Raw genomic sequence first — 56881 nt, 5'->3', positions numbered from 1 at the left:
AGGCGCTCAACGTCACCTGACCATGCTCCGCTTCGATCAAGACACCCTGCAACACCGGCGCGGGTGCACGCGTTTGTGCAATGCGCGCCAGTGCAGTCAGCGCGGGCTCCAAGACTTGCTGTTCAATCAGACAGCGCATGGCGTCTCATCCCCCTCGGATCCTCCCATCAACACCTCACGCAGCTTTCTGCGATCCCACGGCGCAATCGCTTCGGGAAGGACGAGATACACCGTGTTGACAATCGTCACCTTGCAGTGCTTCGGGACTGCCATGACCAACCGCATCTCGTCGCAGGGTTGATTGGGATCGTAGGTCATATGCGCCACTCGCTTCTCGTAAACCGGCGGATACTCGCCTTCCTCGACGATCCCCAGACACAAGCCACGCTTGATCCGAACCCTGCCGTTTTCCCAAACCGCGAACTCGATCATCCGCTGAATTCCCCCTCACCTATGTGCGGTTTGTACGACAAGCGGCGCGATCTCGCCGTTGCGATACTCGAACATCGGCATCCCCAAGGCCTCCGCGATCGTCCGTTCCAGCCGTGCGCCTCGCGAGGACTCCCAACCCGGCAGGAACACCACCGCGTGACATCCAAGAAGACAGTGCAGCGCCGCCCGCATCCAATCGTCCCAAGCCCAGTCCTCGTCGCCGCGGATCTCCGCCGGGTTGACCACAATGAGGCCCTGCGCTCGCAACCTTGCCGCCGCCTTGTGAAACGCCGGGCGGTTGAAGTCCGGGTAGCCGGACATGGGCCCGGCTAAGTACCAGCGACCATCCCGCTTCATCGTCTCCAGGTCTTTCAGTGCCACGCGCATCGCCATCCCTCTTGCTCCTCTGCGTATCGATCAATGACCTCAAACCACCGCGCGAACCGCGCCCGCAGCGCCTGACCCGCCCGCGGATTGTAGTCCTCCAGTTCGACGATCAGTTCGTCCGTTTCGCAGGCGAGGTTGATGAGGGCGTCCAGGTAGTCCTTCGAAACGACAGTCTCCATCGCATTCTCCTTTCAAAATGGAAACTCTTAAGTTGGTTTCGAACTGAAAAACGATCAGGTTGGAATGAGAGGGGAAAGTGACTTTTTAAGAACACACGGCTTCCTCACACAATTCCCACCGCCTCTGCGGCCACCTTCGCCTCTTCGTGCCTCTGCACCACGTCTCGGAAGATCTCCCACCTGTGCGGCAGCACCATTGAGTACCGCACCAGGAGCTCCTGTCGCTCCAGCCGTTGTCCAAGCACCGCATTGAGCAGCGCGTTCGCCTCGTCCATCGTCTCGGGCAACAGCGCGTACGGGATGTTGTGCGCCTTGAAGATCCGCTTAAGCAACTCTTCTTGCCTCGGCGTCGGCTTCGTCAGGAGCTCCGCCGCCTCCCACCGCGTCTGCGGCGCCTGCAGACCTCGACGCTCCAGCGCCGCCACCTGCTTCTCCGTCGGCGGCAGGTCCATCCACTCTTCCTCGGCACCCACAGCGCTCCTCGACAGCCCAATCTGCGCGTAGGTCGCCGCCGTGCCCCAGGCCATTTCCGCGTCCGGCCCGAAGTACACCCGGTGCATCTCGGGTTTCTTCTCGGGGGCGTCCGAATCGAACACGCCGTAAGCGACGTACCACCCCGCCTGGGTCTGCTCGACACGGACGTAATTGCCCTTGAAGTCTCGCGCGAGCCACACACGCTCGCGCACCCGCATCCACCGGAACGCGCTCGCCGTAAGCCGCTTGGCGACCCTCGGCCCTCGCTCGCCGCCGGCCCGCTCGCGCTTCTCGCCGTTCTCCTCCTTGTCCTCGCCCGCGAGCAGTCGATCCACCGTCATCAGCCGATGCACGTCCGTGACCCCAACCACGTCGAGCACAAGACAATCCTGCTTGAAGATGTGCGGCGCAATCCGTAACCCGCGCCCAACACACTGTACATAGAGACTGTGACTCAAGGTAGGTCGCGCCATGATGATGCACGAGACTTCAGGACGATCGAATCCTTCTGTAAGCACTCCATAGTTGCATAGGACTCGAATATTTCCATCTGAGAACGCGTCAAGGGTCTGTCGGCGCTCTTCCTTGGGCAGGGCGCCGTGCACCACCGCGACGGGGACTCCCGCCTTCTCAAACTCCTCCGCCAGATGATAGGCATGCTCGACGCTCGCACAAAACGCGATCGTCAACCTATCGGAGGCCTGCGCCTGCCACGCCGCGACAATCTGCTTGTTGACGCTCGGCGTGTCCACCGCGCCCTCGACCTCGGCATCGGACCAGTCGGCGCCATCGTCCTTGCCCTCAAGACCCTCAACGATTTCGAGCTTCACGGACTTTGGCGGCACCAGCCAGCCCATGTCGATCAGATCGTGAATCCCGATCGCGTAAGCCACACCATCGTACACCTTACGGAGATCCGCCTTGTCGGTGCGGTACGGCGTCGCCGTGAGCCCCAGATGCACGTGACCTTCCGGCACCGAGCCGAGGAACCCGAGCGCGTGGTAGATTCGCATGTACGTCCTCGCCGTTGCATGGTGGCACTCATCCGTGATCACCGTCGGCGTCGTCTCATGCGCCGCCATCCAGCGCTCCAAGCGCTCCGGCTGCGAGATCGTCTGTACGCTTGCCACGGCGAAGTCCGCCTCGACGTCGTCGTCCGGCCCCTGGATCCGCCCGATCTTGACCTCGCGGCCCTTCTCCGCGAGCGCGTCGAACACCACCGAGAACTTGTCGAGTGTTTGGTCGAGCAATTCGTCTCTATGCGCCAAAAACAACACCGGCCCGCGCTCCAGCCGCTCCACCGCAAACTGTGACGATATCACCGTCTTTCCGGCCCCTGTCGCCGCCACGAGGACGGGACGGGGCTTGGGATACCGTCGAATCGCGTCGACGGCTTCGACCTGATAGTCGCGGAGCTTCAGTTCGTTCTGATGCTTGGCCGTGATGACTCTCAAAGGGCCTCACTCCTCAATAGATAATGAACAAGCTCCACATCGACTTCATCTTCTGCTGAGTTCCATTGCCTTAACGTCTCGATATGCTTGCAGTGCAAGGCGGGCAATCAGCGATAATGCCTCTGATGAAAGTTCGAGACGTTTTTCGGATTCCAGATCCTCTACACGAACGAAGGTGACATACCTTGAACATTCTTCGTTCGGCGTGATTGACTCGGCCGCAAACCACACCCTTGACCGAAGCCAGAGATACGTATACAGGTGATCTGTAGGGTGGGTTGCACAAAATCTTCTTAATAGACTGTCTGTGACACCGGAAACCCAATAGATTGCGTAGCGCGGATGAAGTTGTCCTTTCTTCGGTTTTGAGAACTCTTGGAATGTAAACTCCTGCATATGCTGGCCGAACAGGCTTTTAAGCAACTTTCGCCATCTATGAACTCCGGGGCCATAGAGCAAAACAGGCGAACGCCAACTGGTGTCGGAACGCACCATGGAAAAACCAAGATATGTGAGCAACTGAACACCGCTCGAATTCATGACACGAGGACTCAATATCTCGTGTTCACCGTTCATTGCGTATCACTTCCCATTTCAAAGGCTTCGGCTCATTTTCGACTGACTCGCACTTTCCAAATCACAGATCCTTTTCTTGCAGATTTCGCTTCATATTCCAAGCCTCGCGTTGCATTTGCTTGATCTTCTGGTACTCGTCAATCACGGGGATGTACACAATCTTCCATTCACCATCAGGCATGATTCGACGCTCAATCGTCGCCAATGTCTTGGCCTCTGGCCCCAACTTCACACCGCGCCAGTACATTTCCCGATATCCATCTTCAAACTTCTTGTGCACTTCTCTGATCTCGAAATCGCGGCAATTGTTTCTTAGCCGTTCGAAGATCTTGTTACCGCTAAGTTTTGATCTGCCTTTCGATTCCGCAAAGGCGTTGATCAGCATTCGTCCCAGCATTGCAGGTATTTCTGCACCAGGGTCAAATTGGAGAACCTCGGATAGCACAGCGTCTTTCACAACGTCTTGCGATGCCCAATACTTGTCCTTCGCCGCCGTTGTCGCAGGTGTGTCATCGATGCGAATTCCTTGGTTGCGAAAGTACAGATAGTACTTGACACCCAGATAGGCCCAATACGATAACGCCTCCTCACAATACAGGTCCTCTTCCTTGTATTTGGTCTGTTCAAACCACTTGGCCATTTTGGATTCAAACGGGATGATCAGAAAGCGTCTGAAGTAGCCATAGGACGTGTCGTTGGTAGGTGGCAATTCGTTCGCCGCAAACCATACTTTCACCTTGGGTTGCGCTGGCGTGCTGTCACGGAACTTGCGTTCAACGCGAATCGTGTCGTGTGACACCACCTGTTTCAAACCCTGTGTCTTTTGCTGCTCGTTGTTGGGAATATCAGCGTCGATATTGATGGTGGAACGAACAAGTTCCGCCGTCGCAAAGCGCTCTGAGAATGCTTGAGGGCTCAAGTTTGAAATGAACCCCGCAAATAGTCTCGTTAGCACTTTGAAAAACGTCGATTTCCCGTTCCCGCCCGGGCCCTTTAGGACCACAAACACGTCTTCTACCAAGTCGAATTTCGCCAAACTATAGCCCAGATAGGCCAGAAACAAATCCCTTGTCCACGGCCCGCGATACGACGGGTCGTACTTCCAATCCAAGTCCCACGGCAGAACCCATTCGAGAAACGAATTCACTGCATCCATGCAGTGCTGTTCACGCAACGTCAGCTTGGACTTCGATTCCGCCCATGCGTAATTCCAATAGGTTCGGGCCACCCACGTGCACCGGAAACTCGGATTGTGCGGAAGCAGATCGCCAAGACGATATCCGCTGATATCCAGCATGCCATTTTTGAACGGGATCGCTTTGTAAGAATCCCATTTGTCGTAGATGTCTGCTGGCGATGGACTTTCTTCGAAATTCCGCGCCCCCAGCGACCACAGAATCTCCTTTCGAAGATTCTCCACCCGCCGCGTATCATGCCAACCAATGGCGGACAAGGCGGCGCTTAAAGCGCTGGACAAGAACTCGATGTCGTGCGCGCCTGTGCGATAACGAATCCCGTCGTAGTAGAAGATCTCGTTATAGAGCTCCGTGAAATAAAAGTCCTCGCATAGCCGATCGGCAAACTTCTTTAAGTTCAGAACCTCTTTCACTTCACCCTTCGCATTGATCACCTCATCGATAAATGCCTTTCTCTTCTGCCGCGCCCACTGCACGATCGAGCGTTCGTTCAACGCCGTGTATCGGTCTTCAGCTTCCGCCTCTGTCTTCGAGGCCTCGATCAGATAGTTGATTTCGTATACCGGATCTCCTTCCGCGCCCGCTGCCATCGGCGCGGCGCGCTCCACACCAGGATTGGGATCTTCCGGATACCACTTCTCATCCTGATCTCGAAATTGTTCTTGAAGCTTGCGCACTTCTTCACTTGTACACACTAATTGATTCGTATCGGATTGTTCCTGATTTCCTTGTCCTGGCATGCCATAGATCCCTGGCAAACCAAGTTTGGTCGCGTAGGCTTTGCGGACGAACGTCGCTGGACTTGAATGATGCTTGAAATGTGGGCACTGCCTGCATTGTTCCATCGGATCCAAGCTTTCGAACGTCGCGCACCGAACCGCCAGAGGCCGACTCGCTCGAAATTTGCGCTCAGCTTCAGCCCAGTTGTATCGTTTTCCTGGCCCCGCATCGTAAGCTTGGGACCACTCGTGAAACAGCGAGGAGTCTGGATTGAGCGCCCGCAATGTGCAGCTCATCTTGTGCCAGATCGGTTCGGACACGATGTTTGGATCTTGAACATAGGCTTCAAAACGTGCACAGATCATCGGTAAACGTTCTTTCACAAAATCCAGCGGCACGGGCGCCCAGTCGCCCATCAACTCCTCGTACTCCCCGCCCAAGGAAGGTGCTGGAGGACTAAGATCCACACCCATCGCCTTTGCGACGTCTTCCAACGCCGCTTCAAAACGCTCGTGTTCGTACCGAACGTCATCGCGCTGGTCTATCACTTTAACGACCGTAATCTGACCAGACTTGGTGTGCAAAGACCCAGGGAGACGCATGACCCGCGCTGGTTCCGCAACCGACGGATCGCTCCCGAGCAACATGGCGAGCTTCCATGTAATTCGACGCCCCGTCTGTGCATCCACCGGTTGCGTGAACTTGAAGTACACATGCTGTCCTCGCCCGCCACCCGACTTGACGACCGCGCTCGGCACGACGCCACGGTCAGCCAAGGCTGTCAACGCCTGTTCCGCTTGGGCAATTCGCTCGTCATCCCCTTCGTGTCCGTGATCATCGACATCCACCCAAGCACCGGGACACACTTCCACATCATCAGCACTCCCACCGACCCAGCGACCGTCCTCCGCGCGCTTCACAGCCTTGTTCCGCGGACACACCCCGAAATACCAACCACAACGCGCCATCACCGGATGGCGATACCCCTTTGAAAGGAACAGGTGCATGGGATCTAAGTCCGACACCGGAAACGACCGACGCCACCGTGCAGCCTCTACTGCCGCTTCTCGATCGTCTCGTTGGTTGGGTATGGGGCGAATTTCCACATACCCATGTACGCCCTCAAACCACCACTTCACGAACGCCCAAGATGCTCTTGCATCGCCGCCCAGCGCGTGTTCGACGATGTGGCGCCGAACGGTCTCGTGGGAGACCTCCACACCCCGTTCTCTGCACATCTGTTCCAACTCGCGATAACTCGCGCCCGCCAGCCATCGGCTTTCAATCTCCTGACGAATGGAAGCATTGCACAGCTTGCAGTCCGCCATGCGAGCACCCCCGATTCCACGTTCTAGGATTCACATCCATGCCACGTACTGGAAGGAGTAAGTCATCCAGTATTCACCACATTCACCCCCACCATCATCTTCCATTTGACACTCACCATCCCACTTACCATATACTTACACTTGACACTTACTCCAGTTTCCAGACGAGGGAATTAGACACCACTGTCATTTCCAATTTGACAGCGAGGAAAATTACCAATTGGTGCCACTGTCAACCAGAATCTATTCCATATATGGAATCTATCTACTTAGACACTTCCAATATCTCCAAAAAGGTAGCCAAGGTATTCATTTTTCATGGGTGTAAATTCTATAGAAGAAAGGATGTCAAATTGGTAATTTGACATTTGACATGACACTATGCATATATAAGGTTTAGAGCCCTATATACCCTGACTACCCAATGTCACAAACCGCGCCACGACAAGGTTTTTGGGGTTTGAACATGACTACCCTAGCGACTACCCACTGACTACCCTGACTACCTTTTGGTTGATTTTGGTGAATTTCGTTGGTTGATTTTTCAATTCGGGAAGTTTCCGTTTGGTGGTAAATCTGATTAAACCATGTCGGCTAAGCAATATCCTCAAAAAGGTAGTCGTAGACATGACTACCCAATGAGTACCCTGACTACCTTTTTCCTTTTTCTGTGGTATGGTGTCAAGCTTCGCGTTTGAGCGCCAGTTGGGTAAGTTGGCGCAACGCGTTCGTGATCGCCTGACTGTTGGGCACCAACCACTTGCTGCGAAAGTCATGCCAATCCTCCTCGCTGTCGAAACCGAGGGTGGGATCGATGAGCGGCACGAGTTTGAGCATGGTGCCGTTCCATTCGAGCGTACATCCAGAACATCGACAGGCGTTCAGAAGCCAACCCGTTTCCTCGTCCCTGACCACCTGCGTCAGCAGCAACTCCCATAATTCATGGTCGCTGACGAGATCCGGACGCGGATCCCAATTCCAGTTATGTCCGACTCCCATATCACCTCATCCTAATTAGTATATTCGTCGAAAGGCTGCGTGATTCCTCACGCCGCAGAAATTCCGCTGTCCATCGGGACGGGCTCATCGCCCCAAGGGAACATGCGCAACGGACCAAACCCATCTTCGTCGAGGAGGCTGAGGCGTGAACCCCGTCCCAGTGGACAGCGGATCCCACTCCATGGCGTCCTGACAGGCACGAACGCGTCTGAAGCGCGGAAGACTCGCTTTTTGCCGTCGTTCCGCGATTTCCGCCTGCCAAGCGCCACAGGCGAGCGGTGCCTCCGCCGCCCGGCGCGGCGCGCGAACTGCGTGGACAACAGTGCGCATATTCGGCGCGTAATGATGCAGCTCGCGCACCGGGCACGGCGGCGGAGAGAAAGGGTCGAAACTATTCAGTTGCCAAGGTCCGCTCTGACACGCCACATCGCCTCATGAGTGTGCATGTCGTGCTGTTGTGTCGGCGATACGCTCGTGCCGGGAACGCGCACTCGGCGCCCCTGCTGTCATCCATTACGGGTGTCGGACGACACCCGGGAGGTTTCGCCCCTCCACTCCGCATCGGATGGTTCCGGTGCGGGGCGCAAGGGCGAAACAGCCTTGCGTTATCAGTTTGGAATTTGCAATCCCCTGCACCCAATGACCGTGCCGTTCCCATCCCGCACGAGTTCCGCTGGACTGTACACGTCCGTTCGCCCGCCACTCGCCGCGGCCTGGGCGACCAACGTCGACGCGACGTACACCGTGCCCTCCATCGGGTCGGGAAGCCTAGTCAGACCTTCGAACAGGCACGCTATTTCATCTCCTCCACGCTCTCAAACTCCCAATCAACTTCCCAAACGTCGTGTGGATCGACTTCGCCGCTATCGACGAGCGCGACAGCCTCGTCCTCGTTGGCCGCCTCGACCTCGTACTCTTCATAGCGCTTGGACACGAATGTGACCTTGTACTTGGGCATTCCCATCACCTCTCGTACTCTCTACTTGAGCTCTTCAACCTCGGTAATCCCATCCGCGATCTCCACCACCTCCACCGGCTCAACTTCACCCGCGTACACCTTGTCTCGTGCTTCGCTCTCGGTAGCGGCCTCCACTTCGAACTCTTCAATGTGACGCGAAACAAACGTGACTTTGTACTTCGGCACCCATCACTCACCTCCTGAACTCTGTAAGGGAGCCATCGCTGCGTTGCGCCCCTCCGCTCGGCGATGGAGGATGGACTCGAACCATCGGCGTCCACAGGGTGATCAAGCCTGTCTTCACCGTGCCACCCGCACCTTCCATCGCCAGGCGCAGGGGCGCGCCCTGCGCGCTCTCTAGGCGTTGACAAAGGGAGGTTTACCCACTGTGACAGTGGGCTATGGTGCCGGCTGTTTTCGCTCGCTACTACGGCGAGCGGCGCACAACCGGCGAAGCGACCATGCCATGCTCTGCCACGCCGAACCATGCCACACCATGCCCCGCCTCGCCCGGCCAGGCCACGGCAAGCCATACTTCTGGAGCGACCTTCGCCGCCCCGACGTGCCTCCGAGTTCTTTCGGAAGTACGTCGCGGAAGCGAAGCCTCCGCATCAGGCAATCACTCCGAATCATCTTCCAGCACCTTGTACTCAACCACTTGAAATCTTCCAAACATTGGTCTATAATCTCCAATCCCAACCAATCTTCCGGCTTGCGTAAGGAGGTCGTATAGCAACTCCGGACTTATATATTCTGGAAGAAGACATTCGATTTGGAATTCCACTTCCCAACCAGGAAGCAACGCAGGGCGAACTCGCGTTACGCCGTTCCGCTGAATTAAGACCCTTCTCCGGTCTAAGTAGTCTGGCTCCTTCTTTGAAGTCGACGCCAGCCACGGCGTCACAACGAATGCTGCCCGTGCTAAATCAAACAACGATTTTCTTGGAGATCTCGGATCTTGCTTGAACCTCGCAGCGTTTGCTAGCGCTTGATGGACATAAACACCTGGGATGCAAATTTCCCCATTTTCGTTTCGATAGAGATAGGCTTCCCAGTTGTCTGACTTCTTTGCGGCACTGCCCTTGGCGGCCTGCGCCTTGGCTTCGACATCTTCACAATCCCAACGATGAAACAAGATCGGGACACTTCCACGCAACCGAACCGCCACCCGATACGGCAGTGCAAATTGAACGTTGTTCCCATCGACCGTGAGACCTATAATGGAGTTAGCAACCGACATTCGTCTTTCACCCTTTCGTTTAGGATGGAGCGGCGCGAACGCCGCTCTTTTGTTGTTCCCGGCTGTTTTCGCGCACTACCACGGCGCGCAGCGCACAACCGGGGAAGCGGCCATGCCAGACCTTGGCTTGCCAGACCATGCCGGACCACACCGAGCCAAACCTCGCCTGACCTCGCCATGCCACGCCACGCAAAGCAAGATGAGAGATTGACCACTCACTTTGGATGAGTGGTGTGGTCCCGAACTGTTTTGGACTACTACCAGGGCAATCCGCGCACAGCTCGGGGAAGCGCCCACACCTTGCCTTGCCAAGCCTAACCCGGCCCCGCCATGCCTTACCCCGCCTTACCTGACCCTGCCCTTAAATTAGGGCGACTCGTTCGCCGCCCCACGCCACCCCCGAAGGATTCGGAAGTGGTGTGCGGAGGCGAACCCTCCGCCATCACGCCTGCGCCGCCTGAGCGGTTTCCTCCGTCGCACTCGGTTGCGCGTCGGAAACGCCGTCCACCGCCAAGTAATCGGAGATTTCAACCGAGATTGACCGGTGCTTCGCCTCAAGCTCCTTTCCAATTTTCAACACTCGCGCCTTCTCCAACGGCGTTAGCTCTCTAACAATCTTTGGTGCAGTGAGTTGACTCCAAGTCATCGCGCCGTTTCTACGAACTTCCAACGATAGTTCAATCAAATAACTCGATACCAATTGACCTCTGAATTTGATTGCACTTACAAATTTATCCCAAGCCTTATGCGACGACGGCGGCAAGTTTACAATCGCCGGAATCGCGCTGTCGCCTTCCAAAACATAGAGCCTGCGAATCGTCTTACACGCTTTTCCTCTTCCTCCGTTTGGATCCGTCCCAAAAACGTTATATGGACAGGATTCGCACTTTCGGAAGCAAGTGATTCCGTTCTCATCTAGATACTTTCCGACTCGCCCATCATGAGAACTGCAAAGCGGCAGCGAACTTTCTCCTTCGGACTGTGGCGTGAACAAAACCCGAGCGGTGTGAAAATATGGTATTTTCACTTGCAGCTTTTGTACAATTTCTCCAGTTGCCTCATTCTGGAAAGCGCCAGCCGCCCCTACAATCCTGTATCGAATTGGAACAACCTCGGCTTCCGCTTCAAGCTGTGCAGCTTCCTCTTGAAGCTGCGCGTATTCTTCCAATGTGATTCCATTTTCTGCTAACTCTTGCGCCTGTTCCGCCGTCAGTCCAAGCTTTTCAAGCAGATTCGGATCGTACTGTGCCAGTGTGGTCATTGTTCATCAGTCCTCCTTTGAATTCGTTGGTTTGTTGTTACGCTGTTTCGTTGAGTTCGTCGTGCGTTGTCGAGCTTACGTAGAACATCGACTCTCGTGCATCTGCCACTCCTAGGCACAAAGGCTTGAAAGGGCATCCTCCATAAAGATTGCAACTCGCAAGGTTGTGACGGATAAAACCGGACTTTGCTTGCCACAGACGCTCTTGCGTCTCAAACCACAGTTCTTCCTGAAACTGTTTGATTTGCTCTGGTGTACGGATTACGATGTCTTCCGCTAGGTACTTGTCGGGTTCGGCCTCATACATCTCCCACAGGCGCTGTTTGTACGCGTTCCACGACTCGACGATCTCACCGCCTTTTCGTTTCGGCTCTGTCCTCGTTTTCGCGATAGAACGAACGATCACGCCGCCGATGGGCTTGTCATACAACTGCGAAACAGCGTGGTAGTAAAGGGTGTACTGATTGTTCAAACCGAACGTTTCGCGGAACGCTTCGAGCCCAATCCCAACTGTTTTGTTTTCAAGGATCCAAAGAACTCCATTTTCATCCTCTGCGATGGCGTCAATCTTGCCGCCAAGCTTGAACTTCCGTGATTTGTGCCCAGTCTTCGGATTGACGATCGGAAGCTCGAACTGCTGTTCAACCGCGATGAGATTCCTGGGTTGGAAGTGTCGAACCGCAAACCGAATCATGCACTCGACGCGGATGCGCTCAAGCTGGAGTTTGTACTGTTCTTCTTCACTCTCTGGCCGGATCCAATCCAGCGTCGCTAGTCCTGCCGCAACTGCTTCGTCCTCGCTTGCACCTCGTTGCCACTCCTCAAGCCCTCGATGCCATGCTGTTCCGATGGACAGCGACCAAGCAACCTCGCGCGGACGAAGACGTTCCACATAATGGAAGTGTTCTTTTTGTGGGCAAACCTGCCGCATGGCGATGCGCGAATGAGTAAGGATCTCCACACTTTTCGCTCCCTTCCCCTTGTCAGCCAGTAAACTCCGTGCTATCATCTGTGGTGGCGTTTGACTTACTGCCTGCTCCCGTCAGGCGGTCTCTTTTTGCACCTCGATTTCGTCTTCCCCAATGATCTCCATCGACTCCCAGCATCCCGGACAGAACCAAGAACCCTCGTCCAGAATCGCCGTCTCCTCGTCGATCACGTCTCCGCAGCACTCGCACTTCAGCAACTCGTCTTCGTCGAACCATTCGTTTTCGTCTTCGCCGAGTCCCCAAAGCGCCGCGTCTTCTTCGGGAGTCATCAGCTTCCACGTGTCATAGCCAAGCCCTGCAAGTTCGCTCATGCCACCTCAACCTCCTCGCACAACGCTTCGAGATCCGCCACCGTGTATCGCGCGCGGTCAGGGTCGTTCCGGTCGGCGTCGCACAACTTGGAGATGATGTCCTCATACTGCATGCCACTCAACCTCCTTCAACTGCTTCACGTTCCATCCAAGCGTCCGAATCGCCTGATCAACTGCTGGATCGTTGTACTTCGCGTTGTATTGTTCCATAGCGTTTATCACGGTCGTCAGGTCGGCAATCATCGCTGCTGTCCATTCAGGCCGTGTGCTCATGTTCCACCGTTCCTTTCATGGACTTCATGGACTCCTGGATTTCCGGAACTCTCGACAGAACCATTGCAATGTACGCATTCTTCGTAACCCCGAGCTTTTTCGCTTGCATCGCTAACGCTTCATCGAGATTCTTGCTAATGCGTACCGTTACTTGTACCCGCTCGGGTGAATTCACTTTGATTTCACCTCCGACAGCTTCAGTATATGGTGAATTCACCTTGATGTCAATATGACTCATTCAATTTGTGCCTCGTTTTGTGTAACATCAAAATGACTTCATTGTGATGTCGAGGGATCCTCATGGCCACGGATAAACGTCAGTTCACCTTGCGGTTGAACGAAGATAACTTTGAGAAGATCCGCGTGATAGCGGAACGCTCCAAGCGTTCAATCGCAATGCAAATCGAATACGTCATTGAAGAGTTCATCCGCCGATACGAAGAAGAACACGGCGAGATTCAACTTCAGTCGGAGGAGTGATCCCCTTGCCCGAAACCAGCGACCAACCTGAAAACGAGATATTTTCTCGTTTCGTTGGACAACCGGTTCGCATTTCAGTTGGACAAGGGCGTTTTGTTCATACCAAAGTCTCAGCTCGTCTCGTCGTCTCCGGTTCACTTCATAATTCGCGGTGAACACTGGAATTTGTTCGTCACTCGCTGGAAAGGTTCTGAACCCTATCCGGATGCCTCATGCAAAGCACCGCAAACCTGATCGTGCGGATCATTTCCCGAACCAAAGGGAATTCCGCATATTTGCTCAGGGTTTGGATGGCGTCTTCGTAGACCATGATTAAATCTTCAACTCCGGAATCTTGTGTAAGCATGAGTATCATCCTTTTGTAAGGAGTGATCCCCTTGCCCGAAACCCGCGACCGCGCCGACGAGATCATCGAACGCTTTGTCGGGGTGCCCGTCCGCATGACCGTCATGCTTCCGGGTCGGTCGTCTTTAATCATCGACACCGTGCTCCACCGTGTCAGTCGCCGCGACGAAGGCGGCCTCATCGCGCTGGACGGCGGCGCGTTCTTCGTCGAGTCCGCCATGCTCGTCGAGGTCTCACCCACGATGCTGGTTCTCCGAGACACCGAGCGTCGTTGGTCACTTTCGGTGCTGCGTTGGAGCGACCTGCCCGAGGAGTTTCGACCGTATCCTCGTGGTCAGTGGGTGGACCCGCGGCCGGAGGATGACGATCCGTTTGCGGATTGAGTTGTCAAGGTGCGCAGCGCGTATTGTCACCAAACACTCCCTCGACAAGCTGTTCATAGGGAATCCCAAACACCCTGTGAATGCTTCGAAGGTTGTCGAGACTCGGCTTCCGAGTGCCAAGTTCCAGATGCCGATATTCTCGTTCACTCATGTTCAGCCTGCGCGCCGCTTCGGCTTGGGTCCATCCTCGTTCCAATCGAGCTTGCCGAAGCAGGTGCCGCATCGATCACCACCTCGCATATTCGGCACGTTTGTGCCTTTCGACTTTCATTATATTCGGCACGAATGTGCCGATCAAGATGTTCGGTGATTCTATGACGATATTTTCTGAGCGCCTGCGCATGCTCCGAAGACAAAACGGATTAACCCAACTTGAGTTGGCCACAGCAGTTCAGTTGTCTGAGCGAGTTATCCGTTATTACGAGAGCGGCGAACGAGAACCCGTCGTTTCTCAGTTGATAGCTCTCGCCGACTTCTTCAACGTCAGCCTGGACTACCTCGTCGGCCGCACCGACGACCCGACGCCGCCGAAGCGCAGCTCGTCGTCGCATGCGCCGGGTTCGTAGTCCGTTCAAGCGCTTCTCGACTGGCGTTGCGCCAGGTCGCGAACGTCGACGCCGAGGATTTCGGACAGCCGAGCTGCAACATCCAACGTCGGACAGCGCTTGTTGCTCTCATAGTTCTGGTAGGTCCGAACGTGAATTCCAGCACTGTCCGCAACCTCTTGTTGCGTCATTCCTTTTGCTTTGCGCGCTGTCTTCAAAATGCTGCCAAGCACTATTCACCACCTTCTTTGTGTCGAACACGCACAATCGTGTGTGTTCTTGCTCTTAATCATACACGCACAATCGTGTGTGTCAAGGGTTCGTGATCATGATGCCGACGTTTTCAGAACGACTCGTCGCGTTACGAAAGCAATTCGGACTTACACAAAAACAACTTGCTGGCGAGCTTGGACTTCATGTGCGTGCGGTTCAAAACTACGAAGCTGGTCGCCTTCCCGACGCTGAAGTTCTCATCAAATTGGCGAAGTACTTCCAGGTTTCGATTGATTATCTCGTCGGCCTCACCGACGACCCCACGCCGCCGCGTCGCAACTCCTCATCCGAGTGGGATCCGTAGGACTACGCGCTCTCCGACTGCGGTGACCGATTGCCCGATGGTGTTTCACCCCCAACTTCGGATTTCCTCGATTCGAATTGGCGACGAAATTCGTCGGCAATTCCTTGCGAGGAGTCCCCACTGACATCACGCACTCTTGAGATCTTCTTTCGTCCCAAAGATCGCCGCCTCGCAAATCCTCATCACAGCCTCGGGATCCCCCGTTGCCCGCGCGTAGCCTCTCAGCACACACAGCGTCGGCTGCCGTGTACCGAGCTCCACCCTTGCGATCTGCGCCTGGGTCGTCCTTGCGCAGTACGCGACGTAGTCCTGTGTGACGCCCATGTGGAGTCGAAGCATCCGCAGGGCTTGTCCAACCCACATCGTCTCCGTCTCAAATCACCTCCTTTAGGAATATTCCTAGATATTGTAGATTCGACTTTTCGCTTGTATTCTGTGAACCGTGAGCTCCCCTTCCCCACCTCCGCGCCTCGCCCCGCCATTCCCAAGGCGGGCGGGTGGGATCACTGCACAGCTTCTTCCGAGTTGTATGCGCGTGCCCCATCGAATTCTTCAGAAGAAGTTACCCCTGCCTCAGTGGGCGTCCGCTTTGACAGCTGTCGCGTCATCATGTCGTAAACCTGAAACAGGAACTCTTTATCCGGTTCGCCGACTACTGTGACGTGAACAACCTCTTCTCGACGTCGTCTTGGCAATCGGCTGTCCTCCCTTCGTGTCTTCAGATTCGCTGTTCTCGAACAGTTCGAGCGTTGGCTCAGTTTCGAGTGCAATCGCAATGGCTTTCATTTGCGACAAATTTGGCTCATGTCTGCCTCGTTCGATATGAGCCCAGTTTTGACGCTTCATTCCGGCCCTCGCTGCCGCTTCGGCTTGGGTCAAGCCGAGTTCTTCTCGGCGGCGCCGCATCGCGGTTCTCATGCAACACCACCTTCCTACATCATTTTCCACGAATAATATCCTCATACTTACAGATACATTCCGTATCGAACTTGTCTTCATTGTAGATACGAAATGTATCGTTGTCAATAGCGCAGATACGAAAAGTATCAATGTGACGATGATACATTTTGTATACTTCGCTTCAGGAGGTGCCAATCGGACGTGTTGGGAGAACGGCTGGAACGGCTGCGCGTTGAGCATGGTCTAAGTCAAGATCAGCTTGCAGAAGCTGTTGGTTTGACCCGAGCTGCTGTCTCACATTACGAAAAGGGCAGGCGGCGCCCGGATTTCGATACAGTGCGAAAGCTCGCGGATTTCTTCCGCGTGAGCACGGACTATCTTCTTGGTTTGACCGATCAGCCGTCCCCGCAAGAAGGTTCTAAAATTGAGGTGTTCGCCAGACGTTTGAAGGAATCACGTATCAAGAAAGGCTTGGAGATCAGAGAACTTGCCGAAAGACTCAAGCTTTCCGAGGCGTATTTAAGCGGCCTCGAAGAAAATCCACTTCGTTATCCTGGAGTCGCTACATTGAATCGACTGGCGGAATTATTAGATGTGACCTCCGCCTATCTCGTGGGTGATACAAACGACCCTCACGACCCTGGGCCATATAATGCTTGGTATCAGCCCAAAGATCTGATACGCTTTCTGGATGAATCTGATGTAATGTTTGAGGGTCAACCACTGGATGACGATGACAAAGAACGAATCAAAGAAATTTTGGCTGCAGTATTTCGTGATGCCAAGAGGAGAAATCGTCGAAAGAAAGAATAGCAAGCAGTGGGTTGCGGGGTGGTAACCATGGACTCCAATGCAATTCACGACGTGGTAAGTCGACTGATTCGGCGGCATCGTACCCGCGACCCTTTCGTTTTGTGCGAACGACTCAACATCACTGTTTGGAAGAAGCCTATGTCGGAACATGTAAGAGGGATTTTTACAAAAGCATCAAGAAGCCGCTACATAATCATCAACTCCGAAATATCAGCATTCTGGCAACGCTTCATTTGTGCGCATGAGCTTGGTCACGATCGGCTAAAGCACTCGATAAACGGATTTCACGTGGATCGTTCTGATGTCATTCGCAACGATAAATTTGAACGCGAGGCAAATTTGTTTGCGTCACTTCTGCTATGCGGAGACCGCGGGCCTCATATCATGAATGTTTCGTGGTTTCGGGACCTCCTTCACGAAGCAACGAAGTATAAGGACAGCCAACGTCTTGCTCAGATCATTTGCGAAATCACGGAAGAATACATTTGACCCCCGTGCTATGTCAGGTTTCGCGACGGGGGTCTTTAGTTAACTCCTATACCGACGATGCCAATCGTTGGTCCTATTACTGATGGGATCCGAATGCCCGCCTCACGGATTAACTCGATGGCGAATTCCATTAGCAGCACCTCGACCACGACTGGAAACGGCACTTGCTCGCGACTTCCGGCGATGGCCAGCATGAGGTCGGTCGGCAACATCTCCGAGTGGTAGTTCGTCACCGCGATGTACAGACCCGGCAACAACAGAGCGGTGAGGAGCGCCACCCAGCGAATGGTTCGGATGAAAGTGCCCGGAATGATGCGCAGATTGGTGTCTTCCGACGTGTGCATGAGGGACCACAACACCACCGGCACGATGATGGCCACGGGACTGTGCCCCACAAAGATGGCGACGTAGCCCTCCGCCAGCATCGCGGCCACGCGATCCGGGCGTTCCGTCACGAGCACTTGCGGAATCATCATGCTGGGCCGGTCTTCGATGAACTGCTCCAACATCCCGGCGTCAAGCACGTAATCGACGTCGATGGCCGCAATTCGCCGGCGCACTTCCTTGACAAGCTTCGGATTGGTGACGCCGTGCATGTACATGATGGCGACGTCCGTCTTCGCCAGGTTTCCGACCGCGTGGATCTCGGTGACCAGGTGCTCCGAACGCAGGCGCATGCGCACAAGGCCTGTGTTGGTGCGAAAGTTTTCGGTGAAGGCATCCTGCGATCCGCGGACCACGTTTTCCATCTTCGGCGTGGCCACGCTGCGGTGCTCCCAGCCTTTCGACTCGATCACGAGCGCAGCATCGCACCGGTCCAGGAACACCACGGTCGATCCGGCGAGAACGTTGAACACCACCTCGGACCACTTTTCGATGAGCTGGGTCTGATGGCCAGGGACGAGGTGTTCGACGACATAGGTCAGGGTTCGCTTCGGATCGTCCGCCAGATGCGACCAGACCATCAGAGGCTCGAGAATGGCCCAGTTGATGACGTTCTTGTCCACCAGTCCGTCCACGTACACGACCATGCCTCGCCAGGGCGCGCGGCCTTCGACGCCCACGGAGAAGTCGCGGACCACGATGTCCTTGTTCTGTGGCAAATGAAAGAAGCGGGAAAGGCGGCGCTTCATGTCGTCGAGATCGAGCTCGATCCTGTCCTGCTGACCGGCGTGGGCCTTCTGGACGGCTTCCTCGTACTCGCGCCCCGCGCGGCGCAGGAATGAGCGCATGGAGACGGGCTTTTTGGCCGTGTCCATCTTATTTTCCGCTGTCGTAAAGTTGATTTCTTCGGCCTCTGGCTCGTCGCCGTACGTGTCTGCGCCGGGATCCTCGTCGTCGCTGGACAACGAGAAGTCGTCGTTCAAAACCGTGTCGTCGACGGTCAACAATCGTTTCAGCGCGCCTCCAACTCCCACGTCCACTGGAGCAACCTCCCATGCGAACTGGTTCCTCGCGCATTTAGCTTGCTCCAGGCGGCGGAAGTTATCCGGCGCAGCGCATGATTAAGGGACCTGATGAGCGAGCGCCTGAGGGGAGATGGCGAGATGAAGGGAGAGTTTCTTGTCCGAAGGTGAGTATTGCACCACGCGGATGGCAAAGGGCTGAGCCGGCCGCTCGGTGAAGTTCAGCGCGATGTTCTGCGCCTCGCTGTCGATCTGGATCCAATTCGGCAGCGGGGCCCGCTCAAGCACGGAAAAAACCATGGATCGCGGCAGGGGGATGAAGGACAGTTGGGCGCTGTCCACGTGAAGGATGAGGTTGCCGTTCCGAACGATGGGGGTCACGACAAACTGCATGGGCAGGGCGTGATCGAGCACCTTGACCGCAAAGTCGCACACCCACGTGTCGCCGAACTGAACGCTGCCGGACTCAAGTACTCGGCCCACTTCCGGATCGTGCGCAATGGCATACGCAAGATACGCATTGATGGCGTCGGCACCGATGTCCACCTGCACGGTGGGGGCGTTCGCGGGGATGGAAGAGGTGGACGAAGGCTGGCCGCTGCCGGACTTGGGAAGGCCGTTCCACACGATGAGTCCGGCGATCACGGCGAGCAGATCGAGTGCCGCCAGCACGATGAAGAGCCGCTTCCACATCCGCATCGCCTCCCTCCGTCACGCATGCTCGGCCTTTTGCTTGAAACGCTCCTGCGCGTACTGGCATACATCGGCCACCGGGCAAATGTCGCATTTGGGTTTGCGGGCCGTGCAGACCCGTCTTCCGTGCAGAATGAGCGCGTGGTGCGCTTGGGTCCACATCTCGGGCGGCAGCTTTGCGCAGACTTGCTGTTCGGTCTTGAGCGGATCGGCGGAATGGGCCAGGCCGATGCGGTTCGTCACGCGCTGTACGTGCGTGTCCACGGCAAACGCGGGCACGCCGTAGGCGTTCGACACCACGACATTCGCGGTCTTCCGCCCCACGCCGGGAAGCTGCATCAGGCGATCGCGATCCTTTGGAACTTCGCCCCCGTACTCGTCGACAAGGATGCGCGCCGTCTCCACGATATGCTTGGACTTGGACCGAAATAACCCCACTTCGCGGATATCCTCCGCCACTTCCTCGGGACTTGCCGCTGCAAACGCCTCGGGCCCGCGATACTTGGCAAAGAGCCTTGGGGTGACCATGTTGACCCGTTCGTCCGTGCACTGGGCCGACAGGATGGTCGCCACGAGCAACTCGAACGGTGTCGTGAAGTGCAGTTGACAACGCGCATCCGGATACGCCTCGAGAAGCCGCTCTACGACGCGCACCGAAGTTTTGCGATCCAGTTCAGCCATGCGCCCTACGCCCTCCCCTCCACCGGCTCCACCACTTCGTAACGCGGGAGCTTGGCGCGCTCCACGCGGCCGGGATCGCCCAGATGTTCGATGAGAAGCTCCCGCACCAGCGGCCGCTCGTAGGTCACGTCCCGCGCGCGGCGGAACGGCGGAAACACGGGGGACAGCCACAGGTACTCGCAGGTGATGACGCGATAATCCCGATCCGGCTCCAGGACACGATGGCCGACGAGCACGCGGCGAACGCGCCGTCCGTCCGGCCGAAGCTCGATTTCGGCGATCGCGCCCGAAATGGCGAGCACGCCGATCTTGCCGCCGCGAAAGCCAAACCCGATGCCTTGACGATTGTGGACCTCGGGCTGAAGCGCAAGGTCGATGGCTTCGATGATGTCGGCCCCGCGCATGGTGACGACGATGGGCCGCGTGGGGGTCGGACACGCGCCGAGCACGTGCTCGAGCGCGACCGTGCCAGGCAGCAAGCTCGCGTTCAGCGCGCCCGCCATCATGAGGGCGAGATCGCCGTCAAACGCGTCGTACAGGATGTCCGTGAGCAAATTGGCGAAGGCGCACTCGCTGTCATATCCGAGCCGCAGGCGTTCGGAGAGCGCGGCCACGGGCCGGCGCAATTGCTGTTCGACGAGCGCCTGTTCCCTGGCGTACACCTGCAGCATGCGCGCGTCCAAGGGCTCCCAGGGCTCCACGGGGATGCGTTCGGAACGCGCGGCGACCCGGTCTCCGGAGACCTCGAGCACCGTGTGCCCGAACGAAAATCCGTGCTTCCCCGGCTGAAACACGGCCGTGTGCCCCACGTACTCCGCCTCGTGCATCGTCTCGTGCGTATGCCCGCCGAGGACGCATGTGATTTGCGGGAGCGCCCGCGCCAACTCGCGATCAAACCGGAGCCCCATGTGCGACAGGCAGACGATGGCGTCCACCCGCTGGGCCAGAAGCCGGTCCACGGCCCCGCGCGCGGCTTCGAGCGGATCCAGCGCGCGCACGCCGAGCATGCGGTACGGCAAATCGTAGTTCGGAGTCAGGCCGAACGCCCCAATCCGCATCTGCCCGACCTCGTACACGTGCGTGTCGCAGAAGAACGGAAACGGGCGGCCGTCCGAGCGCCGCAGATTCGTGCCAAACGCGACGGCCCCGGAACGCCTCACCAAGTCCTCCCACCTGTCCACGGGAATGGTCAGACCCTCGTTGTTGCCGAAGATCCAGCCGTCCACGCCGAGCACGCGCATCAAATCCGCATTCAGCCGCCCGAGCGTCCCCTCCGTCTCTGGCCGCACGCGATCCAGCACGTCGCCGAGATCGAACGTGAGCGTGGCCTCGCCCCGTCGCTCGAACTCCGTTCGCAGCGCGCGGATTTTCGCGCCAATCCGCATGTGATTCTCGAGGCGGCTGTGGAGATCGTTCATGTGAAGCAGGTGAATGCGCACGTCGACACCCCGCTAGTTCTGGGCCATGGGCCGGGCGATCTCGTACAGCGGCCGCGCGGAAGCGAACGCCTCCTCCACCAGCCGCACGAACGTTGGACCCATCATGTTGGCGGCCTCATCCCGAGCGACAATGCGGCCGACGAGCATCTCCGCCTTTTTCACGGCGGCCAAGCGCTCCGCGACGCGCTTCAACCCGTCTGGGCCGAGATCGCGCACAAGCTTCCATTCGGGCGACGTGTGGTCTTCGATCACGGCGAAATCGCCGGGCAACATGGCGAAGATGTCGTCGCTCCGCGCGGCAACCCGCGAACCGAAGGCGGCCTTGTCGACGCCCTCGTCGATGTAGCCAAACAGGGCAAACACGTGCGTGGAAAACAGGCCAATTTGGAAATGAGGATGCTTCTTGTAGCCGCGGTTGTCCGCGCTGAACGCGACCCATGTGCTCTCTGGAGGATGCACCGTGCGGCGGGCATGCTTCGCCACGTGCGTGTGCATCGGCACTCCAAGTTCGCGGGTCAGCCAGGGTTCGAAGTGTTCAGCCAACTGGATGAACTTCGGCTGAATCTCCGCTCGAATCCGTTCCATGCGCGGAGCGAGACCCGGCACCGTCATCGCGTCAAAGTCATCAGCGGTCCACCCTGAAAACACCGCCCGCACCTTCCTCACAAGTTTGCTCCCTCTACAGTAGACGACGCGGGTCCCCCTCGCAAGCCGCTTCCCGCTCGAGCTTGCGCCGGATGCGTTCCACCCGCCGTGCCATCTCGCCATATTCCCGCGATCCCTCGCCGGTGCGCGCCTGCGCCGCCTCTGCGGCCCAGAGGGCCCGGGCGAGATCGCGCCTGCGATGCTCGAAGTACTTCGCCGCTTCCACGTACGGCTCCGGCCTGTCCGGGTAGGCGTCCGCCAACTCGAGCCAGAGATCGAGGGCCTCCTCCCATCGGCCGCGGCGCTTCAAGAAGAGGCTGAACAGCCAGCGGGCGCGCCAATCCGCGTCCTCTTGCGCGACGGCCTTGCGAAACTGAGCATCGGCGGACTCCCACTCGCGCCACGCGTCGAACCAGGTGGCAAGCCCGACGTGGGGCGAGGCGTGCGGCCACGAGGTCCTTTCTGCGAGCGCATCCGCAAGCTCGAGCGCAAGGCGGGCCAAAGTGCAGACATCGCGAAGATTGTGGGCGAACACGTCTTCCATCGAGGCGAGCGGCGCCCCGTCCACGTAGGCGAAGTAGCGAAGCGGCGCCTCGCTGCCGGGCAGATCCCCATCGCGCCTCACGCCCAAGGCCGCTTCGACGTCCGCGAGTTTCATCCGCCGGACGACCCCCTTCCAGAGCCGCCGCGCGGGATGCAGCAGGTCCAAATGCGCCGGCTCGGGAGGCTGTAACCCATACAGGACGCATCGGTTCACAAACAGCGGCCAGTCGTACGATTTTCCATTGTAGGATACGAGAACGGCATCCCGCCGGCCGAACCACGCCTCCGCGAGCAGCCGCACCACCGCGCCCTCGTCCGCGTAATCCGGCACGAAGTACTGCGCGACGCGGAACTCGTCGTCCGCGAAAGAACCGACGGCGTGCAGAAACGGCATCGTTCCCCCGCCGTGTCCAAGCCCGGTCGCCTCCACGTCGTAAAACATCATCCGCTCGGGCGCGATCTCGGCCTTCGCCAGCCGGCCGAGACGTTCAAAATCGCAGGACAGAAAATCGGCGAACGGGCGGCCGCCGTACTGGGTGCAGAGATCGAACGCCGTCTCGCGAACCCACACCGCCCCGTGAGGCGTTTCCATTCTTTGGAATCCCGCCTCAACGAGCTCTGCCGCTCGCGGGTCGATCGCCTGATCGGCCTCGACAGCAGACGGCTCGTCCCCGCGAGCCTGCGCCGTCTCATCGGCGTCCGGCCTGCGCACGCCTGCGGTTCGCTCGAGATCCTTCAACTTGTCCAGGAGGCTGCGCCCCATGTTCAAGCCCCCCGCGCGGCCGCTGCGATGATGGACGACAGGAGCGTTTCCACCCATGGTTTGAGAGGTTCGCCGCTTGCCGGCGGCCCGACACAGCTCGGACATCCGGCTTCGCAAGGACAGCTCTGCATCATGTCGAACGCCGTCGCGAAGATCTGATCTCGGTCCCGGTACACGCGCTCCGCGATGCCGACGCCTCCCGGGTACGCGTCGTACACGTACACGGCAGGCTTTGCGTATTGCGGATCGCGCACTTCGACAGCCACGTGCACGTCGGACGCGGCGCACATCGCGTGCAACGCCACGGCGTGCTTCAACACGTGCCCCAGTCCCTTGAGCGCGCCCTCCCACTCGTCATCCGACGCGAACCCGACGGAACGCTCGAACGTCACCCAGTATCCCGACGTGTGCAACTCCGCCTCAGGCAGATAAATCTTGCCCCAACCGACGTTTTCGTGGGTCTCCAGTTTGATCTTCTTGAACAAGGTCGGCGTGGCGTGCACGGCGAGATCGCCCGTGTAATGCCGCAGCGGGCCTTCTTGCGCGCAGTCGTTTTCCTCGAGGACCTGCAGATGCACGGCGAGTTCCGCGTCTGTGTAATAGTCGCAGTCGACCGGGCGCACGAACGCCTTCCCGTTGTCGAGGTCCAACTTCTCCACCTGATACATCTGCGATTGATGGAGGTAGATGGCCTCCTCGTGCAGCATGGTCAGTGCGCTGAACCGATCCATCTCCCCGATGACCGCAGGGGGATGCGCGGACTGATCGACGATCACGACGTTCTCCTGCGCGGCGCTGCGCAACGACACCGCGTGCGCCGGCATGTCGTCGGCCATATAGAAGAAGCGGCCGTCTTTGGCGCGGTGCAACACGCGCGTGTCGACCAAGTAGCCGAGAAGCTCGTCCGTCGTCTCGACGCCGAATCTCTCGTCTGCCGAAAACGGCAACTCGTAGGCGGCGCACTTGAGGTGATCCATGAGGATGAGGAGATTCTCCGGGTAAATGCGCGCCGCCTCGGGAGAAGACTCCAGCAGGGCCTCGGGATGGCGCACCATCCACTGATCGAGCGCGGAACTTGTGGCCACGTAGATGGCAGCCGAGACCCCTTTCCGGCGCCCAGCGCGCCCCATCTGTTGCCGGGTCGAGGCGACACTCCCGGGATACCCAACGGTGATGGCCGCCTGAAGCGAACCGATGTCCACGCCGAGCTCGAGCGCGTTCGTGCTGACCACGCCGAGGATCCGCCCTTCCCGCAGGCCCCTTTCGATGGCGCGCCGTTCGTTCGGCAGGTACCCGCCGCGATAGCTGACGATGCGATCCCGGACGCTGGGGCGCGCATCCCTGCGCAGATAGGACGCCAGGAGCTCGACCTGATTGCGCGTGCGGGCAAACGCGATGGTCGGAATTTCATGCTGAAGCAACCGGGCACCCATGCGCCTCGCCGCCCGCAGCGCGGATTGGCGCAAACCGAGTGCCGGATCGATGATGGGCGGATTGTACAAAATCACATGCTTTTCGCCTTCTGGTGCGCCCGAATCGGCGAGCACCACCGTCTCGCGGCCGCAAAGCCGCGCGGTGAGTTCGCCGGGATTCGCAATGGTGGCGGAGCAGAAAATGAACTGCGGGCGAGCCCCGTAAAATGCCGCGATGCGCGACAGCCTGCGGAGGACATTCGCGACGTGACTGCCAAACACGCCGCGATAGATATGCGCCTCGTCGATCACGATGTAGCGCAGGTTTTTGAACAGCCTCAACCACTTGGTGTGGTGCGGCAGGATGGCCGCGTGGAGCATGTCGGGATTCGTGACCACGATGTGGCCCGCCTCGCGAATCTTCTGGCGCGCATGCACGGGCGTATCGCCGTCGTACGTGAACGTGTGGACGGATGTGTTGAGATGGCGGACGAGATCGTGCAGTTCCGCCACCTGATCCTGGGCGAGCGCCTTGGTGGGAAAGATGTACAACGCCCGCGCACTCTGATCGCGCAGGATGGCCTGGAGCACGGGCAGGTTGTAGCACAGGGTCTTGCCGCTCGCGGTCGGGGTCGCGATCACGACGTCGCGGCCGGACTGAATGGCCTCCCACGCCTCGCGCTGGTGGGCATAGAGGCGCTCGATCCCGCGCGCAACGAGGGATGCGCGCAACTCGGGGTGGATTTCCGCCGGAAAATCGGCGTATCGCCCGATGCGGGCCGGGGTCACGCGCCAGGCCGACACCTGCGCTTGAAACTGCGGATCGCGCCGCCATTCGTCCAACAACTGCTCCAAGTTCATCTTCATCATCCGCTTCTACGAGAGAGACTCAAGAGGGCGATGACGTTGCGAGTCTTGTCTCTTCAGTCACGAAATCAGAAATCAATCATACCATGTAACAAAGCGACAGGTAGGATGCGTATGAAACTTCTACGCCATGGCCATAAGTATAGTACTGAGACAAGGGAGGAATCACCTTGGCATCCGTCGAAAAAAGCCCAGTGCGTTCGGATGCATGGACGCCCGAGGACGACGAGCGCCTCGCCCAACTGGTGCTTCGCCACATCCGCACGGGCAGCACACAACTGAAGGCGTTCGAAGAGGCGGCCGCGCAACTCGGCAGAACCGCCGCCGCATGCGGATACCGCTGGAACGGGGTCATTCGCAAGCGATATCAGGACGAGATCGAGGCGGCGAAAGCCGAGCGAAAAGCGCTGCAGGTGAAAACGCAGCCGCAGAAGGGGTCCTCCGCTCCGACGGCGTCCATGCAGGAGGTCATTCGATTTTTGCAGACCTATGATGAACAGTATCAGAGGCTGCGCGAGTACGTCTCGGCCATCGAGCGAGAGAAGTCGGAATTGGAAACGCGCGTGCGCGCGCTGGAGTCCCAGCTGCGCGAAGGCGGACCCGAATTGGCGCTGTCGCCGGAACAGCTCGAGGAAGATTCGCGCACGCTGTTTGCCATCATGGAGCGAGCGCGAAAGCTTCTAGCTGAGAACCGCTCCGCCGGGACGTGATCGCATCGCCCACTCGGCGCGCAACGCTTGGGCAAAGGACGGCCGAAACGGGTGCGCGCCGAGCTGGACCGCCTTCTGCACGTCCTCGGCGGCCTGTTGCGCGGCGGCGCGCCACGCGGGCGGGTACATGCGGCTTCTGTGCACAAACTCGTCCTCGTCGGCCAGCCAGGCGCGCCCCGCTTCCACGCGCACATCGAGGTCGAGATCGATCCACACGATATCCGCGCCGAGACAAGGCGGAGTACAGATGTTCACGTAGTAATCCGTCCTGTCGAGCTTGAGCAGGAGGAATACCTGAAACCAGGCGCGCGGCCAGACCAAGGCCGCCACAGGATACGGCGAACTCCACGCGCCTCCCGCGTCCTCGACCGGCGTCCCCGGAGGGATCCACCATCCTCCGAACCGACCCGGTTCCGCAGCCCGCCACACACGATGAAGGCTGCCGTCTGGCTTCAGGCTAATGAGCCTCACCCCTCATCCCCTCCAGGCCCCGGCGCAGTTCCAGCCTCCGCCTCGGCGGGAAGAAAGTCGCTGAACAGGCGCGTCCGAAGCAGCCCCTTCACCCCAATGAGCAGAATCGGGCCGAGAAACAGCCCAATGAACCCCATGACTTTGAGCCCCACGTACAAGCCGAACAAGGTCGCCAGCGTGTCCAGACCCACGCTGTCCGCCAGAATCTTCGGCTCGACCGCGTGGCGAATGATGGAGATGACGACCTGCAGGGCCAACACCTTAATCGCCACCGCCGGATGTCCCGTGGCCAACGCCACGACCGCCCACGGCACCGTGAGAATAGCTGAACCGACAATGGGTACAAGCCCCGCCAGGCCAAAGAGAATGCCGAGCAAGATGGCGTACGGAAATCCGAGGACAAACATCCCGATCATGCCGAGAAACATGGACAGGCACATCAGGATAAACTGCACGCGGATGGTGCCTAGAAACGCGCGCTCCATGTCTTCGAACACCGCATTGAGTTTCGGAGCCCAGCCCGGGGGCATCATGCGATAGAACCGCGCCACCATTCGCTCGCGCCGCTGCAGGATGAAAAACGCCGTAATGACGGAGATGACGGCGATGAACACGGTGTCGGGAAGATGCGTGACGATACCGATAAGCCCCGTGATGATCTTGTGAACGCTCCCCTCGAGGCCATGCGCGAACTGCGTCAGAGTGGATTGCACCGCATCGGACACCTGAGGGGGAAGTTGTCCATAGAACGATTCGCTGCTTTCGATCTCGCCCTCGATCTGCGCAAGCTGCGTTCGAAAGAAGACCTGGCTGTGAGAGACGAAGGACGTGGCCTCGCGCAGCGCTCCGATGATGATCCCGGCTGAAACGGCCACAATGCACAGCACGCTCACGCCGAGCACCAAGAGGACGGCCGGCAGGCGAGCCATGCCCCGGCGTTCCAACCATCGAACCACTGGGATCAGGAGGATGGCAAAGACCCAGCCGATGACGAACGGAAGAATATACCGCATGAGACAGGCGAGCGCCAGAATGAAGATGGCGATGAACGCCAAAAGGATGACAATTTCAAGCACTCGCCAAAGATAGCGGCGCATTTGGGCATCTCGTGCCATACGTCGCAACGGCAGCTCTCCTTCAATGTTGGCTTTCCGCGGCCATCGGTTTCACGAATCGGCGGCGGAGCACAAATCCCAGCCCGGCGAGCAACAGAGCGACGACGTAACAGAGCGCGGACAGCCAGCCGTGGCCTCCCTGCGCCATGAGCACCGCCCCAGCGGCCAACCCGCCCATGGTGAACAGCGCAATGAGGAAGAACATGATCCGGATCTGAACGGACATGGGATATCCGATGCCTCCCATCTCGCGAGAAAAGAGGGTTCCCTACATTGCTCTCATCATACCACACTCCATCCTCGCACTCGACAGGATGGACGGGACAAGACACCTCCAAAGGCGCAAAAATTCGCCGCGCACATCGGCACGGCGAATGGAGTCGTCCTCTTTTGTCCGCTTGCTGTCCGCTCAAGAAGCCGGTTCTTGAACGCTCATGCCGTTCACAAACGCGGCCCAAAGGTGATCTCTATCGTCTGCGCACAGCACGTCGTGCGCACCGGATCTCAGGTAGAGCGGTGCCCGCGCGGATTGGCGGGAAATCACCATCACCCGGGGGACACTCGCGTCGCGCAGCGCCTGCACCACGAGCGCGGTCCGAATCGGATCGCCCAGCTCGCAGACCAGCGCGGCGTCGAATGCTTCCGCGCGCACAGCCTCGGTCACGCTCGCCTTATGCGCGGACACGACGAGCACCCGATCGGGATACCAAGCCCGCAACTTGTGCTGGACATCCTCGAAACAGACGAGCAGACGAACGTCCAACCCCGCTGCCAACGCGCGATCCACAAACCATCGATCCGCTTCGGTGCAGGCGACCATCAACAACTTGTGCCCCACGTGAATCAACCTTTCATTCGTCCGCTGAATCTCCCTGCTTCTGCGCTTCATGCCCATCACCACACCTCGTTCAGCAGACCAAACCCGTCTATCTCATCCTGAGATCTCCACAATCCCGTTCTGATAGCGCTTACATTCACAGTATATCACACATAGCTCGGCAAAGGAACCTTACATCGTGGCGGTTCGGCCTTTGCCCTTCTTCTCTTCGACGGCCTTCAGAATCGCCTCGCCGTAGGCGTACACGGCGTCGCGGGCGTCCATCGGTCTGCCCGTCTGCACCGCATTGTAAATCGATCGGCAGGCCCGCACGCCGAGATCGAGCTTCGGATTCAGCACACGCAGGCTCGATCGCAGCGCTTCCTGCAACACCCGCAGCGCATTCTCGAGCAGCCGATTGCCGGCCAGTTCAGCGAGCACGCTGAAAAATTTCAATTCGCTGGCGATGCGATGTTCGCCTCGGCGAGGGGAGGCCTCGAGCTCAAAGAGCGCGTGCGACAGCGCAGAATAATCGGACTCCATGCGATGGGCGGCAGCCCGGTATGCGATCTGCGCTAGCACGGCCGTCTGCAGTTCGACGAGATCGCGCACGTTGTCGTAACTCAGGAGAATGGCGGCGTCGAGCGGCTGCATCCACATCTCCACGGACGCGGTCCGCACGTAGGTTCCCATGCCGTGGCGAAACTCGACGAGCCCCTGCCCGCGCAGGGCGCTCAGGGCCTCGCGGACCGTCGCACGGCTTACGCCGAACCGATCCGCGAGCTCCTGCAGCGTCGGCAGGCGATCGCCGGGGCGAAACACGCCCTCCTCGATCTGCCTGCGAATCTCCTCCGCGATCTCCATATACAGTTTGCGCGAAGCGTCGCGCATGACGCGCCTCCCCCTTCGGGCCGGGCGAGCGCGCTCGCGTTCGCCCGACGCCGCCGTCACTTCACCACCAGGTTGACGATCCGCCCGGGGACGAACACTTCTTTGACGACCTGTTTGCCCTCGATCCATTCGGCGATTTCGGGCAAACCCTTCGCGCGAGCGATGGCGTCTTCGGCCGCGATGTCGGCCGGAACGGTGAGGCGGCCGCGCACGCGCCCGTTCACCTGCACGGCGATCTCGACCTCATCGTCCCGCAACCACGCCTCATCGTACGTTGGCCAGGATTGCTCGAACACCGACTCCTTGTGGCCGAGCATTTCCCACAACTCCTCGCCCAAATGGGGCGTGAACGGCGAGATGGCGATGGCGAGCGTCTCCAGCGTGGCGCGATCGAGCCCGTCCTTCGCCTCCTGCTGGAGCTGGTTCACGTACTCCATGAACGCGCTGACGGCCGTGTTGAGCCGGAAGCTCTCCATGCGTTCGGTGAGCGTCGCGACAAACCGATGCCGGAGCCTGGTCAAAGACGGCCGCTCAGGCACGAGCTTATCGACGTGCTGAGCGTACAACCGGTACACGCGCCCCAGGAAGCGCGCGACGCCCTCGAGCCCGTTGGTGCTCCACTCCGCCTCTTCCTCCGGCGGGCCGACGAACATCTCATACATGCGGAGCGCGTCCACGCCGTGCCGCGCGATGATGTCGTCTGGGTTGACGACGTTGCCCTTCGACTTCGACATCTTCGCTCCGTTCAGCGTGATCATGCCCTGCGTGAACAGGCGCTTGAACGGCTCGTCGAAGTCGATCAGGCCGAGATCGTAGATGAACTTCACGTAAAAGCGGGAGTACAGCAGGTGAAGCACCGCGTGCTCCACGCCGCCGATGTACATGTCGACGGGCAGCCAGTAATTGACGGCCTCGCGCGAGAACGGCTCCTTGTCGTTGTGCGGATCCGCATAGCGCAGGAAGTACCAGCACGATCCGGCCCACTGCGGCATCGTGTCGGTCTCTCGCTTGGCGGGGCCGCCACACTTTGGACAGGTGGTGTTGACGAACGACTCGATGGCGGCAAGCGGCGACTCACCGGTGCCCGTGGGCTCGTAGCGCTCCACGTCGGGCAGAAGCACCGGCAGCTGGTCTTCCGGCACCGGCACCGTTCCGCACTGGGCGCAATAGACAATCGGAATCGGTTCGCCCCAATAGCGCTGGCGCGCAAACACCCAATCGCGCAGGCGATACGACACCGCCGGTTCGGCCTGTCCCTTCTCCGCCATCAGTTCGATGGCGCGCTTCTTCGCCTCTTCGACCGACAAACCGTCGAGCGGCCCGGAATGGACCAGCACGCCGTCGCCGGTGAACGGGAGTTCCGCCGCGCCCTCTCGAGGCCGCACCACTTCGACAATCTCGAGGCCGAACTGCTTCGCGAACTCATAGTCGCGATCGTCGTGAGCCGGCACGGCCATGATGGCGCCTGTGCCATAGTCCATGAGGACGTAGTCGGCGATCCACACCGGAAGCCGCTTGTCCATCAGCGGATGCTGAACGTAGGCTCCGGTGAACACCCCGGTCTTCGTCTTGTCCACGACCTGGCGCTCAATGTTCGACTTGCGGAGCGCCTGTTCAACGTACGCCTCGACCTCCGCCTTGCGCTCCGGCGCGGTGATCTCGGCCACGAGCGGGTGCTCCGGCGCGAGCACCATGTAGGTGGCGCCGAAAATGGTGTCCGGCCGCGTGGAGAACACCTCGATCTCGGCGTCGTGATCGACCAAGCGGAAGCGGATGCGAGCGCCCTCGCTGCGGCCGATCCACGCGCGCTGCATGCGCTTCACGTGCTCCGGCCAATCGAGCTTGTCCAGATCGTTCAACAGCCGATCCGCGTACTCGGTGATCCTGAGCATCCACTGCTCCATCTCGCGGCGAGTGACGGGCGCCCCGCACCGCTCGCAGCAGCCGTCGACCACCTCTTCGTTGGCCAGGCCGGTCTTGCAGCTGGGGCACCAGTTGATGGGCATCTTCTTCCGATAGGCGAGACCCCGCTCAAACATTTTGACAAAGAAGTACTGGGTCCACTTGTAGAACGACGGGTCGGTGGTGTTCACCTCGCGATCCCAGTCGTACATCGCACCGATCTCTTCCAACTGACGTTTGAAGTTCGCGATGTTTTGCTCGGTGGCGATCCGAGGATGGATCCCGTTTTGAATGGCGTAGTTCTCGGCCGGCAGGCCGAACGCGTCCCAGCCCATGGGGTGGAGAATTTCATAGCCGTGCAGCTTTTTGTACCGGCTCCACACGTCGGAGATGGTGTAACCGCGCCAATGCCCGACGTGCAGACCGCTCCCGGACGGGTACGGGAACATGTCCAGGCAATAATACTTCGGCTTCCCGCTCTTCCCGTCGGCCTTATGGGCGTTCTGTTCCCGCCACCTGGCTTTCCATTTCTGTTCGATTTGCTGTGGATGATATTCCATCAGTTGTCCTCCTGTGCCGTCGGTTGCGGCCGTGCCGCCGTCCGCTCATACAGACTCTCGTCCCGTATTATAGGACGCCCAGGGCGCGGAATGCCACTTCCGCCTTTTCGCCCCATCCCTTTCGCACCAAAAAGAAGGGGCGCTTACGCGCCCCGTTGCCTCATCCGGCCGATCATCGGCGATCATTTCCGCCGCTCATGATGCCCATGAGCCGCAGGATGAACAGGAACAGGTTGATGAAGTCGAGGTACAGCGAGAGGACCATCCACGGCACGTGCTGCTCCGCGACGCCGTACTGCGCCAGGCGGTTGACGTCAAACAGCACGTACCCAATGAAGATGGCGACGCCGAGGTACGCGTAGATCAGGCTCGCCGCCGACGAGAAGCCCGTGAACATCGCCACCAGGCCCATCAACAGCAGCGCCAGCGTGCCGATCATCAGGAACCCGCCGAGGAACGAGAAGTCCATCGACGTGCGCGACGCGACGAACGAAGCGACGAGGAACGCGCCCGCCGTCACGGCCAACGCCTTGAGGACGAGCCCCATGCCGAAGGCCGACGCATACGCCATCAGCGCGTACGAAAGCGTCATACCCGAGATGAACGTGAAGGTGAACACAAACGGATAGCCAATGGCGCGCGTGTACTGCCGGAACATGGCGTAGACGATCATCCCGAGCTCGACGAGCCACAGGATGGGCGTCAGTCCGTAGGGCAGCCGCGTGCCGACCACCACGCCGATCCCGGCCGTGACCAAGGAGACGCACAGGCCCAGAAAGACGCGCGACAGGATTTTGTTTTGCGTAATCGTGTAGGTTTGTTGCATCCATCATCACCTCCAGCGAGATGCACCGTTCAAGGGAAACAGCGACAACTGCTTGTCATTTCCGGCAATCAATTGGCGTAAAACCTCCTGATATACTTTAGGCCACACGAAGTTCGAAATCTCCTCGAAATCCACCCACGCTCCTTCATGGATCGGATGAATCTCGACAGGTGGGCCTCCAACATGATCATATCCGACCGGCGCAAACACGACAACCGTCCAGTCCAGGTGCGTGAACGCGTGCGAAGCCTCGCAGACGCGCTCGAAAGCCACCGGTTCCGGCTCCCGCACCTCGTCTCCCTGTATGGCATGCCCATATCGAAGCTCCGCCAAACGTGCGAGCGCGTACTCCTCTAAGGGAGCGGACGGATCGTCCAGCTCCACGGCCGGCAACTGCCACATCCCGCCGAGAAGCCCGCCTTCAGGGCGGCGTTCGGCCCAAAACTTCCCTTCGCGCGTGATCCACAAGGCCACGACGGTCTGGCGTCGCCGCGAACGCTTGGGCAGACGCTTGGGCAGCACGGCCGTCAAACCGCGGGCGCGCGCCGCGCAGGTCGAAGACACGGGGCACTCGAGGCATCGCGGGTTTTTAGGCACGCAGACGAGGGCGCCGAGTTCCATCAGCGCCTGCGTGAGGAGGCGCGGCGTGCCATGCTTCAATGTCTCCGCGACATCGGCCTCAATCCTCCGCTTCACTTGCGGCAGATCGATGGCCTCCTCCACCGCGCGGTACCTCGACATGACGCGAAGCACGTTGCCGTCCACGGCCGGATAGGGCCGATTGAACGCGATGCTCAGCACCGCTCCGAGCGTGTAAGGTCCAATCCCCGGAAGCGCCCTCAGCGCTTCGGGATGATCCGGAATCCGGCCCCCATGTCGATCACGCACCACCTCCATGGCCGCCTTGAGGTTGCGCGCACGGCGATAGTATCCGAGGCCCTCCCACATCTTGAGCACATCGTCCATCGCGGCGTCGGCCAGGTGCAGAGGCGTCGGAAAGCGCTCCATGAACCGGTGGTAATACGGGATGACGGTCTCCACGCGGGTCTGCTGGAGCATCGTCTCACTGACCAGGATGGCGTAGGGATCGGTCGTGCGGCGCCAGGGGAGATCGCGACTTGCCTGGTTGTACCACGCTTCTAGTGTATGTGCGAAAGCTGCCAAGCTTTCTTCCACTTGTTTGGACGACGCTCCTTCCCAATCGCGCCTGCGCTGGAACGCGTTCACCTCATACCGGCCGCCTCAGCAGAGAACAATACGCATGGGGAGGTGGCTGGCCATGTGGAACATGATGAACGCGATGAACGGGATGGCGCGAAGCAGAATGAACTGGCGGCGGCGAAATGGCGGGATGGGCACCATGACCGCACTGCTCATCGGCGCGAGCGTGGGGATTGCGGCCTGGGAGGCTATGCGTCAAATGCAACACAAAAACCAGATGCCGAACGGCGCACAGGAACTCGCGGAGCAGATGATGGACGAGATCCGCCAATGAACCTGTCGGGCCCGGCCCTTCGGGGCCGCGGGCCTCTTTGAGACGGCACCGCGAAGAGCTCACGGATAGCGGCGATGAACGCCGTATTTGTGTTTCCAGACCTGGTAGGAAAGACGGCTGCGCTTGAAACTGTCCACAAACCGCTGCGTGTTGTCGAGCACGCGCCTCGCCTCAGCCAGGCTCATCTGCCTCGAGAAAATGGCTTGGCCGAACTCCTCGAGGTCGATGATATGGTAGTACGACCGCTCGTACAGAAGCACGTCGACGTACATGTCTTCCACATAGATATATTCCTGGTCTTCCCACACCTTGACGAGATCGACATAATGGTCAAACCGCAAGCGCGGGTGCTTGACCGGGACACCCTTGTCCATGCACGTGCTGACCGCGATCCCCCACTGCGGATAGATCTCGCGCAGGTGATTGGTGTATCCCTGTTCGAATGCGGGGCGCTGCACGACCACCAAACCAGGTCTGCGAACGAGCTTTTCGATCACGAAAGGCTCATTCGAGCGGTCGATTCCGCGTTCTTCGCGCTTGTGAATTTGTTGAACGCGGCCCTCTCGTAGCGCCACAAACGCCCCTCCTGCCTGTTCGTAAGATCCGCTTTCCATATAGACTACCATGAGTTGCGTAAATCACAAAGCCAGAGGAAGGGCGTCACGACGGGCGAGAGCCGCGCCGAGCCTTGAAACGCCGTTTCGGGCCGCCGGCCTTCAGCGGTGCGCGCGGATCCCGGCGGCGGGACGACCATGTGCGCATCCGCCGTCCGCGTCGAGCCCGAATCCGCCTGTACGCCCACCAGCCCGAGCCCCCAAACGCCGCCAACAACAGGAGATAGACATACCAAGGAGCGGCCTCCAACGGCTCCGCGTAGGTCAGGGACGCGGCATCGGCGTGCTCGATCACGACCCACTTTCCATCGGCGCCAAACAGCCTGCTCTGGGGCGGAAGCATGGCGCGATCGCCGTTCGCCGGATTGTAAAAGAGGAGGTAGCCCTCCTCGTTTTCGCCTTCGTACTGCCAGTTGTCGATCACAGGCTGTCCGAAGTTGACCTCGTGATACAGGGGATCTCGCGCAACGAAGGGCATCAGCACGCGGTAACCTTCGTAGACCGTGAGGAAAATTGCCACTGCGGCGGCAATCACCAGCCAGACAGGCGCCCGGCGCCTGTTGCCGAGACGCATCCTCCGCGCCATCTGCCACACCTCCGGTTCTCCACGGTGGATCGTATGAACCGGAGCATGAAGGGAGAACAAGCGCGGATATCGCCACGTTACACGAACAGTTCCTCGGACTCGATGAGCTTCGTCAACTGCTGCACCGCAGCCTGCTCATCCGTGCCGCTCGCCCGAATGATGACGCGCTGCCCCGAAGGAATGGCCAGGCTCATCACGCCCATGATGCTCTTGGCATTGACGGTCTTGCCGTCCCTCTCCACAAACACTTCCGACTTGAAGCGCGTCGCCTCTTGCACGAACTTGGCGGCCGCACGCGCAAACAAACCGCCGCGCAGGCGGACAATCGTCTCTTTTTCAAACATTTTCATCACCAAGTCCCCAGGATTAATCATCAGTATACCACTCGGTCCGCCGCGGAAGATAGCGGTTTCACGGCTCTTTATGGGTCATTTCTGACGATTTCTCGACAGCGTCGTGACCGTTTTTTGAACGATCTCGCAACCGATCCGCGATTTCCTCCAGTTTGCGGAACCGGTGATTCAAGCCCGATTTGGATACCCGCCCTCCGATGGCCGCACTCAATTCCTGCAAATTGGACTCGGGGTATCGAAGGCGGAGCATCGCGGCCTCGCGCAGGTGCTCGGGCAGGCTCTCCAGCCCTATGGTACGCTCGATCCGGCGGATATGTTCCAACTGGCGGATCGCCGCAGAAATGGTCTTGTTCATGTTCGCCGTTTCACAGTTGACCAGGCGATTCACCTGGTTTCGCATGCCTTTGACGATCCGCCGGTCCTCAAACTGAAGCAGAGCGCGCACCGCGCCGATCACGCTCAAAAACTCCACGATCTTCTCGACCTCTTTGATATAGACGATGTAACCCTTTTTCCGAGCCGTCACCCGAGCATGAAGCCCGTACTGGTTCATCAACCGCATGAGCCACTCCGCGAGATCGCGCGAATGTGCGTAAATTTCCAGGTGATACGACGAGCTCCCCGGCGCGTTCACCGAGCCTCCGGCCAGAAACGCGCCGCGGAGAAACGCCCTGCGAGCCTCGTCCTTTCGCGGCAGGGTCCACGCCGCAGCCAGCGGCCCCTCCGCAATTTCGCCGCCATACCCCAATTCGGCGAGCGCTTGCTCCGCCTGCAACCGGCTCAGCCGCAGGGTGTACACGTGGTTCTTTTTCAGCCGCATCTTGCGCCGCACCACGACTTCCGGGCGAATCCCCAGCAACTGCTTGATGGACGTATAGACGCGCCTGGCCGTGGCCACGTTCTCGGTCTCGATGACGAGCGCGCCCGCCCCCTCCTTCAGGCGAAACGACGCGCTCAGGGCGAACACCGCCATGAGCTCGTACCGAGTTGCCGCGGGATCCGAGGCGATCTGCGTCAATTCCTTTTTGGTCTCCGCGGCAAACGACATGCTTCTCTCTCCTATCTCGTCACTCGCTTTGTGTCCCGCTCGTAGCCGAGCAGGCTCACGATCTGCTCGGCCACCTTCCGGCTGTCGTGGCGGGCGTACGTCGCATAGTGAATGAAATCGCGGGCGATGACCTTCAGTCCCAGCTTGTGGAGCTCCTCCATGTCCACGCGGACCGGATAACTGTGTTGCTCCTGATACCGCCGCAACGCCTCTTCCGGCAGCGGCGCGGCGTTGACCAGCACGTAATCGAAGAGCCGGCGGCCCACGTGTCGGTAGATGGCGCGCACGTGGCTCGACGCCGACAGATCATCCGTTTCTCCCCGCTGCGTCATCACGTTGCATATGTAAATTTTGCGGGCGCGGCTGGACGCAATCGCGTCGGCGATGCCCGGAACCAGCAGGTTCGGCAAGACGCTCGTGTACAGACTGCCTGGGCCCACGACGATCGCGTCCGCGGACTCGATGGCCGCAATCACGTCCGGCAGCGGCTCGAGATCGGCCGGCACAAGCTCCAGCCGCTCGATGCGGCCGCCCGCCTCCGGAATGCGCGACTCGCCTTCGACCACGCGCCCGTCCTCCAGATGGGCCCGAAGCCGCACGTCCTCCCGCACCGCCGGCAACACCTTCCCTCGAACCGCCAGCACGCGGCTCGTCTCGCGGATCGCGGATTCGAAATCTCCCATGATGTGTGTCATCGCCGCGAGAAACAAGTTCCCAAAGCTGTGCCCTTCGAGCCCTTCGCCAGCCGGGAAACGGAACTGCAACAGCCGCTCCAGGAGCGGCTCGGTATCCGCCAGCGCCACCAGGCAGTTGCGGATGTCGCCCGGCGGCGGCATCGCGAAGTCATGCCGCAACCGCCCGGAACTTCCGCCATCGTCCGCCACGGTGACGACCGCGGTGAGATCCACCTCGTACTCCTTGAGCCCCCGCAAAATCGTCGACAGGCCCGTTCCGCCGCCAATGCACACGATCTTCAGCCTGCGCTCTTGCCACTTTTGCAGGCGGCGCTGGCGCCGAATATCCGACCACCAGCCGAACGCCAGCAGCACGACCGCCGCCAGCACGACCGCAACGCCGATCTCGGCCGCGTGCGGCCAGCGCGCCAGCCGCACCACGCCCGTCAAAAGGCCCATGCCGAAGCAGGCGATGGTCCACGCGAGCAACCACCACTGTCGCATGGGCTAGTCCTCCCGCCTGAAATCGCGATGCGTCAGATCGACGACGGCGAGATCGCGCAGGTGTTCGGCGATATGTTTGGCGACGGCCACGGAGCGGTGCTTGCCGCCCGTGCAGCCGACGCCGATCACGAGATGGCTCTTTCCCTCGCGCTGAAACTCCGGGATCAGAAAGTCCAGCATATCCTCGGCCTTCTGTAGGAACGCCTGCGTCTGCGGCCACTGCATCACGTAGTTGTAGACCGGTTCATCCTCGCCCGTGTACGGGCGCAGGTGATCGATGTAGTGAGGATTGGGCAGAAACCGGACGTCGAACACCATGTCCGCGTCGAGCGGCACGCCAAACTTGAACCCGAACGACACGACATGGACCGGCAGGCGCATCGCGTGTTCCACAAACCGGCGGCTCAATTCCTGCTTGAGCTGGTTGGCCGACAAGTTGGACGTGTCGATCACGACATCGGCCGCCTGGCGGACGCCGGCCAGTTTCTGTCGCTCCGCCTGAATGCTCTCCAGCAACCGGCCTCCCATCGACAGGGGATGGCGGCGGCGAGACGCCTTGTAACGCCTGACGAGCGTCGCGTCGTCCGCATCCAGAAACACGAGCGTGACCGTGACGTCCTTGCGATCCCGGATCTCCTGAACGGTCATCAAGAGCGGTTCAAACAGCTCCCCGCCGCGGAGGTCGCAACCGAACGCCATTTTGCTGAGCTTGCCGGACGCGTGCTCGGCCATGTCGATGAGCCGGGGCATGAGCGCGGGGGGCAGATTGTCCACACAGAAAAAGCCGAAATCTTCGAACGCCTGCATCGCGGTCGACTTCCCCGCGCCCGACATGCCCGTCAGCACAATCGCCTGCAAGCGGTTGGTCACAGCACATCCCCCTCTTGGCTGCGCGCAAACAGCGGTTCCAGCGGATAGCCTTCGGGATCCATTTCGTGATGAAGCAGGTGGTGCTCTGCGTCGTAGGAGAAGCTCCCGAAGAACACGCGATCATCGCCTCGCTCTTCCGCCGCGATGGCGTGCAGGAGCATCACGCGGTCTCCCTCGTCCATGGGCAGGCGCGGAAGGTCCGATCTTGTCACGATGGCGAGCGTGCCCTCGCGATGGATGGATCGGAGCGTCCCCGAGGCCCCTCGGCCGACAAACTGCGCGATGATCCGGCGCGTCTCGCCGCTCTCGGGCCCCTCGGCAATATGAATTTCGTACACACCCCGAAGATCCGCGTCCTCGAGGTTCAAGCCCGTCTCTTCCGTGAACTCGCGCATGGCTGCGATGCGCCACGACTCTCCCGGTTCGACCTTGCCGCCCGGCAGGTACCACCATCCGCGGCGCGGTTTGCGCAACATCACGAACCCGCCGGCAAACGGTGCGTAACAATTGACAATCACCTGCAAGGCGCCCACCCCATTTGTGAACAGCATAGCATGCTCCGCCAAAAGTATACCAGGGATGCGTTCGACACAAAAAAAGCGGCACTCGGAGTCCGAGTGCCCAAGAACCTCTATATCAAAAGGGGGTCAAATGTGCTACGCCTTTAGAGTAGACCGCACATGTTTCATCCGTGTTACAGCCAGGTGAAAATTTCGTGACCGACGAACATTTCGGCGCGTCATTCTTCGCGGCTCCGCCGCGCCTGCCATCCGGCGCGCAGAACGACCTGCTCCAGGCGAGAGCTGCATTTGCTCAGCGAAGACACGGAAACGCCGAACTGAGCGGCGAGATCGCGCTGCACGACGGGCACGTTCGCGTAGCGCAGCACCACGTACAATAGGCCGGACGCCCAACTTTCGGGCTTCACGATGCGCTTGCGGAGGTCGAGGAAGAGCTCGTCGTACAAGAAGGTGAGCCAAGTCCGCCGCGCCCGGTTCACAAGCGAGCGGAGACCGCGAGACAGAAGCCACATCTCCGCCAACGACCAGACCTCGCGCCACTGCGGCTGCAGATCGAGGATGAGATCGTGGCGCACGTCCTCGAGCCGGATCTCCGCCGGTCCCGCGGCGCGCCAGAGCTTCACGATGCCCTTGGCGCCCATCCGCTTCAGCGCGACGAGCGTCTGCTCCTGCAGGGACGCGTCGATATCCGATCGCGCAAGGAACGACTTCAGGGCCTGTTGCGCGTCTTCGTCCCCCACCACGGCCAGCGCGCGAATCACCCGCTGGCGCACTTCCCGGCTGCCGTGGCGCAGGCTCCAGTACAGCGATGCCCGCAGGAGCGGATCTCGCTTCCACTCGTCCGGAGAAGACGTCTGCAGGCGATCTCGCACCTCCGCAAGCTGCATCTCAACCGGAACGTCCAGCTGATAGGCGACGTGGAGGGATGGGAGCCCCGCCGCACGCGCCTGACGCACCCGCTCCAGGTGATAATCCGCGACGCGCGCGCAGTCCTCGTGACGGGAGAGCTGCCGCCAGAGCGATTCGGCGGCGGCGAGGTTCCCGAGATTCGCGTGCGCGGCGGCAAGGCCGTGCAAAAGCATCGGGTGATCGGGCGGCACGAGCCGCGCCAGGCGCCGAAAGGCCGCAAGCGCCTCCGCGTGGAGGCCGACGAAGCCGAGGGTGGTGGCCACCTTCATCGCGATGTCCGGGTGAAGCGGAACGACCTTGCGCAACGGATCCACCGCGCGCCGCAGGCGCTCCTCGTCGCCGAAATGGTGCAACAGAATGGCACGGTTGCACAGCGCATGCAGGTTGTCGGGTTGGCGTTCGAGTACGCTCTCCGCCATCGCCAACGCCTTGTGGTATTGCCCCGTGTAGTAGTAGGCCAGACTCAGGTTGTTTCGCGCGGCGATGTGGGATGGATCCGCCTCGACCACCTGCTCGAGCCATTCCACGGCGACTTCGAACTGCCCGTTCTCAAGAAAATAGCGGCCGTCCTGAATCGCCTGCATCGTCTCGGCCCTGGCTTCCTCTCGCCTTCTCCGTTCCAGCGCGCGCCCGCCGCCGAACTCGTCGATGAGGATGGACAGCATCTCCTCCGCCTCGGCGGCATACTCGCCGTCGGGATCCATGTCGAGATACCGCAGCAAGTGCTCTTCGGCCGCCTCGTAATCGCCCAAATTCGCGTAGTTGTTGGCCAGATAGAACCAACATTCGGACATCTGCGGATCCATATGCTCAAGCACGTAGTGCAACAGTTCGTTGGAACCCTGGAAGTCGCCGAGTTCCGCGAGCACACCCGCGAGATTGCAGTAGTTCACCGGGTTGTCGGGCTCGTATTCGACGGTCCTCCGAAACGCTTTGACCGCGCGCGCCAGATCATTCCGCTGCAAGAAGCGCATGCCTCGCTCGAAGAAATAGGACGCGTCCAGCTTCATCGCGATCACGTTCTCGGGTCGATCCACCTGGTTGTAGCGATGGCGACGTTTGTCCATTTGCACTTTGCGCAGCGCCTCCTTTGCCACCCAAAACGGCACACGCACTTCTTCGTCGCGAGATCGGGCAAGCGCGCTGACCACGCCCGAAACTGGTGGAAAAAGTATAGCACAGTGGGCCAGAAATGGCGAAGTTCCTCAAGAAATTTGTCCATGTTATAATGAATAGACACGTTTGGAGGACTGTACAGGGGGATGAACGTGAAATCAGTCAAACGGGCCATCGCACAAGCCATCGCAGAGGTCGTCGCGCGACCGGTCGACGAGATCGCCCGCATGTTGGAATACCCGCCGAATCCGTCGCTTGGCGATCTCGCCCTGCCCTGTTTCCAGTTCGCAAGGGAGATGCGGAAAAATCCCGCGCAGATCGCCGAAGAACTCGCGGCGCGCGTCCGCGAAGCGGCAGGCGTGGAAACTGCCGAGGCCGAAAAGGGCTTCCTGAACATCCGGCTGGCGCGGGCCCCGTTTGCAGCGCAGGTGGTGGGACAGGCCATTTCGTCGGTGCACGGGTTGTTCTCGCAGGAGCGCGGGCGCGGACGCACGGCCGTGATTGACTATTCGTCGCCGAACATCGCAAAGCCGTTTGGCGTCGGCCATCTCCGTTCCACCATCATCGGCCACGCGCTCAAGCGCATGATGCGCGAAGACGGGTGGAAGGTCGAAGGGGTCAATCACCTCGGCGACTGGGGCACGCAGTTTGGCAAAGTCATCGCCGCGTACCTCAAATGGGGCAACGAGGATGAGGTGCGCAAGGATCCGGTCAAGGAGCTGTTCCGCCTCTACGTCCGCTTTCACCAGGAGGCGGAATCGTCGCCCGAACTGGAAGACGAGGGTCGCCTTTGGTTCAAGAAACTTGAAGATGGCGATCCAGAGGCGACGCGCCTCTGGCGATGGTTTATCGACGAAAGCCTGCGCGCCTTCAAGCAGGTGTATGATCTGCTCGGCGTGGAGTTTGAACATTACATCGGTGAGAGCTTTTACAACGACAAGATGGACGCGATCGTCCGGGAGCTGCGCGAGAAGGGCCTGCTGGTCGAGGATCAGGGCGCGGAAGTGGTGGATCTCTCGGCGTACGACATGCCGCCTTGCATCATCGTGAAGTCGGACGGCACGTCGATTTACGCGACGCGCGATCTCGCCGCCGCCGACTACCGGCACAAGGCGCTGGGCGCGGACACGTTGCTGTATGTGGTGGGTGCAGAGCAAAAGCTGCACTTCCAGCAGGTGTTCAAGGTGCTCGAACTCATGGGGCGGGACTACGCAAAGAACTGCGTGCACGTGCAGTTCGGCCTGATGAAGTTCAACGGCCAGCGGTTGTCCACGCGCCGCGGACATGTCGTCTATCTGGAAGACGTGCTGCGCAAGGCCATCGAAGAGGCGCGCGCCATCATCGAGGAGAAGAATCCGGGCCTCGAGAACAAGGACGCGATCGCGCGCCAGGTGGGCGTCGGGGCGGTGATTTTCAACGACCTCAAGACGTACCGGATTCACGAGGTGGACTTCCGGTACGAGGACGTCCTGAACTTCGACGGCGAGACCGGGCCCTATGTCCAGTACACGCACGCGCGCGCCTCAAGCGTGCTTCGCAAGGCCGAAGCGGACGCGATGGCGTGGGAATGGGCCGCGGATTACCAGCCTGACGACGCGGAGTGGGCGCTCGTGTTCCTCCTCGCGCAGGCGAATGAGTCGCTCGAGCGGGCCATAGACGCGTACGATCCGTCCGTGATCGCCCGCTACGCGCTGCAGCTGTGTCATGCGTTCAACCGCTTTTACCACGATCATCCCATCTTGCAGGCGGAAGATCCCGCGCGACAAAGCCGGCTGGCTCTCACGCGGGCCTTGCGCGAAGCGCTGGCGAAATCCCTCTACCTCCTCGGCATCGAGGCACCCGAAGAAATGTAAAAGCGGCGGAGACATCCGCCGCTTTTCATTTCACCTTCACCAACCTGCATCCGCGCGGCGCTCGAGACCCCCTCGCGGCCGCGCTTCAGGCGCTGCCCTCCGACTGCGCCGCAATCATCTGCTCCAACTCCGCCGCGAACTGCTTCGCGGCGTCGAGCCCCATGCCCTTGAGCCTGAAGTTCATGGCGGCCACCTCCACGATGACGGCGAGGTTGCGCCCGGGCCGCACCGGAACCGTCACCTTCGGCAGCTCGATGTCGAGAATCTTCATGGTCTCCGTTTCGATACCCAGCCGATCGTACGCGTGATTGTCGCGCCACGCCTCCAGATGGACCACCATCGAGATGCGCTTGTGCGTCCGCACGGCGCCCGCTCCGAACAGCGTCATGGCGTTCAGCACGCCGAGTCCGCGAATCTCGATGAGATTCTGTAACAAAGGCGGCGCACTCCCGACGAGATAGTCGTCTGAGATCTGCCGAATGACCACGGCGTCGTCCGCCACGAGCCTGTGCCCGCGCTTGATGAGCTCAAGCCCCGTCTCGCTCTTGCCGATCCCGCTCGAGCCAATGATGAGAATGCCGATCCCGTAGACGTCGACGAGCACCCCGTGCTGAAGCGTCTCGGGCGCCAGCTTATCCTCCAGATAGTTCGAGATGCGCGCGGTGAGGCGCGTGGTCACCATGGGCGTGCCGAGGACAGGGATGCGGCGGGAGGCCGCTTCTTCCAACAACACCGGCGGCGGCGTATCGCCGCGCGTGATGATGATGCAGGGCGTCTGCTGGTACGAGCAGAACGCGAACGCGCGCAGCGCCCTCTCCTTTTCGTTGAGACCGCGAAGAAACGAGAGCTCCGTCCGCCCCAGGATCTGCACGCGCTCGGCCGGATGATAGCGCAGGTAACCCGCGAGCGCGAGGCCCGGGCGGTTGATGTCGCGCGTGTAGATCATGCGATCCAAATCCGCGTCCTCGTTGAACACGTGCAAATCGAGATCGCGCACGAGTTGCCGCACGCTGACGCCTCGAAGATTCGCCACGGTCCCGGCCTCCTTTCTCCGCGCTCCTCAGTCGCGGGCGGCTTCCAGATTGAGCGCGCGTCGCGCGGCCATCCGGGCCCGGTCCCGCTCCAGGATGGGGCCCAGAAACCGCCCGGTGTGCGATTGCGGATGCCGGCATATCTCCTCCGGCGTCCCGGCCGCCACCACCTGCCCACCGCGGCTGCCGCCTTCTGGGCCGAGATCGATCAGATAATCCGCCGTCTTGATGACGTCCAGGTTGTGCTCAATCACCAGCACCGTGTCCCCATTGTCCACCAGCCGGTGAAGCACCGTCAACAGCCGTTCGATGTCGGCGACGTGCAGTCCGGTCGTCGGCTCATCCAGGATGTACAGCGTGCGGCCGTTGGAGCGCCGGTGCAACTCCGAAGCCAACTTCACCCGCTGGGCCTCGCCGCCCGACAGCGTGGTGGCGGGCTGGCCGAGCTTGATGTACCCGAGCCCGACGTCCACGAGGGTCTGCAACCGGCGCCGGATGCGGGGAATGTTTTCAAAGAACTCACACGCGTCCTCGACCGTCATATCGAGCACATCCGCGATGTTCTTGCCCTTGAAGGTCACCTCGAGGGTCTCCCGGTTGTACCGCTTGCCCTTGCAGACCTCGCACGGCACATACACATCCGGGAGAAAGTGCATCTCGATTTTGATGATCCCGTCTCCCTTGCAGGCCTCGCAGCGCCCGCCGCGCACGTTGAAGGAGAAGCGGCCCTTTTTGTAGCCCCGCATCTTCGCTTCGTTCGTCGCCGCAAACAGATCCCGGATGTCGTCGAACACGCCCGTGTACGTGGCGGGGTTCGATCGCGGCGTCCGGCCGATGGGCGACTGGTCGATGTCCACGACCTTGTCCAGGTGCTCGAGCCCCAGGATGGCGTCGTGATCGCCGGGCTTCACGCGGGCCCGGTTCAAATCCCGCGCCAGCGCCTTGTGCACGATCTCGTTGACGAGCGTCGACTTGCCCGATCCAGAGACGCCCGTGACGCAGGTGAACAATCCGATGGGAATGCGGACATCGATGTTCTTCAGGTTGTTTTCCCGCGCACCGCGCACTTCCAGCCAGCGTCCGTCCGGCTTGCGGCGCTCCTCCGGCAACGGGATGAAGCGCCTGCCGGACAGATACTGGCCCGTCAGCGACACGGGATTTTCCATGATCTCGGCCGGCGTGCCCTGCGCGACGACCTCGCCGCCGTGAATCCCCGCGCCGGGCCCCATGTCGATGATGTGATCGGCTGCAAGCATCGTATCCTCGTCGTGCTCGACAACGATCAGCGTGTTGCCGAGATCGCGCATGTGCTCGAGCGTGCGGATCAACCGCTCGTTGTCCCGTTGATGCAGGCCGATGCTCGGTTCGTCGAGGATGTACAATACGCCCATCAGCGACGAGCCGAGTTGCGTGGCGAGCCGGATCCGTTGCGCTTCGCCGCCCGACAGGGTGCCGGCCGATCGCGCCAAGGTGAGATAGTCAAGCCCGACGTCGCGCAGAAAACCGAGCCTGCTCTCGATCTCCTTGAGGATCTGGCGGGCGATGTGCATCTCCTTCTCAGAAAGCGACAAGCCGCGGAAAAACTCGAGCGCCTCGCTGACCGTCATCTCGGTCACTTCCGCGATGTTCTTGCCTCCCACGCGCACCGCCAGACTCTGCGGCTTCAGGCGGCGGCCATGGCAGGCGGGGCACGGCTTCGCGCTCATGAACGATTCGATGAACTCGCGGATGGACTCGGACGTCGACTCGCGATAGCGCCGCTCCAGATTCGGAATCACACCTTCAAAAGGGATGTGAGCTGTCTTGTGCTGCCCGAAGTCATTCTCATACGAAAAGCGAATCGGTGCCCCGTTGCCTCGCAACAACAGCTGAATCGACTCCTCCGGCAGCTCGCGAACGGGCACGTCCGTGGGAATGCCGAACGCCTTGCAGGCGGCTCGCAGGAGTTCCGGGTAGTAATTCGAGAACGATCCGCTCCAAGGCGCGATGGCCCCTTCTTCGATGGTGAGCGAAGGATTCGGAATGACGAGCTGCTCGTCCACTTCCAGGTTGACGCCGAGGCCGAAGCATGTCTCGCACGCGCCAAACGGGCTGTTGAACGAGAACATGCGCGGCGCGAGCTCGTCGACGGAGAAACCGCAGTGCGGGCAGGCCGCGTTCTGGCTGAACAGCATTTCCTCCCCGTCGATCACGTCCACAACGGCGATGCCGCCCGCCAGCCCGAGCGCCGTCTCGAGCGAATCGGCCAGCCGGCTCCCGATGTCGTCGCGCACGACCAGGCGATCGACCACGACCTCAATCGTGTGCTTGCGGTTTTTCTCCAGTTGAATGTCCTCGTCGAGATCGCGCACCTCGCCGTCGACGCGCACGCGAACAAAGCCCTGCTTCCGCATCTGCTCGAACACCCGTTGATGTTCGCCTTTTCGCCCGCGCACAATCGGGGCGAGCACCTGAAGCCTCGTCCGCTCGGGAAGTTGCAGGACGCGATCGACCATCTGCTCCACGGTCTGAGATTGAATCGGGATGTCACAGTTGGGACAAAACGGCTGGCCCACTCGGGCGTACAGCAAGCGGAGATAGTCGTAGATCTCCGTCACCGTGCCGACGGTCGATCGCGGATTGCGGCTCGTCGTCTTTTGATCGATGGAGATGGCGGGCGACAGCCCATCGATGGCGTCGACATCCGGCTTGTCCATCTGGCCGAGAAACTGGCGGGCATAGGCCGAAAGCGACTCCACGTAGCGCCGCTGACCCTCGGCGTAGATGGTGTCGAAGGCGAGCGACGACTTGCCCGACCCGCTGAGGCCGGTGATCACGACGAACTTGTCGCGCGGGATTTTCACGTCGATGTTCTTCAGATTGTGCACGCGCGCGCCGCGCACGTGGATAAAATCCTGTGGCATGCCGTCTTCCTTCTTCCTTCGCGCCTCACGACGCGTCCATGAGTTCCATAATCATGTCGCGCAATTGGGCCGCCCGCTCAAACTCCAACGCCTTGGCGGCCTCCTTCATCTCCTGCTCCAGCTTCTCGATGAGTTCCTTGCGCTCGCGGCCCGACAACTTTTGGGCCTGCTCCGCAACGGCCACGTAGTCCTCTTCGGACTCCGCCACTTTGGTGGACTCGATCACGTCTCGCACCGCTTTGCGCACCGTCTGCGGCGTGATCCCGTGCTCGCGGTTGTACGCGATTTGTTTCTGGCGCCGGCGCTCGGTCTCCTCAATGGCAATTCGCATCGACTCCGTGATGGTGTCGGCATACATGATGACCGTCCCGTTCGCGTTGCGCGCCGCCCGTCCGATGGTCTGAATGAGCGAAGTGTGCGAGCGCAGGAACCCTTCCTTGTCCGCGTCCAAAATGGCGACGAGCGAGACCTCGGGCAGGTCCAAGCCCTCGCGCAACAGGTTGATCCCCACGAGAACGTCAAACACGCCCCGCCGCAGGTCCCGCAAAATGACCATCCGTTCGATGGTCTTGATGTCGGAATGCAGGTAGCGCACCTTGATGCCGAGCTCTTTCAGATAATCGGTGAGATCTTCCGCCATCTTTTTGGTCAGCGTGGTCACGAGGACGCGCTCGTCGCGGCGAATGCGCTCGCGGATTTCGCCGACGAGATCGTCGATCTGCCCCTTGATCGGCCGGACGTGGATCTCGGGATCCACCAGGCCGGTCGGGCGGATGATCTGCTCGACAATCCGCTGCTGGTGCTGCTGCTCGTACGGCCCTGGCGTCGCGCTCACGTAAATACACTGCCCGACCGCCTGCTCAAACTCTTCGAATTTCAGCGGACGGTTGTCGGCCGCCGACGGCAAACGAAAGCCATGCTCGATCAGCGTCAGCTTGCGGCTGCGATCGCCGTTGTACATTCCGCGCAACTGCGGGATGGTCACGTGCGACTCGTCGATGAACGTCAGGAAGCCGGGCGGAAAATAGTCGAGAAGCGTGTACGGGGGCTCGCCGGCCTCGCGCCCCTCGAGATGGCGCGAGTAGTTCTCGATCCCTGAGCAAAACCCCATCTCGAGCATCATCTCGATGTCGTAGTTGGTGCGCTGCTCGAGCCGCTGCGCTTCCAACAGCTTGCCCTGAGCGCGCAGTTCCGCCAGTCGCTCGTCCAACTCCGCGCGGATGCGTTCGATGGCTCGCTCCAGCCGCTCGCGCGACGTGACGTAGTGCGACGCAGGAAACACGCTGAAGTGCGATCTCCGAGCCACCACTTCGCCCGTCAACACGTTGATCTCGGAGATTCGGTCGATCTCGTCGCCGAAGAACTCGACGCGAATGGCGTTTTCGTCGCGCGACGCGGGGAAGATCTCGACGACATCGCCGCGCACTCTGAACGTGCCCCGCGTGAAGTTGATGTCGTTGCGGGTGTATTGCATGTCCACCAACTTGCGCAGCATCTGATTTCGATCCATCACCGCCCCGACGCGCAGGGAGAGCACGTGATGCCTGTACTCCTCAGGATTGCCGAGGCCGTAGATGGCAGAAACGCTTGCGACCACCAGGACGTCGTTTCGCTCCAGGATGGCCGCCGTGGCGGAATGGCGCAACTTGTCGATTTCATCGTTGATCTTTGCGTCCTTTTCGATGTACGTGTCCGTGGACGGAATGTACGCCTCTGGCTGGTAGTAGTCGTAGTAACTCACGAAATACTCGACTGCGTTGTTTGGAAAGAACGCGCGGAACTCCGCCGCCAACTGCGCTGCAAGCGTCTTGTTGTGCGCGATGACCAGCGTCGGACGGTTGACCTCCGCGATGATGTTGGCCATGGTAAACGTCTTGCCCGATCCCGTCACGCCGAGCAGCGTCTGGTGGCGGAGGCCGCTGTACACCCCATCGACGAGCGCCTCAATGGCCTGAGGCTGATCGCCCTGGGGTTTCATGTCCGTGACGAGCTCAAATTTACCGGGTAACTGGGACACGGTTCGCCCTCCTTGCTCACAGCTCACCCGTGGACGGGAATGCACACTTTCACTGTACCACATCAAACAAGAAAAAGGGAACACACGTTCCCTCGAAGTTGACCATCCGTCAGTATCATGTGATCCGTGTTCATTATAAGAAATCGGCTGGGAGGGGTGCAAAAAGGCTTCGCTTCTCTCTCGCTCGCGCGGCTTCGGCCTTCGGCCTGCAGATGCGCTCGCTCGCGAGAAGCTTCGCCACTGTGACATTAGAGCCGGGGACTCGGCGGAACGTGGCAAGTTCGCGTGTGGGAACGGTGAGCCTCACTTCTCTCGCTCGCACGGCGGTCGGCCTGCAGATGCGCTCGCTCGAGTGAAGCTTCGCCACTGTGACATTAGAGCCGGGGGCTCGCCGGAATAATGCGGGTTCTCGTGTCGGAACGGTGAGCCTCACTCCTCTCGCTCGCACGGCGCTCGGCCTGCAGATGCGCTCGCTCGAGTGAAGCTTCGCCACTGTGACATTAGAGCCGGGGACTCGGCGGAATGGGGCGGGTTCTCGCGTTGGAACGGTGAGCCTCACTCCTCTCCCTCACGCAGCTTCGGCCTTCGGCCTGCAGATGCGCTCGCTCGCGAGAAGCTCGCCCGGTCCCAACGCGGGGTGGGACCGGGTTAGTTCGTGGGTAGAGCGGGTGCGGTGCCAGGGGCGTACATCTTGCGAAGAATGACGATGTTCACCCGGCGGTTCGCCTGACGCCCTGCCGGCGTTGCGTTGGACGCGACGGGATGGTACTGGCCGTAGCCCATGCCCGCCAGGCGAGTTGGATTGATGCCGTGATCGGCCAAAAAACGCACCACGCTCATGGCGCGTGCGGCGGACAATTCCCAGTTCGATGGGTAGACAGGCGTGCTGATGGGCTGCGTGTCCGTGTAGCCCTCGACGACAACGTCGTTCGAAATCTGCTTGAAGAAGGGCACCAACCCTTCGATAATGGCCCGGGCCTTTGGCAGCAACACGGCCTGCCCCGTGTTGAAGAGCGCCACGTCGCGCATCGTGATCTGTACGCCGCGCGCCTCGTCGACGACCTGGACTTCGCCCGACAGGTGGTGGTTGGCGATATACTGCTGAATCTCTCGATACAGCAGATCGAGCTGCTTGGCGTCGTTCAAGTCCTCGCTGGACTGCTGATTTTGCTTCGTACTGTTGGCAGGGTTGTTCGGATTCTGAAGGTTGTCGGGAAACTGCTGACCGTTGTTCTGATCTCCGCTTTCCAAAAGCGCCGTGGTCCCCATGTTGAGCGGGATCTGCTGGCCGGGATGGAGCGCTTGATAGAGCGACTCCGCCAGCGTGGCGAAACGCGTCTTGTCGATCGTCGACATCGCGAACATGACCACAAAAAACACGAGGAGCAGCGTGATGAGATCGGAATACGTGACCAGCCAGCGCTCGTGGTTCTGTTTCCTCTTAGGCTTCTTGGGCCGCTCCACTCTGAACCCCCGCCTTCTTTTCCTCGCGGTCGGACGCCGCGAGGAACGACAAAAGCTTTTGCCGCAGCACGTTTGGATTCTCGCCGGCCTGGATGGAGAGAATCCCCTCCAGCGTCATCTCGCGCTCGAGCATCTCCTCCTGCGATCGCGCCCGCAGCTTGTTGGCGACGGGCAGCCAGAAGATGTTTGCGCTCGCGACACCATACAGGGTCGCGATGAACGCCGTCGCAATCTCGGGCCCGAGCGTGCTCACGTCGCTGAGGCTGCCGAGCACGTGCACCAAGCCCATGACGGTGCCGATGATGCCCATGGTCGGCGCGAAGCCGCCAGCCGCCTCGAACATGTTGATGCCGACCTCGTGCCGTTCCTCGATATGCGCCAGCTCCGTCTGCAGCATGTCTTTGACGAGCTCCGGATCAATCCCATCCACGATGAGCCGAACGCCGTTGCGCATGAATGCGTCGTCGAACGAATTGACGTGGTCCTCCAGCGCGAGAATGCCTTCGCGGCGGGCCATGACGGCGAGATCGACCAATTGGTCGATCTGGGCGCGCGGGTCGCGCTTAGGCGCGAAGAAGGCGATCCGCAGGTACTTCGGCAGGGCCAGGAACGCTTTGAGGGGGCTCGAGAGCATCGTCGCGCCCAACGTGCCGCCGAAGACAATCATCATGGCGGACGGCTGAATGAGGGCAGCGATGTTGCCCTTGTCGAGGATGTACCCTCCTAGGAGTCCCGCGATGCCAAGGAGCAATCCGAGTACCGTTGCGAGATCCATGCGAAATGCCTCCCTCTACAATCGAAATGGATCACTGCGCCTCACGGCCGCCCAAGACCCGCAGATACAGCGTCTCAAGAAAGCCGAAGGGGCGTTTCAGGCGAAGCGCCGGCTCTTCTCCTGGCAGGACGAAGATAAGCCCAAGATTGTGGCGCTCTCCTTCGAACACGGGGCTCGACACCAGGCGAGGTTCGCCGTGATCGTCCGTGATCTGAAAGCGCGCATACGCCGGGTTTTGTTCGAGCGCGAAGTGAAAGTCGTACTCCGTGTGCACAGGCGCCTGGTTGACATGCGTGATGAGCTCGCCCGGCCGAATGCCGAGCCGCTCGGCGAGCGAACCGCGGATCACGTATAAGACGCGAAGCCCGCGCGTATCCGGGGCAAAGCGCGGCTCCAAACTCTTGTCCGCTCGGCGCGCAGCGGAGCGAAAAAGCTCGGTTGCGACGATCACGGCCGCGGCGGCATAGAGCGCGGCCTGCGGGCGCCAGACATACGCCCCCGCGAAGCCTGCGGCCAGGATCACGGCTCGGAGCAGATCGAACCAGCGCAGGTACGACAACGCCCGTTCCACGTTCATCGAGGTCAAGAGCGCATGCCAGCCGAGCGCCAGCGGCACGGCGAAGCATTCGAGGGACTGGCCGAAAGCGACGTGCCAGGGGTGCCAGCCCGAGGAAAACGCAACCTCCGGCCGGGCCAATGGCGTGATCCAAACGGCCACGGGAACCACATAGCCAAACTGAAGCTTCATTGCGCCCATCCGGCGGCCGCGCCGCGATGTGACGAGGGCGGGCAACACGGCGTCCCGCGTCCCCCAGAACCCGAGCACCGCCTCAGCCAGTGCCGCAGCGGCGGCAATGGCAAGCCAATTCGCCTCGGGCATACCTGCGACGGCCCGCCAGGCCGGCAGGAGGCTTGCGGGCACGGCTCCGTGGTACGCTCGCGCCAACCAGGACACAATCACGGACACCGAGATGGCCATGGGCGCCGCGGCCAGCCGTGATCGGATCACGCCGAGCACAATCGACACGGCAAACACATACAGCGCGGACGAAAACGTCACGGTCGCGCCTGCCGCGAGCAACGCGAGACTTGCGCCAAAGCCCACGGCGATAGCTCTCGCGTACCTCAGGACGAGCGTCTTGCCGATCCGCGTGACGCGAACGCCGAACCACGCGCGCTCGCGACGCACGTTTCTCACCAGGTCCCAAATGACGAAACCTGTCGCCAAGTAGTGATAGGGATTCAGGATGAAGGTGAGGAGGAGCAGGCCAACGAGCGCCCACCAGCCATTCGCCGTCACATGCATGGAAGCGTATCCCTTTCTCCAGCCTGCGGTACAGGCCATGCTACACGCGCAGGAAGCGCCGAACGGTGATGACGCCTCCCCACATGCCGATCAAAAGCCCCGTGGCGATGAGAATCACCGCAAGCTTGACCTCGATCTGACCCGCCTGAACGAGCGGAAACGCCAGCCCGCTGAACACGCCCTTCGCCTTGACATACAGCGAGCGATACCCGTACACCAACAGCACCACAGGGATCACGCTGCCGACCAGACCGATGATCATGCCCTCAATGATGAACGGCCAGCGGATGAACCAGTTGGTCGCGCCGACCAGCTTCATGATCTCGATCTCTCTTCGGCGGTGAAAGATGGTCATGCGAATGGTGTTCGAGATGAGGAACATGGACGTGACCACAAGCCCCACCACGAACACGATCCCGACGTCTCTCACGACGGCCAAGGTGCGGAAGATGGCCGCCGCGAGCTTGTGCGGATCGCGCACGGCCGCGACGCCTGGGATCTCGCTCACCTCTTTGGCCAATCGGTCGATCTGATGCGGATCCTGCGGTTTCACCACGATTTGGATTGGAAGCGGATTTTCCTTGAAGGCGTTCAGCACGTCGCTCAGTTCTTGACCCAGCTCTTGCTTCATCTGCTGAAGCCCTTCGTTTTTGGAGATCACCTGAACCGACGCGACGCCCGGAAGGGCGCGAATCTCTTGCGCCACCTGCTGACCCTGCTTTTCCGACGCGTTCACGTTCAAAAAGGCGCTGAACTCGAGCTGTCCCGTCACGCTGTTCGACATCTGGGCCACGTTGAAGGTGAGGATGAGCGAAAAGCCCAGCACCGCCAACGTCACGATCACGGCGCTCAACGCCGCAAATGACATCCAACCGTTGCGAATGACGTTTTTGAATCCCTCGCGCACGTGCCGCAACCACCTAGTCATCATAGCCGTAATACCCTTTCTCCTCGTCTCGCACGATCACGCCGTTCTCAATCGCAATGACGCGCTTGCGCATGGTGTTCACAATCTCGCGGTTGTGCGTCGCCATCACGATGGTCGTGCCGAGATCGTTGATCCGCTGAAAAAGGCGCATCACGTCCCACGACGTGTCCGGATCCAGGTTGCCTGTGGGCTCGTCCGCGATGAGAACCGACGGATTGTTGGCGAGCGATCTCGCCACAGCCACGCGCTGCTGCTCGCCGCCCGACAGCTGATGCGGATACATGTTCATCTTGTCTTCCAGCCCCACCTGTTCGAGGACTTCCCGCACCCGCTTGCGAATGTACTTGGGCGGTGCGCCGATCACCTCCAGCGCAAACGCGACGTTCTCCGCCGCCGTCAGCTTCGGAAGCAGTTTGAAATCTTGAAAGACCACCCCGATGGTCCGGCGCAACAGGGGGATTTTGCGATCCTTCAATTTCTCGATGTTAAATCCGTTGATGAAGATGTGACCGCGCGTGGGTCGCTCCTCGCGGTACATCAGCTTGATGAAGGTCGACTTTCCGGCTCCACTCGGTCCGACGATGTACACAAACTCGCCCTTCTGAATGCGAACCGAAATGCCATTCAGGGCCTGGGTCCCGTTGGGATACTCCTTCCAGACGTCCTGCATTTCAATCACTGTACGGATCTACCCCTTATCCCATGATGTAGTGACCGTCGTTCGTCTCTCTCGTCTCTCTGCATTCGACCAACGCCCCGAAGCGCATTCGACCCCCATGACACATAGTGACCCACTTCGACAAGGCACGTCAAAAATCCTGTTGGCAAATGGTGTCCAAGATGCGAACTTGATTCAGAAGCTCGTCAAATCGGCCCTCCAGGTGGCCGTGGTGAAGCGGTGCACGGCGGCGCGATCGACCCGCTCCGCCAAACCGGCGCACCGAGGCACCTCGATCATCCCCGGCTCCGCGAATCCAATCGGCTCCTTCAGAAGGTCTTGTTCAAAGTACCGATGGCTCGGGCCGAGATCGGTCGCATACCGCATCTGCGGCAAGGCGGCCGTGATCAAGCCGTGCACTCTCCCAATCCCGGTTTCGTACATGCCCCCGACCCAAGCCGCCATACCCGCTTGCTCCGCGGCTCGAAGCGCGCGCAGGACGGGACCGAAACCGCCCAAGCGCCCTGGTTTGACGTTCAGGACGCGAGCCGCACCCAAGCGCGCCGCGAGTCGAAGCTCTCGTTCCGATCGGATGCTTTCGTCTAGGCAAATGGGCGTTTGCAGGTCTGCTTGCAGCTCGGCGAGATCGAACCAATCGTCTTCAGGAAGCGGCTGCTCGATGAACTGCAGGTTGTAGCCGTCGAGTTCCCGAAGGCCCCGGAGATCTTCAGGACGATAGCTCCCGTTTGCGTCCGCCGCCATCGCCAGGTGGGGATGGCGCGTGCGGATCGCCTGGATGGGGGCGTGATCGCGCCCTGGGGCAATCTTCAGCTTCACCCTGCGGAAGCCTTGTTCGACCATCGCATCTGCGGCCTCAGCGAGCAGATCCAGCGAATCGGACATGCCGAGCGTGGCGCCTACCTCAACGCGATCCCGCCCGCCGCCGAGCAGGTCCACCAGAGGTTGTCCCGTTCTCGCGGCATACCAATCCCAGACCGCCATCTCGACGGCAGCGCGGCTCATGAGATGACCGCGCACGTCGTCAAACGCCTCGCCCGCCCGGCTAGGATGAATCGGCTGAGGCGCCTGGCGCAGCCAGCGGGCGAAGCGGGGAATGAGGTGACGAGTGAGAACGACCCACGCGGTGTCTGTGCATTCTTCGGTGTATGTGGGTTCCGCCAGCGCCACACACTCCGCCCAGCCCTCGATGCCGTCGGCGTCGATGAGTTGAACAAGAATGGCTTGTTTCTCCCGGACGTGGCCGTGCGCGGTATGCATGGGCAGTTTGAGCGGGAGTGACACGCGGTGCAGAACACAGGTCTGGATCATACGGAAACTCCTCGTATGGAGTGGCGGGAACCATCCCGAGTCATTTCAGAGGTATATCGCAACGGAGGCAGAGTTGCAAGGGGCTTCGTACCAAAAGGGGCTTCGTCCCAAAGGGGGCGAGCAGGGCTTCGGCCTTCGGCCTGCAGATCTGCTCGCCCCCTTTGGGTACTTCGCTTCAGAGGAGTGGGGGATGGGGGCTTATGCGAGCAAGAGAAAGGAAGGATATACCTGAGATTTGGAAACAAATTGGCCGACTGGGTGCACTGGATGGCGAGAGCAGCTGCGAGCGGGTTGGTGGGCAGTGGGGGGCTCGACGAACGTGATTCGTCGACAGAACGGGACGCGGCGCAGGACCGACCTGTCCCCGTCGCCAGCCGTTGCCGTTCTGCGAAAACCGCTCAGTTGGCGGGCTTACGTGTGGTCCGTCGGCGGGGTGCGCGCAGAGGGCGAGATCCATTGCGGCGCACTTGCGGAGACGGGATCCTGCTCCGACGCGAGGGGGTTGTCGACGTCCCGGTCGATTTCTTGGCGACTCGGAAGGCGTACCAAGAGAGCCCGATGGACACGAGCATGAGCGCGGTGTTCAGCATCGTCACCGCGGTGTTGATCTGTGTCACGCGGGTGTTGATGTCGTTGGTGAGCGTATTTTGCTGGAGAGGTGTCAGCGGACGCACGCCGGATCGCCCCTTGACGACAGCGTACGCGCGAGGAGCGACACGTGTGCCTGAACGGCCGCAAATACGACAAAAGGCCAGGCAGATGGGTGCCTGACCTTGTTCTCTCGCCTGGCAACGACCTACCTTCCCAGGAGGCTTCCCTCCCAGTATTCTCGGCGCTGGAGGTCTTCACGTCCGTGTTCGGGATGGGTACGGGTGTT

62 protein-coding genes, 1 tRNA gene and 1 rRNA gene (1 of these 64 cut by a window edge) are annotated in these 56881 nt (G+C 60.2%); 9 read left to right on the top strand and 55 right to left on the bottom strand.

The window, feature by feature from the left end; all coding sequences use genetic code 11:
• The 18 genes from dnaN to J3481_RS10810 form a co-directional block, all read right to left on the bottom strand.
• Positions 1-139, bottom strand: partial view of a DNA polymerase III subunit beta gene (dnaN, locus tag J3481_RS10885; protein WP_206832082.1) — the 5' end (the start) only. The gene continues 971 nt to the left of window position 1, outside the view; only the first 139 of its 1110 coding nucleotides appear in the window; its start codon is at positions 137-139; the stop codon falls past the left edge of the window.
• Positions 127-432 (bottom strand): hypothetical protein, encoded by a 306-nt coding sequence (locus J3481_RS10880; RefSeq protein WP_206832083.1) that lies wholly within the window; start codon positions 430-432, stop codon positions 127-129. Before J3481_RS10880 ends, dnaN begins: the two co-directional genes overlap by 13 nt.
• Positions 433-447: 15 nt before the next feature.
• Positions 448-819 (bottom strand): DUF1937 family protein, encoded by a 372-nt coding sequence (locus J3481_RS10875; RefSeq protein WP_236011559.1) that lies wholly within the window; start codon positions 817-819, stop codon positions 448-450.
• Complete coding sequence (locus J3481_RS10870; protein ID WP_206832084.1) at positions 804-998, bottom strand: hypothetical protein; 195 nt, start codon at positions 996-998, stop codon at positions 804-806. Before J3481_RS10870 ends, J3481_RS10875 begins: the two co-directional genes overlap by 16 nt.
• 104 nt (positions 999-1102) lie before the next feature.
• Positions 1103-2926 carry a DEAD/DEAH box helicase gene (locus tag J3481_RS10865; RefSeq protein WP_206832085.1) on the bottom strand — a complete coding sequence of 608 codons (1824 nt, stop codon included), beginning with the start codon at positions 2924-2926 and terminating at the stop codon, positions 1103-1105.
• A gap of 45 nt (positions 2927-2971) precedes the next feature.
• Positions 2972-3502 (bottom strand): hypothetical protein, encoded by a 531-nt coding sequence (locus tag J3481_RS10860; RefSeq protein ID WP_206832086.1) that lies wholly within the window; start codon positions 3500-3502, stop codon positions 2972-2974.
• A 61-nt stretch (positions 3503-3563) separates the two neighbouring features.
• Positions 3564-6746 carry a DUF5906 domain-containing protein gene (locus tag J3481_RS10855; protein WP_206832087.1) on the bottom strand — a complete coding sequence of 1061 codons (3183 nt, stop codon included), beginning with the start codon at positions 6744-6746 and terminating at the stop codon, positions 3564-3566.
• Between the two features lie 681 nt (positions 6747-7427).
• On the bottom strand, positions 7428-7745 hold the full coding sequence (locus tag J3481_RS10850) for a hypothetical protein (RefSeq protein WP_206832139.1): 318 nt from the start codon (positions 7743-7745) through the stop codon (positions 7428-7430).
• A 608-nt stretch (positions 7746-8353) separates the two neighbouring features.
• Positions 8354-8488, bottom strand: coding sequence for a hypothetical protein (locus tag J3481_RS14875; RefSeq protein WP_268884346.1), 135 nt, complete (start codon positions 8486-8488; stop codon positions 8354-8356).
• Between the two features lie 50 nt (positions 8489-8538).
• Positions 8539-8703 (bottom strand): hypothetical protein, encoded by a 165-nt coding sequence (locus J3481_RS10845; RefSeq protein WP_206832088.1) that lies wholly within the window; start codon positions 8701-8703, stop codon positions 8539-8541.
• A gap of 21 nt (positions 8704-8724) precedes the next feature.
• Positions 8725-8889, bottom strand: a complete 165-nt coding sequence (locus tag J3481_RS10840; RefSeq protein ID WP_206832089.1) for a hypothetical protein — start codon at positions 8887-8889, stop codon at positions 8725-8727.
• A 61-nt stretch (positions 8890-8950) separates the two neighbouring features.
• Positions 8951-9029 (bottom strand) — tRNA-Ile (locus tag J3481_RS10835).
• Between the two features lie 293 nt (positions 9030-9322).
• On the bottom strand, positions 9323-9943 hold the full coding sequence (locus J3481_RS10830; RefSeq protein ID WP_206832090.1) for a hypothetical protein: 621 nt from the start codon (positions 9941-9943) through the stop codon (positions 9323-9325).
• 19 nt (positions 9944-9962) lie between these two features.
• Complete coding sequence (locus tag J3481_RS14870) at positions 9963-10094, bottom strand: hypothetical protein (RefSeq protein ID WP_268884345.1); 132 nt, start codon at positions 10092-10094, stop codon at positions 9963-9965.
• Positions 10095-10385: 291 nt separating this feature from the next.
• Complete coding sequence (locus tag J3481_RS10825; RefSeq protein ID WP_206832091.1) at positions 10386-11204, bottom strand: hypothetical protein; 819 nt, start codon at positions 11202-11204, stop codon at positions 10386-10388.
• 37 nt (positions 11205-11241) lie between these two features.
• Entirely contained in the window at positions 11242-12165 is a 924-nt protein-coding gene (locus tag J3481_RS10820; protein ID WP_328702110.1) for a PD-(D/E)XK nuclease family protein, read from the bottom strand.
• A gap of 81 nt (positions 12166-12246) precedes the next feature.
• The gene (locus J3481_RS10815; protein ID WP_206832093.1) at positions 12247-12504 is read right to left on the bottom strand and encodes a hypothetical protein; all 258 of its coding nucleotides are present in this window, start codon (positions 12502-12504) and stop codon (positions 12247-12249) included.
• A 256-nt stretch (positions 12505-12760) separates the two neighbouring features.
• Positions 12761-13015 carry a toxin-antitoxin system HicB family antitoxin gene (locus tag J3481_RS10810; protein WP_206832094.1) on the bottom strand — a complete coding sequence of 85 codons (255 nt, stop codon included), beginning with the start codon at positions 13013-13015 and terminating at the stop codon, positions 12761-12763.
• Positions 13016-13077: 62 nt separating this feature from the next.
• Here J3481_RS10810 and J3481_RS10805 point away from each other — a divergent pair, with 62 nt between their 5' ends.
• On the top strand, positions 13078-13257 hold the full coding sequence (locus J3481_RS10805) for an Arc family DNA-binding protein (protein ID WP_206832095.1): 180 nt from the start codon (positions 13078-13080) through the stop codon (positions 13255-13257).
• Between the two features lie 368 nt (positions 13258-13625).
• Positions 13626-13985 (top strand): aldehyde dehydrogenase family protein, encoded by a 360-nt coding sequence (locus J3481_RS10800; protein WP_328702111.1) that lies wholly within the window; start codon positions 13626-13628, stop codon positions 13983-13985.
• Positions 13986-13989: 4 nt separating this feature from the next.
• Here the strand turns inward: J3481_RS10800 and J3481_RS10795 are convergent, their stop codons facing one another.
• Positions 13990-14208, bottom strand: coding sequence for a helix-turn-helix transcriptional regulator (locus J3481_RS10795; RefSeq protein ID WP_206832097.1), 219 nt, complete (start codon positions 14206-14208; stop codon positions 13990-13992).
• Here J3481_RS10795 and J3481_RS14975 point away from each other — a divergent pair.
• Positions 14135-14551 carry a helix-turn-helix domain-containing protein gene (locus tag J3481_RS14975; RefSeq protein WP_328702166.1) on the top strand — a complete coding sequence of 139 codons (417 nt, stop codon included), beginning with the start codon at positions 14135-14137 and terminating at the stop codon, positions 14549-14551. The two genes, J3481_RS10795 and J3481_RS14975, sit on opposite strands and share 74 nt — an antisense overlap.
• Before the next feature lie 5 nt (positions 14552-14556).
• Here J3481_RS14975 and J3481_RS10785 read toward each other — a convergent pair whose 3' ends face one another.
• Positions 14557-14763: a helix-turn-helix transcriptional regulator gene (locus J3481_RS10785; RefSeq protein ID WP_206832098.1), complete on the bottom strand. Its 207-nt coding sequence runs from the start codon at positions 14761-14763 to the stop codon at positions 14557-14559.
• Positions 14764-14858: 95 nt separating this feature from the next.
• Between J3481_RS10785 and J3481_RS10780 the strand changes: the two genes are divergently transcribed.
• On the top strand, positions 14859-15107 hold the full coding sequence (locus tag J3481_RS10780; protein WP_236011558.1) for a helix-turn-helix domain-containing protein: 249 nt from the start codon (positions 14859-14861) through the stop codon (positions 15105-15107).
• 126 nt (positions 15108-15233) lie between these two features.
• On the opposite strand, the gene J3481_RS10775 is transcribed toward J3481_RS10780, so the two are convergent.
• Entirely contained in the window at positions 15234-15470 is a 237-nt protein-coding gene (locus J3481_RS10775; RefSeq protein WP_206832099.1) for a helix-turn-helix domain-containing protein, read from the bottom strand.
• A gap of 273 nt (positions 15471-15743) precedes the next feature.
• A complete protein-coding gene (locus J3481_RS15075) occupies positions 15744-16013 on the bottom strand; it encodes a helix-turn-helix transcriptional regulator (protein ID WP_407929330.1) in 270 nt (89 codons plus the stop codon).
• Positions 16014-16208: 195 nt separating this feature from the next.
• On the opposite strand from J3481_RS15075, the gene J3481_RS10765 reads away from it, so the two are divergent.
• Together J3481_RS10765 and J3481_RS15070 are read left to right on the top strand one after the other, a co-directional pair.
• A complete protein-coding gene (locus J3481_RS10765; RefSeq protein ID WP_206832101.1) occupies positions 16209-16820 on the top strand; it encodes a helix-turn-helix domain-containing protein in 612 nt (203 codons plus the stop codon).
• Between the two features lie 27 nt (positions 16821-16847).
• Positions 16848-17309, top strand: coding sequence for an ImmA/IrrE family metallo-endopeptidase (locus tag J3481_RS15070; RefSeq protein ID WP_206832102.1), 462 nt, complete (start codon positions 16848-16850; stop codon positions 17307-17309).
• A 35-nt stretch (positions 17310-17344) separates the two neighbouring features.
• Here the strand turns inward: J3481_RS15070 and J3481_RS10755 are convergent, their stop codons facing one another.
• From J3481_RS10755 to J3481_RS10725, 7 genes are all read right to left on the bottom strand, one after another.
• Positions 17345-18733: a spore germination protein gene (locus J3481_RS10755; protein ID WP_328702112.1), complete on the bottom strand. Its 1389-nt coding sequence runs from the start codon at positions 18731-18733 to the stop codon at positions 17345-17347.
• An 81-nt stretch (positions 18734-18814) separates the two neighbouring features.
• Positions 18815-19408 (bottom strand): DUF2140 family protein, encoded by a 594-nt coding sequence (locus J3481_RS10750; RefSeq protein WP_206832103.1) that lies wholly within the window; start codon positions 19406-19408, stop codon positions 18815-18817.
• A gap of 18 nt (positions 19409-19426) precedes the next feature.
• The gene (nth, locus tag J3481_RS10745; RefSeq protein ID WP_206832104.1) at positions 19427-20089 is read right to left on the bottom strand and encodes an endonuclease III; all 663 of its coding nucleotides are present in this window, start codon (positions 20087-20089) and stop codon (positions 19427-19429) included.
• 5 nt (positions 20090-20094) lie between these two features.
• Positions 20095-21528, bottom strand: coding sequence for a bifunctional metallophosphatase/5'-nucleotidase (locus tag J3481_RS10740; RefSeq protein WP_206832105.1), 1434 nt, complete (start codon positions 21526-21528; stop codon positions 20095-20097).
• A 12-nt stretch (positions 21529-21540) separates the two neighbouring features.
• A complete protein-coding gene (locus J3481_RS10735) occupies positions 21541-22194 on the bottom strand; it encodes a YktB family protein (RefSeq protein ID WP_328702113.1) in 654 nt (217 codons plus the stop codon).
• A gap of 13 nt (positions 22195-22207) precedes the next feature.
• Positions 22208-23479: a ribonuclease H-like domain-containing protein gene (locus J3481_RS10730; protein ID WP_206832106.1), complete on the bottom strand. Its 1272-nt coding sequence runs from the start codon at positions 23477-23479 to the stop codon at positions 22208-22210.
• Positions 23480-23481: 2 nt separating this feature from the next.
• Positions 23482-25752 carry a DEAD/DEAH box helicase gene (locus J3481_RS10725; protein WP_206832107.1) on the bottom strand — a complete coding sequence of 757 codons (2271 nt, stop codon included), beginning with the start codon at positions 25750-25752 and terminating at the stop codon, positions 23482-23484.
• 176 nt (positions 25753-25928) lie between these two features.
• Between J3481_RS10725 and J3481_RS10720 the strand changes: the two genes are divergently transcribed.
• Positions 25929-26468: an RsfA family transcriptional regulator gene (locus tag J3481_RS10720; protein WP_206832108.1), complete on the top strand. Its 540-nt coding sequence runs from the start codon at positions 25929-25931 to the stop codon at positions 26466-26468.
• Here J3481_RS10720 and J3481_RS10715 read toward each other — a convergent pair.
• The 8 genes from J3481_RS10715 to mutY all read right to left on the bottom strand — a co-directional run bounded on the left by J3481_RS10715 (position 26439) and on the right by mutY (position 34277).
• Positions 26439-26939: a DUF402 domain-containing protein gene (locus J3481_RS10715; protein ID WP_206832109.1), complete on the bottom strand. Its 501-nt coding sequence runs from the start codon at positions 26937-26939 to the stop codon at positions 26439-26441. The two genes, J3481_RS10720 and J3481_RS10715, sit on opposite strands and share 30 nt — an antisense overlap.
• On the bottom strand, positions 26936-28054 hold the full coding sequence (gene ytvI, locus J3481_RS10710) for a sporulation integral membrane protein YtvI (protein ID WP_236011568.1): 1119 nt from the start codon (positions 28052-28054) through the stop codon (positions 26936-26938). Before ytvI ends, J3481_RS10715 begins: the two co-directional genes overlap by 4 nt.
• Positions 28055-28076: 22 nt before the next feature.
• The gene (locus J3481_RS10705; RefSeq protein WP_206832111.1) at positions 28077-28280 is read right to left on the bottom strand and encodes a hypothetical protein; all 204 of its coding nucleotides are present in this window, start codon (positions 28278-28280) and stop codon (positions 28077-28079) included.
• 183 nt (positions 28281-28463) lie between these two features.
• Complete coding sequence (locus J3481_RS10700) at positions 28464-28949, bottom strand: hypothetical protein (protein WP_236011557.1); 486 nt, start codon at positions 28947-28949, stop codon at positions 28464-28466.
• A gap of 114 nt (positions 28950-29063) precedes the next feature.
• Entirely contained in the window at positions 29064-29762 is a 699-nt protein-coding gene (locus tag J3481_RS10695) for a FadR/GntR family transcriptional regulator (protein WP_236011556.1), read from the bottom strand.
• 56 nt (positions 29763-29818) lie between these two features.
• Positions 29819-32224, bottom strand: coding sequence for a leucine--tRNA ligase (gene leuS / locus J3481_RS10690; RefSeq protein ID WP_206832112.1), 2406 nt, complete (start codon positions 32222-32224; stop codon positions 29819-29821).
• Positions 32225-32396: 172 nt separating this feature from the next.
• On the bottom strand, positions 32397-33050 hold the full coding sequence (locus J3481_RS10685; protein WP_206832113.1) for a Bax inhibitor-1/YccA family protein: 654 nt from the start codon (positions 33048-33050) through the stop codon (positions 32397-32399).
• 6 nt (positions 33051-33056) lie between these two features.
• The gene (mutY, locus tag J3481_RS10680) at positions 33057-34277 is read right to left on the bottom strand and encodes an A/G-specific adenine glycosylase (protein ID WP_328702114.1); all 1221 of its coding nucleotides are present in this window, start codon (positions 34275-34277) and stop codon (positions 33057-33059) included.
• A 52-nt stretch (positions 34278-34329) separates the two neighbouring features.
• Between mutY and J3481_RS10675 the strand changes: the two genes are divergently transcribed.
• The gene (locus J3481_RS10675; RefSeq protein WP_206832114.1) at positions 34330-34545 is read left to right on the top strand and encodes a hypothetical protein; all 216 of its coding nucleotides are present in this window, start codon (positions 34330-34332) and stop codon (positions 34543-34545) included.
• 59 nt (positions 34546-34604) lie between these two features.
• On the opposite strand, the gene J3481_RS10670 is transcribed toward J3481_RS10675, so the two are convergent.
• The 8 genes from J3481_RS10670 to J3481_RS10635 all read right to left on the bottom strand — a co-directional run bounded on the left by J3481_RS10670 (position 34605) and on the right by J3481_RS10635 (position 41733).
• Positions 34605-35120, bottom strand: coding sequence for a hypothetical protein (locus tag J3481_RS10670; RefSeq protein ID WP_012809849.1), 516 nt, complete (start codon positions 35118-35120; stop codon positions 34605-34607).
• 85 nt (positions 35121-35205) lie between these two features.
• The gene (locus J3481_RS10665; RefSeq protein ID WP_206832115.1) at positions 35206-35745 is read right to left on the bottom strand and encodes a hypothetical protein; all 540 of its coding nucleotides are present in this window, start codon (positions 35743-35745) and stop codon (positions 35206-35208) included.
• Between the two features lie 77 nt (positions 35746-35822).
• Positions 35823-36089: an HPr family phosphocarrier protein gene (locus J3481_RS10660; protein WP_206832136.1), complete on the bottom strand. Its 267-nt coding sequence runs from the start codon at positions 36087-36089 to the stop codon at positions 35823-35825.
• Between the two features lie 67 nt (positions 36090-36156).
• On the bottom strand, positions 36157-37146 hold the full coding sequence (gene whiA / locus J3481_RS10655; protein ID WP_206832116.1) for a DNA-binding protein WhiA: 990 nt from the start codon (positions 37144-37146) through the stop codon (positions 36157-36159).
• Positions 37147-37157: 11 nt separating this feature from the next.
• The gene (locus tag J3481_RS10650; RefSeq protein ID WP_236011554.1) at positions 37158-38324 is read right to left on the bottom strand and encodes a gluconeogenesis factor YvcK family protein; all 1167 of its coding nucleotides are present in this window, start codon (positions 38322-38324) and stop codon (positions 37158-37160) included.
• 3 nt (positions 38325-38327) lie between these two features.
• Positions 38328-39194: an RNase adapter RapZ gene (gene rapZ, locus J3481_RS10645; protein ID WP_206832117.1), complete on the bottom strand. Its 867-nt coding sequence runs from the start codon at positions 39192-39194 to the stop codon at positions 38328-38330.
• On the bottom strand, positions 39191-39745 hold the full coding sequence (locus J3481_RS10640) for an NUDIX domain-containing protein (protein ID WP_206832118.1): 555 nt from the start codon (positions 39743-39745) through the stop codon (positions 39191-39193). Before J3481_RS10640 ends, rapZ begins: the two co-directional genes overlap by 4 nt.
• A 188-nt stretch (positions 39746-39933) precedes the next feature.
• Positions 39934-41733 (bottom strand): tetratricopeptide repeat protein, encoded by a 1800-nt coding sequence (locus J3481_RS10635; RefSeq protein WP_328702115.1) that lies wholly within the window; start codon positions 41731-41733, stop codon positions 39934-39936.
• 153 nt (positions 41734-41886) lie between these two features.
• Between J3481_RS10635 and argS the strand changes: the two genes are divergently transcribed.
• Positions 41887-43593: an arginine--tRNA ligase gene (gene argS, locus J3481_RS10630; RefSeq protein ID WP_206832119.1), complete on the top strand. Its 1707-nt coding sequence runs from the start codon at positions 41887-41889 to the stop codon at positions 43591-43593.
• An 85-nt stretch (positions 43594-43678) separates the two neighbouring features.
• On the opposite strand, the gene hprK is transcribed toward argS, so the two are convergent.
• The 10 genes from hprK to rrf form a co-directional block, all read right to left on the bottom strand.
• Positions 43679-44626: an HPr(Ser) kinase/phosphatase gene (hprK, locus tag J3481_RS10625; protein ID WP_012809841.1), complete on the bottom strand. Its 948-nt coding sequence runs from the start codon at positions 44624-44626 to the stop codon at positions 43679-43681.
• A 27-nt stretch (positions 44627-44653) separates the two neighbouring features.
• Entirely contained in the window at positions 44654-47527 is a 2874-nt protein-coding gene (gene uvrA, locus J3481_RS10620) for an excinuclease ABC subunit UvrA (RefSeq protein WP_206832120.1), read from the bottom strand.
• Positions 47528-47552: 25 nt separating this feature from the next.
• Positions 47553-49505 carry an excinuclease ABC subunit UvrB gene (gene uvrB / locus J3481_RS10615; RefSeq protein ID WP_236011563.1) on the bottom strand — a complete coding sequence of 651 codons (1953 nt, stop codon included), beginning with the start codon at positions 49503-49505 and terminating at the stop codon, positions 47553-47555.
• Positions 49506-50192: 687 nt separating this feature from the next.
• Positions 50193-51008 (bottom strand): flagellar motor protein MotB, encoded by an 816-nt coding sequence (locus J3481_RS10610; RefSeq protein ID WP_206832122.1) that lies wholly within the window; start codon positions 51006-51008, stop codon positions 50193-50195.
• The gene (locus J3481_RS10605) at positions 50986-51783 is read right to left on the bottom strand and encodes a flagellar motor protein (RefSeq protein WP_206832123.1); all 798 of its coding nucleotides are present in this window, start codon (positions 51781-51783) and stop codon (positions 50986-50988) included. The genes J3481_RS10610 and J3481_RS10605 overlap by 23 nt, the downstream gene beginning before the upstream one ends.
• Positions 51784-51814: 31 nt before the next feature.
• Positions 51815-53089 carry a PDZ domain-containing protein gene (locus tag J3481_RS10600; RefSeq protein ID WP_206832124.1) on the bottom strand — a complete coding sequence of 425 codons (1275 nt, stop codon included), beginning with the start codon at positions 53087-53089 and terminating at the stop codon, positions 51815-51817.
• Between the two features lie 40 nt (positions 53090-53129).
• Positions 53130-54020 carry a permease-like cell division protein FtsX gene (gene ftsX, locus J3481_RS10595; RefSeq protein ID WP_206832125.1) on the bottom strand — a complete coding sequence of 297 codons (891 nt, stop codon included), beginning with the start codon at positions 54018-54020 and terminating at the stop codon, positions 53130-53132.
• Positions 54010-54696, bottom strand: a complete 687-nt coding sequence (ftsE, locus tag J3481_RS10590; RefSeq protein ID WP_206832126.1) for a cell division ATP-binding protein FtsE — start codon at positions 54694-54696, stop codon at positions 54010-54012. The genes ftsX and ftsE overlap by 11 nt, the downstream gene beginning before the upstream one ends.
• A gap of 174 nt (positions 54697-54870) precedes the next feature.
• Positions 54871-56004 carry an o-succinylbenzoate synthase gene (gene menC, locus J3481_RS10585; RefSeq protein ID WP_206832127.1) on the bottom strand — a complete coding sequence of 378 codons (1134 nt, stop codon included), beginning with the start codon at positions 56002-56004 and terminating at the stop codon, positions 54871-54873.
• Positions 56005-56787: 783 nt separating this feature from the next.
• Positions 56788-56881: ribosomal RNA gene (rrf, locus tag J3481_RS10580) — 5S ribosomal RNA — on the bottom strand; the annotation flags it as partial.

It is taken from the genome of Alicyclobacillus fructus (genome assembly GCF_017329605.1).
Taxonomy (GTDB): domain Bacteria; phylum Bacillota; class Bacilli; order Alicyclobacillales; family Alicyclobacillaceae; genus Alicyclobacillus; species Alicyclobacillus fructus.
This window is presented reverse-complemented; position numbering and strand designations above follow the sequence as displayed.

What these genes read in the sequence shown, in the direction of transcription:
- J3481_RS10850 (WP_206832139.1), bottom strand. Translation starts at nt 7,745, where the DNA reads ATGGGAGTCGGACATAACTGGAATTGGGATCCGCGTCCGGATCTCGTC.
- uvrB (WP_236011563.1), bottom strand. Translation starts at nt 49,505, where the DNA reads ATGAAACCCCAGGGCGATCAGCCTCAGGCCATTGAGGCGCTCGTCGAT.
- J3481_RS10880 (WP_206832083.1), bottom strand. Translation starts at nt 432, where the DNA reads ATGATCGAGTTCGCGGTTTGGGAAAACGGCAGGGTTCGGATCAAGCGT.
- J3481_RS10855 (WP_206832087.1), bottom strand. Translation starts at nt 6,746, where the DNA reads ATGGCGGACTGCAAGCTGTGCAATGCTTCCATTCGTCAGGAGATTGAA.
- J3481_RS10815 (WP_206832093.1), bottom strand. Translation starts at nt 12,504, where the DNA reads ATGAGCGAACTTGCAGGGCTTGGCTATGACACGTGGAAGCTGATGACT.
- J3481_RS15070 (WP_206832102.1), top strand. Translation starts at nt 16,848, where the DNA reads ATGGACTCCAATGCAATTCACGACGTGGTAAGTCGACTGATTCGGCGG.
- J3481_RS10875 (WP_236011559.1), bottom strand. Translation starts at nt 819, where the DNA reads ATGCGCGTGGCACTGAAAGACCTGGAGACGATGAAGCGGGATGGTCGC.
- J3481_RS10675 (WP_206832114.1), top strand. Translation starts at nt 34,330, where the DNA reads ATGTGGAACATGATGAACGCGATGAACGGGATGGCGCGAAGCAGAATG.
- J3481_RS10775 (WP_206832099.1), bottom strand. Translation starts at nt 15,470, where the DNA reads ATGTGGGTTGGACAAGCCCTGCGGATGCTTCGACTCCACATGGGCGTC.
- J3481_RS10805 (WP_206832095.1), top strand. Translation starts at nt 13,078, where the DNA reads ATGGCCACGGATAAACGTCAGTTCACCTTGCGGTTGAACGAAGATAAC.
- leuS (WP_206832112.1), bottom strand. Translation starts at nt 32,224, where the DNA reads ATGGAATATCATCCACAGCAAATCGAACAGAAATGGAAAGCCAGGTGG.
- J3481_RS10830 (WP_206832090.1), bottom strand. Translation starts at nt 9,943, where the DNA reads ATGTCGGTTGCTAACTCCATTATAGGTCTCACGGTCGATGGGAACAAC.
- J3481_RS10695 (WP_236011556.1), bottom strand. Translation starts at nt 29,762, where the DNA reads ATGCGCGACGCTTCGCGCAAACTGTATATGGAGATCGCGGAGGAGATT.
- nth (WP_206832104.1), bottom strand. Translation starts at nt 20,089, where the DNA reads ATGGCTGAACTGGATCGCAAAACTTCGGTGCGCGTCGTAGAGCGGCTT.
- argS (WP_206832119.1), top strand. Translation starts at nt 41,887, where the DNA reads ATGAACGTGAAATCAGTCAAACGGGCCATCGCACAAGCCATCGCAGAG.
- J3481_RS10605 (WP_206832123.1), bottom strand. Translation starts at nt 51,783, where the DNA reads ATGGATCTCGCAACGGTACTCGGATTGCTCCTTGGCATCGCGGGACTC.
- J3481_RS10780 (WP_236011558.1), top strand. Translation starts at nt 14,859, where the DNA reads ATGATGCCGACGTTTTCAGAACGACTCGTCGCGTTACGAAAGCAATTC.
- J3481_RS10730 (WP_206832106.1), bottom strand. Translation starts at nt 23,479, where the DNA reads ATGGGGCGCAGCCTCCTGGACAAGTTGAAGGATCTCGAGCGAACCGCA.
- ytvI (WP_236011568.1), bottom strand. Translation starts at nt 28,054, where the DNA reads ATGGCACGAGATGCCCAAATGCGCCGCTATCTTTGGCGAGTGCTTGAA.
- J3481_RS10825 (WP_206832091.1), bottom strand. Translation starts at nt 11,204, where the DNA reads ATGACCACACTGGCACAGTACGATCCGAATCTGCTTGAAAAGCTTGGA.
- whiA (WP_206832116.1), bottom strand. Translation starts at nt 37,146, where the DNA reads ATGTCGTTTGCCGCGGAGACCAAAAAGGAATTGACGCAGATCGCCTCG.
- menC (WP_206832127.1), bottom strand. Translation starts at nt 56,004, where the DNA reads ATGATCCAGACCTGTGTTCTGCACCGCGTGTCACTCCCGCTCAAACTG.
- J3481_RS10665 (WP_206832115.1), bottom strand. Translation starts at nt 35,745, where the DNA reads ATGGCGCGGAGGATGCGTCTCGGCAACAGGCGCCGGGCGCCTGTCTGG.
- ftsX (WP_206832125.1), bottom strand. Translation starts at nt 54,020, where the DNA reads ATGATGACTAGGTGGTTGCGGCACGTGCGCGAGGGATTCAAAAACGTC.
- J3481_RS10650 (WP_236011554.1), bottom strand. Translation starts at nt 38,324, where the DNA reads ATGCGACAGTGGTGGTTGCTCGCGTGGACCATCGCCTGCTTCGGCATG.
- J3481_RS10795 (WP_206832097.1), bottom strand. Translation starts at nt 14,208, where the DNA reads ATGCGGCACCTGCTTCGGCAAGCTCGATTGGAACGAGGATGGACCCAA.
- J3481_RS10845 (WP_206832088.1), bottom strand. Translation starts at nt 8,703, where the DNA reads ATGCCCAAGTACAAGGTCACATTCGTGTCCAAGCGCTATGAAGAGTAC.
- J3481_RS10700 (WP_236011557.1), bottom strand. Translation starts at nt 28,949, where the DNA reads ATGGGCATGAAGCGCAGAAGCAGGGAGATTCAGCGGACGAATGAAAGG.
- J3481_RS10860 (WP_206832086.1), bottom strand. Translation starts at nt 3,502, where the DNA reads ATGAACGGTGAACACGAGATATTGAGTCCTCGTGTCATGAATTCGAGC.
- J3481_RS10705 (WP_206832111.1), bottom strand. Translation starts at nt 28,280, where the DNA reads ATGTCCGTTCAGATCCGGATCATGTTCTTCCTCATTGCGCTGTTCACC.
- J3481_RS10660 (WP_206832136.1), bottom strand. Translation starts at nt 36,089, where the DNA reads ATGTTTGAAAAAGAGACGATTGTCCGCCTGCGCGGCGGTTTGTTTGCG.
- J3481_RS10600 (WP_206832124.1), bottom strand. Translation starts at nt 53,089, where the DNA reads ATGCATGTGACGGCGAATGGCTGGTGGGCGCTCGTTGGCCTGCTCCTC.
- J3481_RS10810 (WP_206832094.1), bottom strand. Translation starts at nt 13,015, where the DNA reads ATGAGTCATATTGACATCAAGGTGAATTCACCATATACTGAAGCTGTC.
- J3481_RS14975 (WP_328702166.1), top strand. Translation starts at nt 14,135, where the DNA reads ATGTTCAGCCTGCGCGCCGCTTCGGCTTGGGTCCATCCTCGTTCCAAT.
- J3481_RS10640 (WP_206832118.1), bottom strand. Translation starts at nt 39,745, where the DNA reads ATGCTGTTCACAAATGGGGTGGGCGCCTTGCAGGTGATTGTCAATTGT.
- J3481_RS10750 (WP_206832103.1), bottom strand. Translation starts at nt 19,408, where the DNA reads ATGTGGAAGCGGCTCTTCATCGTGCTGGCGGCACTCGATCTGCTCGCC.
- J3481_RS10870 (WP_206832084.1), bottom strand. Translation starts at nt 998, where the DNA reads ATGGAGACTGTCGTTTCGAAGGACTACCTGGACGCCCTCATCAACCTC.
- J3481_RS10725 (WP_206832107.1), bottom strand. Translation starts at nt 25,752, where the DNA reads ATGAACTTGGAGCAGTTGTTGGACGAATGGCGGCGCGATCCGCAGTTT.
- J3481_RS15075 (WP_407929330.1), bottom strand. Translation starts at nt 16,013, where the DNA reads ATGCGGCGCCGCCGAGAAGAACTCGGCTTGACCCAAGCCGAAGCGGCA.
- uvrA (WP_206832120.1), bottom strand. Translation starts at nt 47,527, where the DNA reads ATGCCACAGGATTTTATCCACGTGCGCGGCGCGCGCGTGCACAATCTG.
- J3481_RS10685 (WP_206832113.1), bottom strand. Translation starts at nt 33,050, where the DNA reads ATGCAACAAACCTACACGATTACGCAAAACAAAATCCTGTCGCGCGTC.